Source organism: Paenibacillus sp. IHBB 10380 (assembly GCF_000949425.1).
Lineage (GTDB): Bacteria > Bacillota > Bacilli > Paenibacillales > Paenibacillaceae > Paenibacillus_AQ.
Window position 1 is genome coordinate 1441788 of the sequence record NZ_CP010976.1, and the last position, 57671, is coordinate 1499458.

Genomic DNA, 57671 nt, shown 5'->3' on the forward strand with positions numbered 1-57671 from the left:
GACAAGCCCTTTATCTGAAGGGCAAAAATCTATTTATTTGCATCACCATTTGCACCCCAAAAGCTCTATGTATATCGAACGGTTTGCTTGGAAAATTTATTCAGAAATAGATGCATCTTATATAAAACAAGCGTTCAAAGAACTGACAAAACGCCATGAGATTTTCCGAACGATTTATGCGTGGGAACAAGAACCTGTACAGAAAGTGCACAATGAACCGATAGTAGACTTTGGCTTTTTAGATGCATATGGCTGGGATGTTTCTTCTGTAAATCAGTATCTTACAGAGGAATCACATAAACCTTATGATTTAGAACAAGAACCCATACTAAGAAGCAGGTTGATTCGTTGTGCTGATGAAGAATACATCCTGCTTCTGATGTGTCATCATATTGCTTTTGATGGCTGGACGTTCTCTCTAATACTCGATGAAATTGGGATATTCTACAAACATCTGAAGAATGGTTCCACATTTGATCTGATTTCCCTCAAATATGCATACTCCGATTTCGTCGATTGGCAACAAGAGTTCCTTACAAGTGAAGAAGGCTACAAATCAAAATTATTCTGGAAAGAAAAGCTTTCTGGAGACCTTCCAATTCTAAATTTTCCTATTGATCATAACCGTCTTGCCATACCATCGCAGAATGGCAAGCTTTATCCATTTGAATTAAGTAGTGAGTTAAGTCGAAAATTGAATGTATTTTGCAAGGAAGAAGAAGCTTCACTGTATACGGTGATGCTGTCTCTTTACTTTGCATTCCTACATCGCTATTCCGGACAGGATGAAATTATCGTCGGTACGCCTCGATTTGGCCGTAAAAATAAGTATGTTAAGGTTTGTGGTTACTTTGTTAATATGTTACCGATCCGAATTGGTTTTACGGATGATATTTCTTTCGTACATCTGCTATCTATTATTCGTGCAGAGTATGACACTTGCGTTTCACATCAGCATTATCCATTCTCCCTCATGGCAGAACATGTGATGGAAAGCCGAGATCCCAGCTATTCGCCAGTATTCCAAACCGCTTTTGTCTTACAAAAGGCTTGGCGACAAGATGCAGCGATTCACCTCGGTAATGCTGGAAATATATTCGATTTACACGGTATAAAATTGGAACCCTATGTTATCGAAAAAAATAATGCTAAGTTCGACTTAACACTTATCGTTGAAGAAGAGAATAATGGAAATATATGCTTTAATTTGGAATATAACAGCGACATATTTGAATTACATACGATTAGTAGGTTAACGAGGTACTTCCAAGAATTCATCCAATCTGTTTTACATAATCCACGAGAAAGCATTTCAAAAGTTTCTCTTTTGCCTGAGGCAGAGCACAAACAACTGGTTGATGAATGGAACGATACAACAATAGAGTATCCGAGTGATGCTGTCATCCACAAACTTTTTGAGGATCAAGTATCTCGCAAGCCAGAGGCGATAGCCGTTGTTCATGAAGGTCGACATCTGACCTATCGAGAACTAAATGAACGTGCCAATCAACTTGCACACTACCTCCAAAAACGAGGAGTAGGACCAGAATCAATTGTAGGCATATGTATGGAACGCTCCATTGAGATGATCATCGGAATGATGGGGATTTTGAAAGCGGACGCAGCGTACCTCCCACTTGATCCGGCGTATCCAGAAGCCCTCCTCCGCTATATTGTACAGGATGCAGGTATACAGCTACTTATAACACAGGAAGCATTGAAAGATTGGTTACCAGAGGGAATAACAACGGTTTTTCTAGATCTGGAACAAGAAGAGATTGCCCAAGAAAGCACTTCAACACCAAATTGTAGGGCAACGCCGCAAAATTTGGCCTATGTCATTTACACTTCAGGTTCTACAGGAAATGCGAAAGGGGTTTTGTTGGAACACAAAGGCTTATGCAACCTTGTCCATGCCCAAATAGATTTGTTCCTGCTTAATTCCACTCACTCGGTTATTCAGTTTGCTTCTCTGGCTTTTGACGCCGCAGTATCTGAGATTTTTACTACCTTTCTTGCAGGGGCAACGCTGTGCATACCAACGCAAGACGATGTTATTCCAGGTCCGCAGTTACTAAGATTTTTACAAGATAATCGTGTGACACATGCTACCTTTCCCCCGGCTGTATTAATTGTTCTGGATGAGCCTGTGCTCAACGATTTAAAAGTGGTAATCTCTGCTGGTTCGGCGTGCACCAAAGAAATTGCACAAAGATGGTCAAATGGACGTAGATTTATCAATGGATATGGACCGACCGAAACAACAGTCGCAGCAACTATGAGTGTATATGAAGGAAATCAATCTCCGACAATTGGTCAACCACTTGCCAACGTTCAGGTGTTCGTTTTAGATCGCAACCAACAGCTGGTACCAATAGGTGTAATAGGAGAGCTTTATATTGGAGGAGCCGGTCTGGCCCGTGGTTACCTAAATCGTCCTGATCTGACGCAAGAGCGTTTCATTCTTCATCCATTTAATAGTTATGCAGGCGCTCGTTTGTATCGTACAGGGGACCTGGTAAGGTATCTTCCCAACGGAACCTTGGATTTCGTAGGACAGATGGACAATCAGGTATACGTAAGAGGTTTCCGTATTGAATTGGGAGAGGTTGAAAGCGCACTACAAGGGAATCCTGCGATCACTCAGGCAGCCGTTCTAGTTCGAGAAGATGTACCGGGAGATAAAAGATTAGTAGCTTATGTGGTGGGAGAGGGGAGTATCAAAGGGTGGAGAGAGTATTTAAAGGCTCAATTGCCTAATTATATGTTACCTTCATACTTTGTCCAAATGGAAGTCATGCCGTTAACCACAAACGGAAAAATCGACTACAAAAACTTGCCGGCTCCAGAGCGACAAGGAAAGGAAGACGCCTATGTAGCCCCACGCAATCAACGGGAGCAGATTCTTTCATCTGTCTGGGAAAAGGTACTAGGTGTGAAACGGATTGGTATTCATGACAACTTCTTTGAGAGTGGTGGTGATTCGATTCTGAGCATTCAGATTGTTTCTCAAGCCAATCAGACCGGTCTCAAACTTACTCCAAAACAACTGTTTGAGTACCCGACGATTGCAGAATTAGCTCACTTTGTAGGCGAAGTTGCATTTATCGAGGCAGAGCAAGGAGCGGTCACAGGCGAGGTTGCTTTCACACCTGTTCAACATTGGTTCTTTGAGCAGTCGCATCCATACGCTCACCATTGGAACCAGTCTATGCTGTTACATTTGTGTGAAAAACTAGATATCGAGTTGTTGCGGGAAGCTTTGCAAGCCATCCTCTTCCATCATGACGCTCTTCGCATGCGTTATGATTGCTCAACGAACGGTGTTTGGACGCAGCGTAATGAAGGATTAGGGGAACAAGCATCACTTACAGTGGTCAATCTTGGCGATCTTCCGCAAAAAGAGTGGGATCAGACGATTCAAAACGTAATTGAATCTACTCAGGCTAGCTTAAACTTACATGAGGGTCCATTGATGAGAGTGGTTTATTTTAACGAAGGCATACACGGTTACGGACAGTTATTTTGGGCGATTCACCATCTGGCAGTAGATGGTGTTTCTTGGCGCATACTTCAAGAAGATCTGCAAACGATTTATCGACAAGCACAGGCGGGTCAGTTTATCCGGCTTCCGGACAAGACGACTTCATTCAAAACCTGGTCAGAAAAATTGCAAACCTATGGTGAATCGGGATGCGATCAAAAGGTACGAGACTATTGGAAACAACATGCCCAGATGGAAGTTAACACGTTGCCAACTGATTATCTTGCAGAAGACACCACAGAGAGTTCTACAGAGCGTATCACTGTCACTCTTTGTGAAGAGGAGACGCAAGCTCTGCTTCAAGATGTCCCTGCTGCTTATCGAACTCGCATTCAGGAAGTGCTGATGACGGCGTTGGCACAGACTATACATCAATGGACGGGTGAAACCTCCATGTCCGTTCAATTAGAAGGGCATGGCCGGGAAGAAATCATGGATGGCGTTGATTTGTCCAGAACTGTTGGTTGGTTCACCAGTATTTATCCTGTACAAATTAGTATCAAGGGAGCAAACACCTCGGCAGATGCCTTGAAAGCTGTGAAAGAACAGATGCGCAAGATTCCAAACCATGGTGTGGATTATGGAATTCTACGCTATTTGAATCAGGAGATAGGGTCGTTGCTTAAAACTCAGCAGAAATCCTCAATCAGCTTTAACTATCTGGGGCAATTTGGTCAAGCTAGTTCCACCGATTCTATTTTTACTAATGAACTTGAGTTGACTGCAAACTTTGACCCAAATTCCAAGCGTACCCAAATGATTGATGTTGTTGCGATAGTTATTAATGGAAAATTGCAAATCAATTGGATGTACAGCCATAAGCAAATGAAAAATTCTACGATTGAGCACCTTGCTTCAGTTTTTGTGGAGAGATTGCATGAGTTGATTGCCCATTGCACAGGAGAAGGATCGTTCGGATATACATCGTCCGGGTATACACCGTCCGACTTCCCATTGGCAGAATTGAATCAAAGACAATTAGATTGCATTATCCAGAATACTCCAGATATTGAGATGATCTATCCATTAGCCCCGCTTCAACATGGGATGCTCTTCCATTCCTGGTATGAGGCTGATGGTGGAGATTATATCAGCCAGTGTGTCATCACCTTTGAAGGAGATTTGAGGACAGATTTATTTAAACTCGCGTGGCAGTTGATTGTTGATCGTCATGACGTATTGCGTACGAGCTTTGATTGGAAAGAGGGGAGTATCACGCACCAGATTGTTCATCGTAGCGTATCTGTAGCTATGGAAGAGCAGGATTGGAGAGGGTTTTCTCGTGATGAACAAGATACTCGCATAGTAGCCTTGTTGCGTTCGGAGCGTGTTAAGGGATTTGATCTTGAACAGCTTCCATTAAGCCGTATGTTCTTGATTCATACTGGTGACCACGCCTACCGTTTCGTATGGAGCCACCATCATGCTTTACTGGATGGTTGGAGTCTGCAACATGTTCTTAATGAAGTGTTGGTTGTCTATGATGCGTTAGCTACGAATAAAAAAATCGAATTGGAGTCGGTACCTGCTTACCAGAACTATATTCGCTGGATCAAGAGTCAGGACATGGTGCAGGCAGAGAAATTCTGGCGTGAAGAATTGAAAGGATTTACTGCTCCTACGCCACTTGGAATCGACATAACAGATTGCGATAATCAATCCGGTTACGGTGAATCTCTCCATCCTCTTTCCGTAGCTCTTACCAGGACTTACAATCGTGGGCACGGAACAACCAGATTACATTAAACACGCTGGTTCAAGGTGCTTGGGCTTTCTTATTAAGCCGATACAGCGGTGAGGATGAAATCGTGTTTGGTGTAACTAGTTCAGGAAGACCGTCTGAATTGTCTGGTGTCGAACGAATGGTTGGTCTCTTCATCAATACACTGCCAGCACGTGTTCACGTTGCAGAACAGACTAAGGCTATCGATTGGCTACGTGAGCTGCAAATGAAAGAAATGAAACGCAGACAATTTGAGCACACGTCCTTGACTGAAGTTCAGGGATGGAGCGATGTACCTAGAGGCATATCTCTGTTCAATACACTATATGTTTTTGAGAACTATCCCACAAAGGATTTGCAATTGGATACAGAGGTGATTATCCGCCAAATGCAGGTATTTGAGCAGACCAACTATCCGTTGAGTTTGGCTGTTATTCCAGGTATTTGCTTGTCTCTAAGATTCATGTATGATCGCAGTCGATTTGATGAAGTAACGATTCAAAGGATTCAAGGTCATCTAATACAAACTTTGGTTCAGATAATAGAAAACGGAGAACGTAAATTGGCTGACATCGTGTATACAATGAGAGATGAGCACAAGCAACTGCTCGAAGAGTGGAATGAGACAACAAATGCATATTCACATGACAGAATCATTCACAAATGGTTTGAAGAACAGACTATGAATTACCCAGAAGCTGTAGCAGTGGTGTACGAAGATCAACAGTTGACATACCATGAACTAAATAAAAGAGCAAACCAATTGGCTCATTATCTGCAAAAAAAAGGGATCAAACCAGATTCTTTGGTAGGACTGTGCTTGGACCGATCCCCAGAGATCATTATTGCGATTGTGGCAATTCTAAAAGCTGGTGGAGCATACGTGCCGCTTGATCCGACCTATCCAGAAAGCCGTCTACGCTATATCTTGCAAGATGCTAATATTCGGGTACTAGTGACTAATGAGACTTTGCAGGGCTGGCAGCCGGAAGGTATAGATGTTATTTGTCTTGACCGGGATGAAGCAAAGATTTTGGAAGAGAGCATCATCACACCTACAAGTGACGTAACAGGAAATCATCTGGCATATGTCATTTATACTTCGGGTTCTACGGGAAACCCGAAAGGTGTTATGGTTGAACATCAGAACGTGATTCGTCTGTTTACGGCGACCCAGCATTGGTATCAGTTTGATGGGAAGGATACATGGACGCTTTTCCATTCCTATGCCTTTGACTTCTCTGTGTGGGAGTTGTGGGGAGCGTTACTCTACGGTGGCAGATTGGTTGTCGTTCCATATTGGATTAGCCGTTCTCCCGAAGAGTTCTATCGTTTGCTGGTAAAGGAAAAGGTGACCGTTCTGAATCAGACACCTTCTGCGTTTCGTCAACTAATTCAAACTTGCGAGCAGGTAGATAACAAGCAAGAAAGATTAAACCTTCGTTACGTAATCTTTGGCGGTGAAGTATTAGAGCCGTCCAGCCTGTTACCATGGTTCAAGATTTATGGCGATCAGCAACCTCAACTTATCAATATGTATGGGATTACCGAAACAACAGTCCATGTTACCTATTATCCGTTGACCATGAAGGACGCTGTCAGCGCTTCAGGTAGTTTAATCGGTGAACGAATTCCAGATTTGCAGATTTACCTACTAGATCGGAATCAGAGGCCAGTTCCGATTGGTGTTGCTGGTGAAATTTATATTGGTGGAGGCGGGGTAACTCGTGGGTATTTGAATCGTCCTGACTTAAACGAGGAACGATTTATTCCACATTTATTTAGCCAAGAACAAGGCGCAAAATTATATCGTTCAGGCGATCTTGCCCGTTACCGTCCAGATGGAAGTATGCACTATCTTGGACGAATGGATCAACAGGTTAAAGTCCGTGGTTTTCGAATCGAGCTGGGCGAAATTGAAGCAGTGATCAATGACGACTCCTCTGTTCGAGAGGTAACAGTGATGGTACGCGAGGACGAACCAGGTGATCAGCGATTGGTAGCCTATGTCGTTGGTGATGGGAATGAGCAGATATGGAAAGAGCATGCAAAAGGATCGTTACCTATTTACATGGTTCCTTCACATTTTATTCATATGAAATTTCTTCCATTGACATCAAACGGAAAAATTGATCGTAAAGCTTTACCAGCACCAAGTTCACTTCGAGTGTTCGAAAGTTATATCGCACCTAGAACCCCGAGTGAGCAACTGGTAGCAATGGTATGGGGTCAAGTCTTGGGAATAGAAAACATAGGGATTTACGACTCGTTCTTCGAGTTGGGTGGACACTCTTTGCTAGCTATGCAAGTGGTGACTCGTCTGCAAGAGGCATTCCAAGTGACGATTCCAATCCGTGAGTTATTTGAGCATTCAATGGTTGAAGCGTTGGCTGAACGCTTGGAGCAATTACGGCACGGGAAAAGAGTATCACAGTTACCGCCACTCACTCTGACGGATCGCACAGAAGCTATTCCGGTGTCCTATGCGCAGCAAAGACTCTGGTTCCTTGACCGCTTAATGCCAAACAGTCCTCTCTACAATATTCCTGCCGTATGGCGAATGAAAGGGTCATGGGACATAAAGGCATTAGAAAATGGGTTGAATTATCTGATTGAACGGCATGAGGTATTACGAACAGTGATCCATGAAGTGGATGGTCAACCCATGCAAGTGATTCAACCCTACTGTCCACAAACATGGTCTGTAATTGACTTGACTGCTCTCGCATCGGATGAAAAAGAAGCGCTGATGAAACAAATGGCTCTCCAAGAGGCAGAAACGGCGTTTGATTTGGCAGAAGGTCCATTAATGCGAATTCAAATGATCCACATGCACCAAGATGAATGGGTAGTTATGTGCACGATGCACCACATCATCTCAGATGGCTGGTCAATAGGAGTACTACTTAATGAATGGTTAGCTTTACACGAGGAAGCGGCTTACAATAAGCCATCTCAGCTTATACCTCTAGCTATGCAATATGCTGACTTTTCACAATGGCAACGAACATGGTTGAAAGAGGACGTTCTGGCACAACAACTTCATTATTGGAGGGAACAACTATCCGGCGAACTTCCTGTCCTACAATTGCCAACCGACCGCCCTCGACCGCCAGTCCAAACTCATCGAGGTGCTGTGCATCAAATCATTCTTCAGCGTTCACTGCTTGTTAAACTGAAAGAGTTAAGCCGTCAAGAAGGCTCGACCTTATTCATGACATTGTTGGCCGCTTACCAGGCATTTATTTCTCGCTATACTGGGCAGGAAGACATTCTCATAGGTAGCCCGATTGCCAACCGAAACCACCAAGAAATAGAGGGTATGATCGGATTCTTCGTCAATACGCTGGTCTTCAGAGCCGATCTTACAGGAAATCCAACATTTAGAGAACTACTGGCTCAGGTGCGAAGAAAGGTCTTAGAAGCGCATGACTATCAGGATGTACCCTTTGAAAAAGTTGTGGAAGAGATTCAGCCAGAGCGGAATATGAGTCATACACCGATATTCCAGACCATGTTTACTCTGCAAACTAGTTCACGGGAGCTTTCACCTGCACCGGGACGAATCTTAGAATGGGTAGATAGTTATGTCTCAATTGCCAAATTTGATTTGACGGTGTTCATGGAGGAGCGCCAAACGGAGTTGTTGACCACATTTGAATACAACACAGATCTGTTTGATTCGGAAACTGTAGAGCGCATGGTCAGTCATTTTGAAATCTGGTTGAACGAAGTGGTAGAGCATCCTGAGAAACCGCTGGAACTTTTGACAATGATGTCGAAATCTGAAAGCAAGCAATTGTTAGAGGATTGGAATGAGACTTTGGTACAGTATCCGACAGAAGTAACCGTCCAAAAACTCATTGAGGAGCAAGCTGAACGAAATCCAGAATCCCTAGCAGTGATATATGAAACGGAGCAGTTATCTTACCGTTATCTGAACGAACGGGCCAATCAACTGGCTCACTACCTGAAAAAACGTGGAATCCAAGAGGAGTCATTGGTAGGGATTTGTGTAGAGCGATCGCCAGAGATGATAATCGGTCTCCTTGCGATCCTCAAAACTGGTGCAGCCTACATTCCACTTGATCCGAACTATCCCGATAACCGATTGTGCTACATTGTAAAAGATTCTGGTATATCTGTGTTGATCACTCAGGAGTATTTACGAGGTTGGGTACCAGAGAGCATCGAAACCATTTGTTTAGATCGGGATCAAGAGTTAATCACTCAAGAAAGTATTATAGCACCAGTCGATTCATCTACGATGCAGAATCTTGCTTATGTAATTTATACGTCAGGCTCTACAGGAATGCCAAAGGGCGTTATGGTCGAACATCATTCTTTATTGAATCTAGTATACTGGCATCGAGATGCTTATCAGGTGACCCAAGAAGATAGAGGAACACAAATTGCCGGTATCGCGTTTGATGCAACTGTATGGGAGATATGGCCGTACCTGACGGCAGGAGCCAGCTTGTACCTGCCAACGGAAAGTATTCGCACCGATTTGCTAGTTTTACGAGAATGGCTTATCAATAACCAAATTACGATCAGTTTTATGCCGACCCAATTGGCTGAAAATTTATTGAAACTACACTGGTCAGAACAAACTACCCTGCGGTACCTGTTAACTGGTGGTGATCAATTGAGACAATATCCATCTGAACAGATACCGTTCTCCCTGGTTAACCATTATGGTCCAACGGAAAATACGGTCGTCTCCACTGTGAGCAATGTGTTTCACGACTCGAGGGGAAGCACCCCCCCAATTGGGCGTCCAATTGCCAATATGGAAGCATATGTGCTCGATCAGAACCGTCAACCCGTTCCGATTGGAGTCGTAGGTGAATTGTACGTGGGCGGAGCAGGTCTAGCGCGTGGTTACTTGAACCGTCCTGATTTGACACAAGAACGATTCGTTGCCCACCAATTCAAGAAAAAAAATGGAGAGAAGCTGTATCGTACAGGAGATTTGGTTCGATATCTCCCGGATGGACAAATGGAGTTCTTAGGCCGAATTGACCACCAAGTCAATATTAGAGGATTTCGTATTGAATTGGGTGAAATTGAAGCAGCGTTGAATGATCATGCTACCGTGCATGAAGTTGTGGTAATCGTGAGAGAAGATGAACCGGGTGATAAGAGACTCATTGCCTATATCGTGGGTGATGGAACCGTCAAAGAGTGGAGAGAACACCTGAAGGCTCGATTACCAGCTTACATGGTACCTGCTCACTTTGTAGAGCTGGAAACCCTCCCGATGACTCCGAACGGGAAGATTGATCGTAAAGCGTTGCCTGCTCTAGATAAATACGCAATCCAATCGGAGCATGTGTCTCCACGAAATCAAGAGGAAGAAATTCTTGCTGCGATCTGGCAGAAAATATTGGGTCTGCAGCATGTGGGTATTTATGACAATTTCTTCGAGCTTGGCGGAGACTCTATTCTAAGTATTCAGATTGTCTTCCGTGCTAATCAGGCAGGACTTCGGCTAACACCTAAGCAATTATTTGAATATCAGACGATTGCCGAGTTAGTCCAAGTGGTTGGACAAAACGAACAAACACATGCCGAGCAAGGGATTGTGACAGGAGAAGTCCCGCTTACTCCAATTCAAAGCTGGTTTTTTGAGCAAGGTCATCCTAAGCAGGATCACTGGAATCAGTCCGTTCTCTTGAGAACAAAAGAGAGACTAAATGTAGATTTCTTACAAGAAGCACTCCAATCCATCATGTTGCATCATGATGCTTTGCGTCTTCGATACGATCTCCAACCAAATGGCACTTGGCAGCAACGCAATGAAGGACATGTCGAGAGAGACTTCCTTACCGTTGTCAAACTGGATGAGCATTTGCGAGATTCTTGGGATCGAATGATCCATGAGGTGATCGAATGTACTCAGTCCAGCTTAAATTTACAAGCGGGACCACTGATGAAAGTTGTGTATTTTGAGGAAGAGAAGAATCAGTCTGGACGTCTTTTTTGGACGATTCATCACTTGGCTGTTGACGGTGTGTCTTGGAGAATACTCCTAGAGGACTTGCAGACTATCTATAATCAAATGAAGAACGGTCAACCTATTCTACTTCCGGCCAAAAGTACTTCTTTCAAAAGTTGGGCTAATCAGCTACAGACTTTCGGAGAATCAGGAGTCGCCAAAGAGGTGCAGGAGTACTGGAAGAAATCTGTGACGCAAGTAGTTAATACAGTTCCAGTGGATTACTCGGTAGTAGGGACAACAGAAGAATATGTAGAACAAATTACCGTTGTCATGGATGAGCATGAGACTCAGTCTATTTTACAATATAACCCAACTATCTATAAGGCTAGAATCAATGAGATATTGCTGTCTGCATTAGTTCAATCCTTCAGACAATGGACAGGCCAATCAGTACTCTCTATCCACATGGAAGGACATGGACGCGAAGAAAATATCAAAGGTGTGGATATTTCACGCACCGTTGGATGGTTTACCAGCATGTATCCCGTTAACTTGGATGTCACTGGAATTGTTGGGTCGGTCGAAGTTCTGAAATCGGTCAAAGAACAATTACGCCAGATTCCAAACAAAGGTATTGATTACGGGCTCCTACGTTACTTCAACCAAGAATGTAAATCTTTATTTGCAGTCCAAGACAGCCCTTCCATTAGTTTTAACTATCTGGGCCAGTTTGATCAGGTTGTCTCATCAGAGTCGATGTTTATCGAGGAACTTAGATTTACGGAAGCAAACCATAATAGGGATTCCAAACGTGCTCATTTCATTGATGTAGTTGGCATGGTGGTTGGCGGGAAATTACACATTACGTGGATGTTTAGCAGTAAACAGTATAAATCTTCGACGATCCAAAAGGTAGCAGATAGTCTAACAAATCAACTTAAAATGTTCGTGAATTCATCCTTTACAGAAACTGCCTTCACGATATCTGATTTTCCTGATATAGATTTATCGGAGAAGTCTTTGAATAAAGTACTATCTAAGCTAACGAATAAGAAAAGAGGGAAATGATGAGTGAAATTGTAGATATGTATGCATTGTCTCCTCTTCAAGAAGGAATGTTATTTCATACCTTGTATGATAAGGGAGATGATCATTCTTTTGCTTACATCAATCAAATGAATTTTTTGTTGCGTGGTAGACTGGACTCGTTACACTTTGAGAAGGCTTGGAAATATATTGTCAACCGACATGAGGTTTTGCGTTCCGTATTTGTATGGGAAGAGGTTGAGAATCCATTACAAGCGGTATATCAGCAGATTCCGTTCCAGTTGAATCAACAGGACTGGAGCCATTATTCCAAGGAAGAGCAGCAAGAGGAACTGGAAGCCTTTTTGCAAGATGATTACAAACAAGGCTTCCAGTTAGATGAAGTTCCGCTAATGAGGGTTGCACTCGTCAAAGAAAGCGAATACGAACACCGCGTAGTATGGACTCTTCATCACATCTTACTTGATGGATGGAGCGCATCTCAGGTGTTGAATGAATTATTTGCGGTGTATCAAAAAATGCTAAATGGAGAGAATTGGGAATTGCCCAAGTCTCCTCCTTACCGAAACTATATTCACTGGATTAGAAAGCAGGATAAAGAATCAGCTGAACTATACTGGCGAGAAGTATTACAAGGTTTTACAGATCCAACACCATTGCCGATAGAAGGGAAAATTGACGGAGCTGCACGTGGGTACGATGAATCCATCTGCTACTTGTCAATCGAGCAAACCCGCGACTTGCAAACATGGGTACGTAAAAACCAACTCACCCTGAATACGTTGGTTCAAGGTGCTTGGGCGTACTTATTGAGCCGATACAGCGGTGAACGCGATATCGTTTTTGGTGTCACTAGCTCTGGACGATCTACCGAATTGCCGGGTGTAGAAAAAATGGTTGGCCTTTTTATCAATACTTTACCTGCTCGAGTTCACGTTCCGGATGACAAGAAAGTAGTTGAGTGGCTTAGGGAGTTACAGTTTAAAGAACTGCAACGTCGACAATTTGAATATACATCATTGACGGAGATTCAAGGGTGGAGTGGTGTTCAGCGAGGAGTTCCATTGTTTGACACCTTGTATGTCTTTGAAAATTATCCTGCCCAAGAATCGGAATTAGATGAGGGCTTAGAGATTTGTCATGTTCAAGGAATTGAACAAACGAACTATCCGTTGAATTTGGCCGTTCTCCCGGGTAAGCAATTGGCTTTGAAACTAATGTATGACCGAAGTCAATTCGCTGAGGAGACGATTCAGCAGATTCACAGGCATTTAGTGAAAATCTTAACCTATATCCTGGAGAATCTAAACTGTAAACTGTCAGAGATTGTTTACATATCTGAAGCAGAACGTAGTCAATTGTTGGATGAATGGAATAATACAGCTATGGAGTACCCGCGCAATGCAACTGTACATGAACTGGTTGAAGCCCAAACTCTTCAAAATCCGAATGCAATAGCTATTGTCTATGAAGGACGGCAGCTAACCTATCATGAACTTAATGTGCAAGCGAACCAACTTGCGCATTATTTGAAGAAACAAGGAGTCGGTCCAGAATCGCTAGTAGGAATATGTGTAGAACGTTCACCAGAGCTGATTGTGGGTCTTCTTGGTATCTTGAAAGCAGGTGGAGCATATGTCCCTCTCGATCCGAGCTATCCGGAAAATCGGCTTCGCTATATTTTGAAAGATGCTGGCATTCAGCTTTTAATGACTCAGCAATCGCAACTGAACTGGGTACCAGCAGATGTTGAAGTGATTTGTCTTGATAGAGATAGCAAGATGATTGCCCAAGAGAGCACGAGTAAGCCAGCAAGCGAGTTATCCCTGAAGAATGCTGTTTATGTGATTTATACATCAGGTTCTACAGGCAATCCCAAAGGAGTCGTAGTTGAGCATCAATCCCTTCTTAATCTGATTTTCTGGGGCCGAAGTCATTTCTACCCGATCACGGAACATGACCGGGGAACTCATCTATCTGGAATAGCCTTTGATGCTTCTGTTTGGGAAATTTGGACAATTATAACATCTGGTGCAAGTCTTTTCTTGCCGACCGAGTCAATTCGCGCAGATTCTGACGCATTACAGGAATGGATGGTCAAGCATGAGATTACGGTCACGTTTATGCCAACACCTTTAGCAGAGAGAATGATAGGTAACGAGTGGCCTGAGAATACAGCTCTGAGAATCATGGCAACGGGTGGTGATCAACTCACACAGTATCCGTCTGATCATCTACCTTTCCGGTTGATCAATCTCTATGGGCCAACCGAATGTACAGTACTTGCCACATCAGACGAAGTGACTGCTAGACAACACAGAGGTAGCACTCCACCGATTGGTCGACCCATTAGCAATACCCAGGTGTATGTGCTTGATGAGAATTTTCAAATGGTTGCGGCAGGCATCTCGGGTGAACTTTTCATCGGAGGAGATGGAGTAGCACGCGGTTATGTAAATCGTCCCGAATTGACCAAAGAACGATTCATTACCAATCCGTTCAACAATCAATCGGGGTTACGTTTATACCGCACAGGCGACTTAGTAAGATATCTCCCTGATGGAAAATTGAAGTTTATGGGGAGGATCGACAATCAGGTTAAAATCAGAGGGTTTCGTATTGAACTGGGTGAAATTGAAGCAATTCTGCTAGACTATTCTTCCATAAGAGAAGCAGTACTGCTGATCCAAGAAGACCAGCTGGGAAGCAAGCGATTGGTTGCCTATGTCATAGGTGAGGGAAATAAACATGAGTGGCAAGAGCATTTACGTGCTCAATTACCTGTGTACATGATTCCTGACCACTTTGTCAAAATGGAATCCATGCCCGTTACTCCGAACGGGAAAATCGATCGCAAAGCATTGCTAGATATGACAGAGCATCTAAATAAAGAAATTATTATTGCACCACGTACCCCTATAGAGGAACTGATCGCTTCAATATGGAGTCAGATTTTAGAAGTTGAAACCATTGGAGTTCACGAATCGTTCTTCGCTTTGGGGGGACATTCACTTGTAGCTACACAGGTGCTTTCCCGTTTGCAAGAAACATTTGAAATTGAGATGCCGTTGCGTGATCTGTTCGAACATGTGAGTGTCGAATCGTTGGCGCAACGAGTGGAGGAGTTGCGTCAAGGTGGTACAGCTTGCAAATTACCGCCAATTACGCCAGTAGACCGCGGTAACTTACTACAGCTATCATATGCCCAACAACGTCTCTGGTATTTTGATCGCCTTATACCTAACAGCGCTCTTTATAACATTCCGGTAATCTGGCGTCTTAAAGGCGAATGGTCCAAGGAAGCTTTGGCAAGAGGGATAAACTCATTAATTGAACGTCACGAATCATTGCGGACAGTCATTATCGAAGAGAATGAACAACCTATGCAACAGATCTTGCCGTTTGAGTCGCAGATTTGGCCAACCACCTGCTTGACAGAGCTTAGAGTGGAAGAAAGAGAACTAGAAATGAAGCGCCTCGCCCAAATCGAAGCACGAACTCCGTTTCATTTGGCTCAAGGGCCTTTAATCAGGATCCAATTTATCAAGTTAGATCAAGCAGAGTGGGTGATCCTCTGCACCATGCACCACATTATTTCAGATGGTTGGTCGATGAATGTGTTCATTCATGAATGGCTAGCGTTGTATGAAGAAATTGCAGGAGGGAAATCTACTGAACTTGCTACATTGCCTGTGCAGTATGCTGATTTTTCCTCATGGCAACGGAACTGGCTAAGTAATGACGTAATGAATCAGCAACTGGGATACTGGAAAGCGGAACTGATGGGACAACTTCCAGTTTTACAATTACCAATAGACCGTCCTCGTCCTGCTGTACAAACTTATAAAGGAGCTATTTATTCCAAGACGATCCCATCTTCAATATTGAAGAAGCTTAAGGAGCTAAGTCGTCAGGAAGGAACAAGCTTATTCATAACCCTGCTGGCTGCATATCAGAGTTTCCTCTCTCGCTATAGTGGTCAAGAAGATATCATTGTAGGAAGTCCAGTCGCTAACCGCAATCACAAGGGTATTGAGGGAATGATCGGTTTCTTTGTCAATACACTGACGTACCGGGCAGATTTGAGCGGAAATCCAACGTTCCAAGAGTTCTTAGGACAAGTACGTCAGAAGGCACTAAAAGCCTATGAATTTCAGGATATACCTTTTGAAAAAGTGGTGGAAGAAGTGCAACCGCAGCGTTGCACAAGCCATTCGCCTATCTTTCAGACCATGTTCACCCTGCAAAACAATACAAGTAACCTACCGAGCATGCCAGGACGTTCTTTTGAATGGGTGGAAAGTCATACTGGAGTTGCTAAATTCGATATGACATTATTGACACAAGAAACAAAAGACGGTTTAATAGCCGTATTTGAATATAATACGGATTTGTTCTACCCATCCACTGTAGAGCGTATGGCTACACATTTTTCTAAATGGCTACATGAATTAGCCGAGTATCCGGAGGTACCACTGGGAGGTCTGAGCTTGGTGCCTGATGCAGAGCGCAAGCTGTTGCTCGAAGAATGGAATAATACTATAACCAATTACCCGCGAGAAGCTGTAATTTTGGATTTGTTCGATAAGCAAATACTACGTAACCCGGATGCCGTGGCTGTGGTATTTAAAGATCAACAACTCACTTACCTTGAGCTTAATGAAAGAGCTAACCAATTGGCACACTATTTGCAAAAACGTGGAGTCGGACCAGAAAAGCTAGTAGGTGTTTGCATTGAACGTTCTCCTGAGATGATTATCGCACTCTTAGGTATCCTCAAAGCAGGGGGCGCTTATATTCCATTTGACCCCACACATCCAAAGAAGCGTCTGCGTTATATTTTGCAAGACGCCGACATCCACATCATGGTGACACAGAAATCGTTACAAGACTGGCTCCCCGAAAAAATGGAAGTGATTTGTCTTGACGGTGACAAAGAGAAGATTGATCAAGAAAGCGTTGTTGTACCAGAAAGCAAATTAACACCAATGGATACAGCCTATGTAATGTATACCTCGGGATCTACAGGTAATCCCAAAGGAAACTTGACAACACACCAAAATATCGTCAAAACGATTTGCAATAACGGACATTTAAAAGTGGATGAAAATGATCGGATAATCCAAATCTCTAACTATGCCTTCGATGGTTCCACATTCGATATTTTTACAGCTCTATTCAATGGAGCGACCTTGATTTTGGTTCCCAATGAGGTAGTACACAACGTCAAAAAATTGGTACAGATGATCCGAAATGAGCGAATTACGATTTCCTTTATGACAACTGCTTTGTTTAATACTCTAGTCGATTTGGATATCTCTTGCTTCCAAGGAGTGAGAAGAGTTTTGTTCGGTGGGGAGCGCGTATCGGTGAAGCATGTGGAAAAGGCGCTTGATTATTTGGGGAATCACCGGATCAGCCATGTATATGGTCCAACAGAAACAACCGTATTTGCGACCCAGTATAGTGTTGATCACGGTATCAAAGAAATGGGCACTGTACCCATTGGTAAACCACTAAACAATACGCAATTGTACGTGTTAAATCAGGAACTTCAGTTACAGCCAATCGGCGTAAGCGGGGAACTGTATATTGGTGGAGATGGTTTAGCCAGCGGATATCTAAATCGTTCAACTTTGACCGAAGAACGCTTTATCTCTAATCCATTTACCAACCAACCGGGATCACGTCTATACCGCACAGGAGATTTGGTCAGATATCTCCCAGATGGTAACATTGAATTCCTTGACCGGATTGACCATCAAGTGAAGATTAGGGGCTACCGTGTAGAATTAGCCGAAATTGAAACGATATTATATGAGCTCCATTCTGTTAAAGAGGCAGTCATAATGGCTCGCGAAGATACACCTGGAGATAAACGCTTAGTGGCCTATATTGTAGGGGGAAATGACGAGATAAGCTGGCGTAAGCACGTAAAAGGGGAATTACCTTCCTACATGATGCCATCTCATTTTGTACATATGGAATCCTTGCCACTTACGCCTAATGGCAAAATAGATCTCGAGGCTCTGCCGGTTCCAGATGGACAGCGTGCTACAGATAGCTACGTTGCTCCTCGTAACTCTTCAGAGGACCTCGTTGCTGCAGTATGGAGCCAAGTTTTAAAAGTGAACAATATTGGTATTTACGATTCATTTTTTGAGTTGGGCGGCCACTCTCTGTTAGCTATCCAAGTTATCTCCCGCTTGCAGGATGCTCTCCACATTGAGTTGCCATTAGTGGAACTGTTTCAACATTCTACGGTTGAATCATTGGCTCTGAGGATCAACCAATTACAGCCAAGAGAAACAGCTTGTAAATTACCACCACTTCTGCCCGTAGAGCGTAGGGAAAATATGCCTGTATCCTATGCCCAACAGCGGCTTTGGTTCATGGAGCGATTAATTCCAAACAGTCCGCTTTACAATATTCCAGTTGCTTTGCGTTTAAAAGGGAAATGGGTACCAGAAGCGCTTCAACAGGCATTAAATTCACTAATCAAGCGTCATGAGGCTTTGCGTACCATCATACAAGAAGTAGATGGACAACCTGTGCAAGTCGTACGATCCTTCAGTCCCAAAGTTTACCCAGTTATTGACCTGATGAATCTCTTGTATGAAGAGAGAGAAGTAGAGATGACGCGTTTGATCCAAGATGAGGCGGAAGCTCCGTTTGATTTAGCGCAAGGGCCGCTGATCCGTGCACAGTTCATTCAGATGGATATAACCGAATGGGTTTTTGTTTGTACATTGCATCACATCATCTCAGATGGTTGGTCCATGGCGATTTTCTTGGAAGAATGGCTGGCCTTATATGAAGAAGCTGCTCAAGAAAAATCAACATGTCTCAGTCCATTACCAGTCCAATATGCGGACTTCGCCCAATGGCAGCGTGAATGGTTGACGGAAGATGTCATGAAACAACAAATACATTATTGGAAAGAGCAATTATTAGGAGAACTTCCTGTCCTACAATTACCGTTCGACCGACCACGACCTGCTGTCCAGAGCTATCATGGAGCCATGTACCAAGTTACGCTTCCTCACTCTTTGTTGAGCAAGCTTAAAGAGATGAGCATGAGCGAAGGAAGTACCTTGTTCATGACATGCCTGAGCGCGTACCAGGGATTTCTTTCTCGCTACACGGGACAAACAGACATTCTGGTTGGGAGTCCGATCGCTAACCGTAATCATCAGGGCATCGAAGGATTGATCGGATTTTTTGTGAACACGTTGATGTATCGAGCGGATCTGAGTAAAAATCTAACGTTCCAACAACTGTTAGCTCAAATGCGTAAAAAAGCTCTTCAAGCTCACGAGAACCAAGACGTACCCTTTGACAGAATCGTACAGGAAGTTCAACCGGAACGAAGCACCAGTCATTCACCATTATTTCAGACGGTCTTTACCCTGCAAAGTTCCTTGAGCAAGCTCCCGGAATTATCGGATCGGAGTCTGGAATATATAGATAATCAGATGTCTGTCGCCAAATTTGATCTAACCGTCTCTTTGGAAGAGTCTCCAACGGGACTTCTGGTAGCTTTTGAGTACAACACGGATTTGTTTGACGTATCATCGGTGGAACAGATGGCGGAACACTTTGCGAATTGGCTGCATGAGGTAGTCGAACATCCGAATGTGCCTATGGTTAATTTACAGCTGCTGACTGCATCGGAATACAAGCAAATGGTGGTCAACTGGAATGAAACCTGTGTTGATTATCCACTCGATTCCAATATTCTAGCCTTATTCGTAGAGCAGGTAGAGTTAACCCCAGAAGCTGTTGCTGTGTTATATGAGGGGCAACCACTTACTTACCAAGAACTTAATAAGCGTGCTAACCAATTGGCACAATACTTGCAAAAACGCGGCGTGGTTTCGGAAATACTAGTAGGCCTTTGTATGGAACGCTCACCCGAGATGATTATAGGGCTCTTGGGTATCCTCAAAGCCGGAGGAGCCTACGTTCCGCTGGATCCAGCTTATCCTGAAAATCGGTTGCGGTATATCCTGCAAGATGCTGATCTGAAGTACGTAGTAACTCAAGGCTCATTGATGAGTTGGCTTCCAGAGGGCGTAGAGGTGATTTGTCTGGATCGTCTTCAATCAGAGCTCGAACAGGAAGAACTAGATTTACCGATCAGCACTGTCATACCGAATGCGTTGGCCTATGTCATCTATACCTCAGGTTCTACAGGCAAACCTAAAGGGACGATGCTGGAGCACAGAGGGTTATGTAATCTTGTTCATGCTCAAATCGATCTGTTCCAAATAGATGCCAATAGCACAGTGGCGCAGTTTGCTTCTATAGCCTTTGATGCAGCGGTATCAGAAATCTTTACGGCCCTGATTGCAGGAGCAACCTTATGCTTGATGAATCAAGAGGATATTATCCCTGGATCACAGATGGTTCGATTGTTCCAAGATAACCGCATCACACATGCCACACTTCCGCCTGCTGTCTTAGCTGTTCTGGATGAGTCGATGTTCAATGATCTGCAAGTCGTGATCTCTGCAGGATCTGCATGTACCGAAGATATTGCCTTGCGATGGTGCAAAAACCGCCGATTTATCAATGCTTATGGTCCAACAGAAATCACGGTTTGCGCAACAGCAAGTGTATACGAAGAAGGAAAACCATTAACCATCGGACGTCCAATTGCAAATGTAAAGGTGTATGTGTTGGATCAGAATTTACAGCCTGTACCTGTTGGTGTTGCTGGGGAGCTGTATATTGGAGGGGCTGGATTAGCTCGCGGGTATCTGAATCTTCCAACCCTGACCTCAGAGCGATTCATATCTAATCCGTTCAGTAAACAATCCGGTGATCGTCTATACCGGACTGGAGATTTGGTCAGATATCTCCCAGATGGAAACATTGATTATCTGGGCCGTCTTGACCATCAAGTGAAGATTAGGGGCTACCGTGTGGAATTAGGCGAAATTGAAACGGTATTATATGAGCTCCATTCTGTTCGAGAGGTCGTCATAATGGCTCGCGAAGATACACCTGGAGATAAACGCTTAGTGGCTTATGTGGTAGGTGAAAATGAAGAGATAAGCTGGCACAAGCAAGTAAAAGAACAGTTACCTTCCTACATGATGCCATCTCATTTTGTGCATATGGAATCCTTGCCACTTACGTTGAATGGTAAAATAGATCTCCAAGCTCTGCCAGTTCCAGATAGCCAGCGTGCTACAGATAGCTACGTTGCTCCTCGTAACTCTTCGGAGGACCTCGTGGCTGAAGTATGGAGTCAAGTTTTAAAAGTGAACAATATTGGTGTTTACGATTCATTTTTTGAGTTGGGTGGGCATTCTCTGTTAGCTATTCAGGTTATCTCTCGTTTACAGGATACCCTTCACATAGAATTGCCGTTAGTGGAACTGTTTCAACATCCTACGGTTGAGTCATTGGCTCTGCGGATCAATCAGTTACAGTCAAGAGAAACAGCTTATGAATTACCACCACTTCTCCCCGTTGAGCGTAGGGAGAATATGCCTGTATCCTATGCCCAACAGCGACTTTGGTTCTTAGAGCGATTAATTCCAAATAGCCCAGTTTACAATATTCCGGTTGCTTGGCGTTTAAAAGGAGAGTGGATACCGGCCGCGCTTCAACAGGCGTTAAATGCACTAATCGAGCGGCATGAAGTACTTCGCACCGTCATACAAGAAGTAGATGGACAACCTGTGCAAGTGGTGCGATCCTTCAGCCCCAAAGCTTACCCAGTAACTGATCTAACGATCTTCTTGTATGAAGAGAGAGAAGAAGAGATGAAGCGTTTGATCCAAGATGAAGCGGAAGCTCCGTTTGACTTAGCTCAAGGACCACTGATCCGTGCCCAGTTCATTCAGATGGATCAAACCGAATGGATTTTTGTTTGTACATTGCATCACATCATCTCAGATGGTTGGTCCATGGGGATTTTCTTGAAAGAATGGCTGGCCTTATATGAAGAAGCAGTTCAAGAAAAGCCAACATGTCTCAGTCCATTACCAGTCCAATATGCGGACTTCGCCCAATGGCAGCGTGAATGGTTGACGGAAAATGTCATGAAACAACAACTACATTATTGGAAAGAGCAATTATCAGGAGAACTTCCTGTCCTACAATTACCGTTCGACCGACCACGACCTGCTGTCCAAAGCTATCATGGAGCCATGTACCAATTTACGCTTCCTTACGCTTTGTTGAACAAACTTAAAGAGTTGAGTAGGAGCGAAGGAAGTACCTTGTTCATGACATGCCTGAGCGCGTACCAGGGATTTCTTTCTCGCTACACGGGACAAACAGACATTCTAGTTGGGAGTCCGATCGCTAACCGTAATCATCAGGGCATCGAAGGATTGATCGGATTTTTTGTGAACACGTTGATGTATCGAGCGGATCTGAGTAAAAATCTAACGTTCCAACAACTGTTAGCTCAAATGCGTAAAAAAGCTCTTCAAGCTCACGAGAACCAAGACGTACCCTTTGACAGAATCGTACAGGAAGTTCAACCGGAACGAAGCACCAGTCATTCACCATTATTTCAGACGGTCTTTACCCTGCAAAGTTCCTTGAGCAAGCTCCCTGAATTATCGGATCGGAGTCTGGAATATATAGATAATCAGATGTCTGTCGCCAAGTTTGATCTAACCGTCTCTTTGGAAGAGTCTCCAACGGGACTTCTGGTAGCTTTTGAGTACAACACGGATTTGTTTGACGTATCATGGGTGGAACAATTGGCGGAACATTTTGCGAATTGGCTGCATGAAGTAGTCGGACATCCGAATGTGCCTATGGGTAATCTACAACTGTTGACTGAATCGGAATACAAGCAAATGGTGGTCAACTGGAATGAAACCCGTGTTGATTATCCACTCGATTCCAATATTTTAGCCTTATTCGTAGAGCAGGTAGAGTTAACCCCAGAAGCTGTTGCTGTGTTATATGAGGGGCAACCACTTACTTATCAAGAACTTAATAAGCGTGCTAACCAATTGGCACACTACTTGCAAAAACGCGGCGTGGTTTCGGAAACACTTGTTGGCCTTTGTATGGAACGCTCACCCGAGATGATTATAGGGCTCTTGGGTATCCTCAAAGCCGGAGGAGCCTATGTTCCGCTGGATCCAGCTTATCCTGAAAATCGGTTGCGGTATATTCTACAAGATGCTGATCTGAAGTACGTGGTAACTCAAGTATCATTGATTCATTGGCTTCCAGAGGGCGTAGAGACGATATGTTTGGATCGTGTTCAATCAGAGCTTGAACGGGAGGACATTAATTCACCGTACAGCATAGTCACACCGAATGCGTTGGCCTATGTCATTTATACCTCAGGTTCTACAGGGAAACCTAAAGGGACGATGCTGGAGCACAGAGGGTTATGTAATCTTGTTCATGCTCAAATCGATCTGTTCCAAATAGATGCCAATAGCACAGTGGCGCAGTTTGCTTCCATAGCCTTTGATGCAGCGGTATCAGAAATCTTTACGGCCCTGATTGTAGGAGCAACCTTATGCTTGATGAATCAAGATGAAATCATTCCTGGATCACAGATGGTTCGATTGTTCCAAGATAACCGCATCACACATGCCACACTTCCGCCTGCTGTCTTAGCTGTTCTGGATGAGTCGATGTTCAATGATCTGCAAGTCGTGATCTCTGCAGGATCTGCATGTACCGAAGATATTGCCTTGCGATGGTGCAAAAACCGTAGATTCATCAATGCTTATGGTCCAACAGAAATCACGGTTTGCGCAACAGCAAGTGTATACGAAGAAGGAAAACCATTAACCATCGGACGTCCAATTGCAAATGTAAAGGTGTATGTGTTGGATCAGAATTTACAGCCTGTACCTGTTGATGTTGCTGGGGAGTTGTATATTGGAGGGGCTGGATTAGCTCGCGGGTATCTGAATCTTCCAGCTCTGACCTCAGAGCGATTCATATCTAATCCATTCAGTAAACAATCCGGAGATCGTCTATACCGGACTGGAGATCGAGTGAAATATTTTCCAGATGGAAACATTGATTTTCTGGGCCGTCTTGACGATCAAGTGAAGATCAGAGGATACCGCATTGAGATCGGTGAAATCGAATCTACTTTAATGCGGCTTGCTTCTGTAGAAAAAGCTGTAGTATTCATTCATGAAGATAGATCTGGGGATAAACGATTGGTTGCCTTCGTTACTGGTAAAGGAGATGCAAAAGGGTGGAGAGAACAGCTCGTAGCTCAATTACCGGGCTATATGGTACCAGCACTCTTTGTTGAGAGGCAATCTTTACCACTTACTCTGAACGGAAAGATCGACCGAAAAGAGCTGATTAATGATCTGAATACTACAAATGAAGAAAAATCCGAACAAGTTATTGCTAGAGATTACATTGAATTTCAACTTGTACAAATATGGGAAGACGTCTTAGATGCTGAAAATATCGGAATTACAGATAATTTCTTCGAACTGGGCGGGCATTCATTATTAGCGGTTAAATTACTCGCTCAAATCAAGAGCAAACTACTCAAAGATATTCAGGTCTCAGCGTTGTTTCAGAATCCAACGATTGAGATGCTTGCGTGCCTCATTCGCAAGCACAGCGATAAGATCAACCAACCATATACAGTTGTGGTCAAAATGCAAGACTCTGACCAAGAACCGTTTTTCTGTATTCATCCCGCAGGAGGAAATATCTTCTGCTACACTCGCATGGCTCGGAAGTTGAAAAAGTACTGCACATTCTATGGTCTACAATCGCCACAATTAGAACAAGAAGTTGTGATGGAGAAGACCTTGTCAGAAATTTCTAGTGGCTACATTGAGGAAATAAAGCTAGTTCAGCCAAGAGGTCCGTATCGACTTGGTGGATGGTCATTAGGAGGAGCAATTGCGTATGAGATGGCCATTCAATTATTAGCACAAGGCGATGAAGTAAGTCTACTCGTCTTGATGGACACGGCCATCCCTGGAGATAGATACGAAATTACAGAAAACGAAGGCTTCGTACAGAGGGGGCAGCTTATTGCAGAAAATCAGATTGATCTCAACGAAGAGTTTCAAGACAAGTACAGAGAAGAAAAATATCAGTATTTGTATCAGCAGGTGGTGCAAGAAGGGCTTTTACCAGAGGATGCTGATAGCACTAGTATTAAAAGAATAGTGAATACGTGCCTATTTAATACCCAAATTGTAGCTACTCATTCCGTCACAGCTTATACACAAGAATTGATTTATTTCAATGCAGAAGAAGGAGAGAATCTATCTGATGACTGGCGATATTTGTTGAATGACAAGATAAAGATTTACAGTATGCCAGGCAAACATTCGGACATGATGGATGAGCCTGCAGTTGACCTGATTGTAAAAAACCTGGTAATTGAGATGAAGCTTGCGTTACATCAAGCGACACCATTATAAAAAATAACCTACGCAGCGATGGATGGACTCTAACTAAAATTTGATTGTGAATTCATTAAAAGACACTAATATATCATTAGTGTCTTTCTTCTAACCAAGCTCTAATTTCAGCCTGAGAAGGCTATCTTGATAAAAATGACATAGAAATGAGGATTGTTCCCCCAATACCGAGGATGATCAGAAATAGAGGAGGGCTCGTCATTATAATTCCGGCTATAGCCATACCTCTTCCGCTTGTGGAGCGTTTTGCTCTTATGCCTAATATGAATCCGATTAGACTAAACATAAAAATCAGAAAGGCTAGTACAATAAATCCAGCCGTTGCGGAGGTTTGATTTGTATATGGGTTTAAAGCATCGTTAACTAATTTCAATAGTGCTATGATTGAGAGTATAATGCTAAATATTCCGAAAATAAGTGATACAATCGCTTGTCCTAATCTGTTTTTGGGCTGCCGCTTCTTGGAATTCTTGGTTGCAGCCGGAGTTTTACTCTGAGTACCTGATGAGCTTCTTGCTGCTCCTGCGACTTGAGCTGGGACTGTCCTGTTCGCTTGAGGTTTAACTATTGGTCTTTGAGCGCTAGCGGGTTTGTTGGTTGAAGCTTGCGAAGATTTGTAGGTCTGATTGCCTATTTTTCTAGGTGGTGTTTGCAATGATTCGGCTCCTGTCTAATGGTGTTATAGTCTTTTTGAACTAAATCTAATATTCGGCAAAATTAACCATAATCCTCTTTTAAATTAATTTTTATTCAAATTTAGGGTCGAAGACAACTATCCTTTACATTGGCATAAGCAAAAGGGATTTTCCTTTTGTTTTTTTCATGTTTGATAATGTCTATATTAATGCTCCATTTCCAGAATGTGACCCACTAAACGGGTATATGTTCACAAAAATCTATTCGTTGAAATGTGAGTATATTCATGAAATAAATGAGTATTTTCTATTCTAAGATGGGAAACCAAATGATATTATCATGTATGAATTAACGGAAGTAATCAAAAAAGGGGAGAGTTTTCTAAATGAAAAAGGCTCTAAAAGCTATTCCATTCTTGCTCGTTTATAATGATGCTAGCAGTAGTAGTCTCAGCATGCGGTAAGAGTAGTAAAGTTGATGTCGGGATCGTATTGCCTACTAAAGATGAACCTAGATGGGTTCAAGATGAGCAAAGATTTACAGATGCTTTAAAGGACACAAAATACTCGGCAGAAATATTGTTTAGCCAAGGTTCTTCCGCCAAAGAGAAAGAAAACGTCGGTATATCGTAGTAATATTTTGAAGCAGTGAGGTCACAATCCAGTCTTCCTTAAAAAAAAGAAACAGTAGCATAGCCTGAACCTCCTCGAATTTTTGTTTGATTCTACGAATCGATGCGTAATAGTTCGCCTTAACGGTAGAGTCGGGCAGGGTTATGATCTCGGCAATTTCCGCAAATGTACGATCAGCAAACAGCTTGAGCCTGAAAATTTGCTGAGCCTTCGCCTCGAACGACTCCACGATGACCATGATCCTTTCAACATCCTGCTGATACTCCAGAGTAAGTGTGAAGTCTACCTCCTCGGGGAAGTCGCGGTCCTCCATGTGATCGATTAGCTGCGTATTTTTGTATGTTTTGGAACGGTAGTAATCCACAATATGGTTGGAAGCGATTCTGTACAGCCAAGTACAGAAAGAAGCCTTTTCTCCATTGAAGGATTGGATACTTTGCAGTACACCCGTGAAAATTTCCTGAGTGAGGTCCATTGCAGTTTCCTTGTGTAGTAGCTGTTTGTAGACAAAAGCGTAAATTTCCTTGTAATACTTGGCGATTAATTCGCCGGCGGCCGTTCGGTCCGCCTTTTTCTTGATTCGTCTAATCCGTTTTTTTTCATTATCCATAACGGCCGCTGCGTTCACCTCCTGACTAAATTGTGTTCCTACTTATGTATTCGTAATTGCAAAGAAAAAAGTCGAATGATTGGCTAATTTATTCTTAAAATAAAACTATGAAACTATGGAGTCATCCCATATTGAAGGTTCCAGTCCGCTATGTTGCAGTTTCTATAACCTTACACGTATTTTAAAAGAAGAGCACCCCTAGGTTTGGGTATAATCAATTAGACAAAAATCAGAAGGAATTAATATTATGTTGGACAATAGGCAAAGACATGGGTGGGTTTGGGACGGCAGTGGGGGTACCGTTTTATTTGAAAGGGATATATCTAAATCACTGATCTTTCTGAAAAGGCAAGCGCCAACGCTAGTGATTCCTTATGGTACTTATCACGAGGTGCATGTCGAAATGAGAGCGTTCGGCAAGATTCTCGGTAAGGAGAAAGAAGCTGAGGAATGGCTGGCTGTATTTGACGATAAGGTAAAGAAGGCTAACGCTTCAATACAAGGGCTGGTTAAGGAAGGATCGACTTATTCGATTATGGGGCCCTTCGGAAAAGAGTTTTATATTTACGGAGATGGCGTTAACCGCGGCGGACAAGCCATCTACCAACAGCTTGGTCTGACCCCGCCTGACAAGGTGAGGAAGGATCTGATTGAAGCTAAGATAGACGCGCTTAGCATATCTGAGGAGAAGATGGCTGATTATGCGGGCGATTATATCTTTCTCGATATATCTGGCGGTGCCGAGTTCGACGAGAATTCACCGGATAACCAGAGACAGGGGCTTCGGGAACCATGGTGATTTATTAATATAATAAATGCACATAACGATCTACCTTGCATATGCTTGGTGGATCTTTTGCGTTCTGTCAGGCTCATCATTTTCATAGTGTATTCTCGTATTTCACTCCAAACGCGATACATAGAAAGTACTCCCGTCATTCATTTTCTGAGAGAAACATTTATTCAGTTCATTTTCAGTTCATATAGAACGGGTAGTATTCAGTTATCAGGTGCAGATAAAAACGATTCAACAATGAACCTGTTAGACAGAGAAACTAGGAGTTGGAGGGATAGATATGACGTTATTAGAGATCAAGCATCTGAATAAATCATATATGCTTGCTGGCAAAGAAAAGGTGCCCGTTCTAAGTAATGTGAATGTGAAATTTGAAAGTGGTGAATTTGTTTCCATCTTAGGGGAATCTGGTTCGGGGAAATCGACCTTGATGAATATTATCGGTGGTATGGACTCTGATTACGAGGGAGACGTAATGGTTCAGGGGAAGACGCTGAGAGAAATGAAAGAAATAGAAATTGATGCATACAGAAAAGATAAGATAGGATTTATTTTTCAAAGCTTCAACCTAATTCCTCATTTATCTGTACTTGAAAATGTAATGATTGCGATGCAAATGACGGATAATAGTAAAAAAGAACGAACTCAGCGCGCGAAGGAGATACTAACAGAAGTTGGCTTGAAGGATCACATGATGAAACGGCCAAATCAGCTGTCAGGGGGTCAAAAACAGCGTGTAGCCATTGCAAGGGCATTATCTAATGATCCTAAAATTATTTTGGCAGATGAACCTACGGGTGCTCTCGATCAGGAAACAAGTGAACAAATACTTGGCATTCTGGATTCCATTGCGAAAAAAGGTGTTCTTATTATTACCGTGACGCATTCGCAAAGGGTAGCGAATTTCGGGAGCCGGATTGTATTGGTGGAAGATGGTTGTATTAAAGAAGATCAATTTCTAAAAGAGCGCAACATGTCTGTTAAAGAGACTACTGAGAAGAAAGGGAAGAATTTAAGTTTTGCTTCTTCTTTTAAAATGGCAATGAATAACATGACCTTAAATGCAAAGCGAAATATACTCGTTGCTACGGGTGGGGCTATCGGGATTTTAAGTGTAATCTTAATGCTTTCGTTAGGTAGCGGTGTGACAGGCTATATCAATGATCAAATTAATTCGAGTCTGAATCCGCTTCTCGTCGATGTGGTAAAGACGGCTGATAAAGGTGAAGTGAAACGCCAAGAAGGACCCCCAATGCCGGAACTAGCGAGTGAACCTTTTACAGAACAAGATATCAGCATGATCAGTGGCATTAAAAATGTGGATAGAATCGAAAAGGTTACAACGATCACAGGAAAAAGCAAGGTTGTGTTCAATGGTAAGAACAAAGAGCTCTCTGCACTTGGAACGGTAACAGATTCAATCAAAGCAGATAATGTTGAAGCAGGTACACTGCCTAATGAGAATCAAGTGCTACTGACGGCATCTTTTGCAAAAAGTTTGAGTAGCGAAGAAACGTATAAGTCGCTCGTAGGTAAGACCGTCAACTTATATATTAATGAAATGGATGAACGGAATCAGCCGGTCACTATTGAAACGCAGTGGGTTGTGTCGGGTATATATGACCAGGAAGATATGGGGCCGATGAGTGGAGCGGGCGTCTACGTTTCGTATTCAACCCTTGAAAATGCATATAGTCAACAAAATTTAGTCTTACAGCCTAAACAGATTAATGCTTACGCGACAAGTCAGGATGATGTAGAGGGCATTAAAGAAGCGGTGGATAAATCGGGATTCAAAAGTTCGCCAATAGCAAGTATCATGGAACAGGTTACAACGTATGTGAAAATGGCATCATGGCTGTTATCTGGTATAGCTGGTATTTCATTGCTTGTATCGGGCATTATGATCTTAGTGGTTCTTAATATTAGCGTTGTGGAACGGACAAGAGAAATTGGTATTCTGCGGGCGATTGGTGCGAGAAAGAAAGATATCCGTCGTATTTTCTTTTCAGAGTCTGCACTGTTGGGCTTGTTAAGCGGTACGATTGCTGTTGCAGTTGCTTGGGTAATCAGCTTGGTACTGAACAATATTCTATTCAATACATTTGGTGTTGAACTAATTCAGCTGACTCCTGTATACATGCTATTTGGAATAGGAGTCAGTACATTGATCAGTGTAGTTGCAGGTGTGATACCTTCATCCAAAGCAGCAAAACTCGACCCGATGGAATCTCTTCGTTACGAATAATGATGAGGTGATAGGATGAATACGATTTTAGTAGTAGATGATGATCCGCATATCCGTAAATTGATCAAGCTGTATCTTGAAAATAGTCAATTCTCCGTTCTGGAGGCGGAGGATGGACAGAAAGCGCTTGATTTAGTTGAGCATTCGAAAGTGGATTTAATGATTGTTGATGTGATGATGCCGCGTATGGACGGTATTGAATTAACAGAAGATATTCGTAGGTATTTGGATATCCCCATTCTAATGGTGACAGCCAAGGGTGAATCGATAGATAAAGTAAAAGGGTTCCAGGCGGGAACCGATGATTATTTGGTAAAACCCTTTGATCCAGTGGAACTTGTGCTACGGGTGAAATCCCTTTTAAAGCGATATAATGTTTCTCTAACAAAAGTTATTCAATTGGGTGATGTTACGATTGATCTTGCCACATTAACGGTTTCTTCTTATGAAGAAACCGTACAATTAAAAAAGAAAGAATGTGAACTGTTGTTTATGCTTGCCAATTCACCCGGTCGTAGTTATACCCGAACACAGTTGATTGAAAGTTTATGGGGAATTGACTATGAAGGAGATGAGCGGACGGTGGATGTTCATATTAAACGTCTGCGTCAGCGGATCGAACCTTTCTCTTCCGTAACAATCATAACCATTCGTGGTCTTGGATACCGGTTGGAGTATAAATAACATGATCAAAAAAAGCCTCCGTGTTCGAATTGTTTCTACTTTTATTATCATTGTACTGGCCAGCCTCTTCCTTTCTTTTGGGATTACCTCTTTATTCTCAGAAAGAAAAGTGACATTAGAACAGCAGTTTTTGACCATTACAGGCGATATTGCTACTCTTCTGGATCTAACAGACCCTGATCAGCGTGATAAGGTCATGGACATACTATCTGACTATCATATTTATGGAGCGGTTATCAAGGAAGGGAGCGAGTTGCCTTTTTCATTAACAGAAACAAAGGTATCACCGCTATTTCAATCTACAACATCAGAACCCTTGTTTTTAGATATTGAGAAGGGTCCTAATCCTGTACGTCTCATCGGAGTACCAAACATCGATAATAGTGGAAGCTCATTGATTCTGAAGATGGATTTTACTGGATTTTTGGAAATCATGCAGCGTATTTTGCTCGTAGGTCTTTTTATCGTATTGCTTATTGGAAGTTTTCTTATTTTGCTGGCAGCACACTACATTGTTGAACCCGTAAAAAGACTGACAAGTGCGGCGAAAGAAATGGCTACAGGAAATTTAACCGTTCGTCTTAAACATAAAAAGAAAGATGAATTCGGGGAATTGATGGACAGCTTTAATCATATGGCAAGTGAACTTCAGAAAATTGATAAAATGCGAGAAGATTTTGTTAGTAATGTTTCTCATGAAATCCAGAGTCCGATCACCTCGATTCGTGGTTTTACAGTGGCCATTAGAGATGGGATTATCCCAGCAGATCGTCAAAAAGAGCATCTTGAAATTATTTATCAAGAAACGTTAAGACTTTCAAAGCTGAGTGATCATTTGCTTCGACTTGCATCGCTTGATTCAGAGCATCATCCTTATCATCCGGTAAAGTATCGGTTAGATGAACAGCTACGCAGAGTGATTCTCGTGGCTGAACCATTATGGACCGAAAAAAATCTTGATATTGAACTCGATCTGCAAGCTTGCCCTGTTAAGGCGGATCATGATTTATTTGAACAGGTATGGCAAAACTTAATTAACAATGCGATTAAATACTCAGATGAAGACGGTGTGATCGAAGTGATCATGGAAGTAAATGACCTAGCTGTTCGTGTTCATATAACAGATACGGGAAAAGGGATTCCAGAAATAGACCTTCCTCATATTTTTGACCGATTTTACATGGTGGACAAAGCGAGAAGCCAATCGGATGGAGGTAATGGACTTGGGTTGTCGATTGCGAGGAAAATTGTCGAACTTCATGACTGCAAAATAGAAGTGAAAAGCACCGAAGGGAAAGGGACCTGCTTTACAGTGTCTATTCCTCTTTAGACCATAAACCACGAAGTACATTTAGGGAGAAGTCGGAGTATCATACATGCAGAAAAACCTGAGAAATCCAGTTCTTCATGGATATTCTCAGGTTTTTCTGCGTTTCATCCCAGTTTTATGGGATTGTTCTTTAAATCTCTTCACTTATAATTGAGAATGATTCTTAGAAAAAGATAAAGTGGGGATCATCATGATTGTATCTGAAATACCGGAGAACATGGTCACGAAGAGACAACGTTTGGGGATGATGACCGCTGTATGTATGGGAGCGTTTATGTCTCATTTTACAGCAGGTATCGTTAATGTATCGCTTCCTCAATTTATGAATTATTTTCAAACGGATTATGGAAAGATTGGGTGGATTACGATTGGGTATTTGCTGGTCATTACGGCATTACTCCCTGTAATGGGAAAGCTCGGGGATCGCTATGGTTTTCGTCTTATTCATAATCTTGGATATGTTATTTTCACTATCGGTTCTATTTTAGTCGCATTCTCACCCAATTTGCCCATCCTGCTAATTCTTAGAATGGTGCAAGCAATGGGCGCCGCCATGTTTCAATCTACTAATATTGCGCTGATCACTATTCATTTACAGAAGGAACAAAGAGGACGGGCACTTGGTATTGTGAGTACCGCGGTCGCCCTTGGTGGGATGATCGGACCGATTGCAGGAGGTTTAATCGCGGAGTGGTTCAGCTGGCGGTGGCTGTTTTTGATTCATGTTCCCGTTGCCTTGGTTGCTACTTTATTGGCTTATCGATACATCCCGGTTCGCCTACATGAAAGAAAATCAGAGACATTTGATAATGCTGGAGCAGTTTTGTTCATTGTATTTATCAGTTTAGTCATTGTTGGAATATCGAATGGAAGTAAATGGGGATGGCTATCTGCTGAGATGATTAGTATTTTCACAGGTAGCTTCATTGTTTTGTCGGTGCTTCTATTATGGGAATTGCGTCAGAGCATTCCCTTCTTACCGCTCAAGGCGCTTCGTATTCCAGCTGTATCCTATGGATTACTCATTAGTTGTGCTTCTTTTATGTTTTCCAATACAATCTTGGTCATTATACCGTTTTATTTAACCGGTACGGCTACCTTGCCTCCGTCAACCATTGGATATGTCATGGCAGCTTATCCGCTTACATTAGCGTTTATGGGACCGATCGCAGGTTATTTATCAGATCGTTACGGTTCCAATCGATTGATGTTTTTGGGGTTATGTAGCATGGGAAGCGGATTTGTTATATTTTCTTGTTATCTTGGTCAGCTATCGATTGGCTGGATCGCTGCTGTATTGGCAATAATCGGACTAGGAATGGGGCTCATTGCGTCGCCGAATAACAGCTTCATCATGCAGCGTACTCCTAGAGAACAAGTTGGTTCAATAGGTGGAATGATTGCATTGACTCGTAACGCAGGCATGGTTTTCGGGTCGGCGTTAGGGCTTGGCGTTATGAATGGAGGGATTGAACAGGACAGCCAAGTTGATACTTTTAGATCTGCTTTCGAAATCAATATTTTAGTTTGCATAGGCGTCATGGTCTTATTAGGGTATGGCGTTTACTTAGAAAACCGTCAAAAAAAGAATAACAAAAAAGTATGAAAGTACACAAAATATATGGGCTCTAATTCATAATCATTGCTTGCCGAAAACAGAATTCTATGCTGAATCGTAGCGGAGAGGATGGAATTGTCTTGTAGAAGCGAAGCGTTCGCCTTTGCCCCTGAATTTTTACCGCAAACAGCGGTATATTCAAAAAAAAAATTTGGGGGCAACAGCGATCGGAAGGACAATCCATCCGCGTAGCGGTTAGTTATCAATACGATACATTTTTCAAGCACTGGTTTTGGTGTTGAGCCAATATATGGAATAGGAACAGAGGAGATAGACTGACAAATCAGGGCACGAATGTTCCGCGGCCTAAGCCCATTCCCTGTCTGTTTACGTATATTCATTAGCAAAAAACTCAGCATTTGAAGTGCTGAGTTTTTGCTGATTTCAGAAGATAGTGACAAATATATTTTCGTCTGTTGCTATTCTTATGGGGGGATGCATCAGATGGCTTCGTTCTTTCGTAAATGTTCTATTGATTCAATGACTCTACGACGAGTACCTGAATCGACCGGATGACCCCAAGCCAGTTCGAGTGCCCATAGAACCGCACCGGTCGCGGGTGGAACATATAGGATGATGTAATGGCAGTCGTGATGGGTCAATCTTGCAACATATTCTTTGTATCGTTGAAATAGTAGGGGACTTTCTGCTTTGACCCATACAGAACCAGCAAGAACAATATCGACTTCATGACCAAAATCCAGATTGTGCATACAGCCTACAGTAGAGCACGCCAGTTGCTTGGCAGTGTGATCTACAATATCTAAAGCTACAGGATCACCTTTATCTGCCGCGGTAAACATGATTTGCATGAGCTTGGTATTAGGGAGAGTCCGTTTAAGGATGGCGTCCACTGCATATTCAATGAAAAATTGTTTGCCGGGTATTTGCAATAGCTCCATGACTGGCTCAGTCATCTTGGTTTCTTGACCCATGCGGTAGAAAGAGTCATACACCGCCCGAACAATTTTTCTGGCTAGAAAAAATCCCCCAGCTTCATCACCAGAAAGTTCACTGCCCACACCTCCTACTTGAAGGCGATCTCCGCTTGGAGATATACCGCCCGTTGAGGTGCCAGATCCATTAATGGAGCAAATTCCGAAGCCTTTTTCGCTACCCGCTTTTACCCCCAGAAAGGAGTCGTTGTCCAGTGCATAATGCGTAAATCCGATACGTTCAATGACCTGGCATAATTGCTCCTTTTGAGATGGAACGTCCGCACCAGCTAATCCGAAGGCTCCAGCTGTAATATCATCCATGGATAAGTAATTACGTGTAAGCAGTTGCTGAATATTCTCATCCATGATGCGATATGCACTTATATAAGAATCAGGAAATCGCTCATGACTGCATGTACCTGTATTTATGTGATCGATAAAGTTCCCTTGAACATCATACAGAAAATAATCGGTTTTGCTATTTCCGCCATCAACGCCAATGATGTATTTTTTGTTCATAACTTCTCCTTTTCTCACACGTAAGAAATAGGTTCTACACAATTCTTATTAGTGCTAGATCATGGTGTTTGTTATTTGGATGAATTCTCCTCTTTGAAAAACTGTGGAAGATATGCTTTGTGGGCTTCCTTCATCTCATGGAAACAAGCATGTGCTGCGTCGTAGTCACCTACCAACGGATTCATTAATAACGCGCGCATGGCAGCATCTTCATTGCCGGATACGGCAGAAGCCACAGTCTCACGCTCATATGCTTTGACCATACGCATGTAATCGATAATATGCTGATTGTTGAAATTATTAATCTTGATTGGTTTAGCACCATCCTTACCTACAACAGCGCACACTTCAATGGCGTCGGAGTCCTCCATGAAATCTAGGGCACCCTTATTAAGGAGGTTAACAACATGTACCTCTTGCTTATCATTATAAATAGCGTCAACTAAGCTGATAGCCACTTCAGAATAGTTGGCGCCTCCACGTGAAAAGAGCAGGTCCGGCTTGGTATGGAGCTTGGAATCCAAGTAGATCTTTAACAGGTCTTCCTCAATTTGAACACATTTTTCTCCTCGGGTGATGTCACTTTCTTTGACGAGTTTAAGCTTTTTCTCTTTAAAGTAATAGTATTCCATATAGGAAGAAGGGATGGCACCTACCATCTGGATTAGCTCCTTGCTAAACCCACTGGAAGGGATGTTTTGCATAGCCTCGCTATTGAGACCCATATCTAAAGCGGTTTTTAGATAATCGATGCCGTCCTCCTCAATGGCCGTAATCCAGCTTAGATGATTGAGCCCAATATAGGTAATGTCAGGTTGGTTTAAGTTGAGGGTTTCACGGATGCTATTGAACATATTGTAAGGAACATTGCATAGACCAAGCATCTTCACATTGGTGTGGTTAAGTATAGCTTCTGTAATAATACCAGCAGGATTAGAGAAATTAATGAGCCAAGCATCAGGACAAAGCACTTTCATACGTTCCGCGATATGAAGCATGACTGGAATGGTACGCATCGCTTTAAAAAAACCACCGATTCCACAGGTTTCCTGCCCTATTAAATCGTATTTCAGAGGAATTTTCTCGTCCAATACCCTTGCAGGTAGTTTACCAACACGAATTTGTCCGAGTACAAAGTTAGCATTCAATAACGCTTCATCCAGATCTTGAGTCATAATCACTCGACAAGGTATTTCTGCCGCTTGTATCATGCGTACGCAAAGTTTACCTACAATGTCTAGTTTTATATCATCGATATCCATAAGTACTAGCTCAGTGATGGGTAAAGCATCTTTACGCTTAATCATACCTTCTATTAATTCAGGAGTGTAGGTACTACCGGAGCCAATAATAGCGATTTTCAAGGATTTTTTAGTCATATAATCCACCTTTGTATGAATTTGACTTGGTAATGACTTGATTTTGACGATATTATAGCATGGGTTAAAGAGGTCTTACAATATAAATTTGAATTAAAATTTTATATTGATAATTATATTTCAAAATAAAATTTCAGTAATAGCTTAAATTTTTACAATATTTTCTTGCTTTTATTCTTGTGTTTTGAGATGGAAGCATTTATGATAAGATAGAATTTCTAGGTGGAACACTATATCTTAACCAGTCGTTCTATTTGTTTCGGGATGTGTAGAATAGCTAGAAGAATTTTATTGTGAGTAGGTAATTGGATGATAACTAATGATAATATTTTAATTAAGATTCGGGATATGAAGGATAGTTTGACGCCGGTAGAGAGAATGGTAGCTGAATACATTCTAGGGAATATGGATGACATTCCTCATCTTTCAATTAAGAATTTAGCACAATTGAGTAAAACCAGCGATGCTTCTGTTCTGCGCTTCTGTAAGACGATGGGCTATAGTGGTTACCGCAATTTTATTGTGAGTATTTCTGCTTCACTTGGCTCTATGGATGAGGAACAAAAGGATCAGTACACGGATATTCAACCAGGAGATGATCTATCCATTATCATCTCTAATATTTCTCGAAACAACATTAAATCTATTGATGATACCCACAGCATCATTGACCGAAATGAAGTAGCCCGTGCTGTAAAAGCGCTTCGTCGTAGCCATCGTATCGTTTTTTTTGGAATCGGGGCTTCCGGTCTGGTAGGTATGGATGCGGAACAGAAGTTTACCCGAATCAATAAGATGTGCCACACCTACACGGATGGACACAGTCAACTGACTGCAGCGTCATTATTAGAGAAGAATGATGTGGCGATCTTTATTTCGAATTCAGGAGATACAGTCGAGATTCTAGATGCATTGGAGATTGCCAATAAGAATGGAGCATGCAGTATTGCAATCACCAAATATAATAAAAGTGAGTTAGCAGATAAGGCTAAAATCGTGCTAAGCATCTCTACACCAGAACTTACCATTAGGAGTGGTGCCATGGGATCGCGGATTGCCATGCTCACGGTTATTGATATTCTTTTTGCAGGGGTAGCCAGTGCGGAATATCAAAATGTAAAAAAATATTTGAGGAAAACGCATAATATTTTGGCGAGCAAACATAGATAATTAACAGAATATTTAAGGGGATCGGCCGATTGTTGAGCTGATGCCTTTTTTTGTGTTCTAAAAGAAATAAAAAAACAATAAAATAATTTTATATTGAAATAATATTTCAAAAACCATTGACGGAATCTTAGGTTCAATTTAAAATGATCTTAATAAATGGAATGTTAGATATCATCACAACATCTGTTTATTTAAATATCACGCGATACCTATCGAAGGAGGATGGTTATGGATCAATATCTTGCGGGACTGACTACAGAGGAGATTAACCCAGATACGCTGATGTTCGATGAATGTTCAACAGAGGAAATGTTGCAACTCATGAATCAGCAAGATTCGAAGGTTCCGGGTGCGGTTGCAGCAGTAATTCCGGAAATCGCTAAGGCAGTTGATATTTTACATGATGTGTTCAAAAATGGTGGCAGAATGTTTTACATAGGAGCGGGTACTTCAGGGAGACTTGGTGTCCTTGACGCGTCCGAATGTCCACCGACATTTGGCACTGATCCACTGTGGGTGCAAGGGCATATTGCAGGTGGTGATACGGCATTGAGAGTAGCTATTGAAGGGTTCGAAGACAACGCAGAGGAGGGAAGTGCGTTAATCGAGCGTTGCGGTGTGACTTCGAAGGATGCGGTTATTGGAATTTCATCCAGCGGGAGTGCCCAATTCGTCATTGCTAGTTTAACGAGGGCTAATGCCATTGGTGCAGCAACGATTGGTTTAGTGAATAACAACAATTCTAAACTTGAAAGCGTTTGCAATGTGTGTATCGCTCCTGTGGTTGGACCAGAAGTGATTATGGGCTCTACAAGATTGAAAGCGGGTACTGCACAGAAGCTAGTTCTTAATATGCTATCAACCTGTACGATGGTGAAGCTTGGAAAGACGTATAACAATCTCATGGTAGATTTAAAGGCAAGTAATATCAAATTGGTTGATCGGTCCATTCGTATTATTAAGGCAGCAACGGGCAAGGACACGGATACGGCAACCAAATACTTAGAAAAGGCATCCCTGAATTGTAAACTCGCGATTATGATGATCAAAACGGGTTTGGAAGCAGAGAGGGCAGAGCAAGTGCTAGAGCAATGCGAAGGTAGTTTAAAGAAAGCCATTCGTACATTCAGTAACGTTGTTTAGTCTAGCAATGATTCGTTGTGTAATCATTTCGATAACCTTGAGGAGGCTTATTATGAGTAAAAAAGGACATGTTTTTGCATCAATATTGGCTGTAACTATGGCTTTGACGACGATGACAGCATGTGGAAACTCATCAAATACCGGAGGTTCCAACCAAGCTAATCCTGCAGACTCAGGCAGCACGACGACAGTGGCAAAAGACACGATTACGGCTCTACTTCCTCCGGTATCAGGTAATTTTCAAGATAATTTCGCGCAAATGGAGAAAGATTTTACTGAATTATATCCTAATTTAACATTGAAGATAGAACCTGCGAGTTGGGAAGATATGACGCAGAAGCTGGATACACAGGTTAATGCCGGTAGCCCTCCGGATATTGCCTTCATCGGTTCGGATGGGATTTCAAAATATATGGAGCAGGAAATGCTCATGGACATCACGGATACAGCTACACCAGAGATGATCGCTGATTATGATGAGAAACCATTAGAATACATGAAAAGAGGCGAGGGTCTTTACGGCTTCCCGGGATATATGGAAGTTCATGCATTGGGCGGAAATAGAGTGTTTCTAGAAGAAGCGGGTATAGATTGGAAAAGTATTCAGAAAAGTGGTTGGACATATGAGGAATTCCGTGAAGCCATCAAAAATGGCGTAGTTAAAGAGGGGGGCAAAACTTCTCGTTACGGATTTGTATTCGCTACCGCTGGCGTTGCTTCTAAAGATTACTTGAATATCTTGATCAAGAACGCGGGTATGCCAGCTGCATTTAATAAGGACTTGAAATTCGCTTACACTAGCAAGAACTATTTGGAAGTCTTAAAAGCGGTTCGTGAACTTATTGATGATGGTTCAATGCCTAAAGAGCTCAGTTCGGTGGATGCAGGTAAACGTTGGAATATGTTCCTTACGGGTCAAACCATGATCACAGGTAAAGGTCTTGCTACTTTTGAGAATTCTGCTAATAAAAATAATGAGAAGATTAAAGCCAATGATGGTAGTGCCGTACAAGGAAGTATTGAGGCTGAATATATAGTCTTGCCTGTTCCTTCATTCTTGGGTGAGGAACCCATGTCAAGTACTGTTGTTGATGGATATGTTACTTTCCGTGGTAAAAAGGAACCAACAGCGGAGCATAAAGAAAATGTAGTGAAAGCAGCGTACTTCTTAGCAAGCGGTAAAGTATCAGCAACGACAAATAATGATCTCTTCGCAGCACATATCACGAAAAGCGGTAGAAAAGCTGCTGAAAGCATGACAATTAACAGAAACCCTGACAATGTTGAAGCGGTTGAAGTTCTCCTGTCTCACGCTACACCTGCACGTCCAGATATCCCAGCAGAATTAGGTGCAAAAGCGATCAAAATTGAAGATGAAGTCATTATTCCAAAATTACAAGCGTTACTGGCTGGTGAAATAACTCCTGAAGATATGTATGAAGAGGTCCATTCGGCAGCGATTAAAGCATTCGGTGAAGACGGAGTTGTAAAGGATTAGTTACTTTCATCGGATAGTCGTGTGAATTTACAATGCGACTATCCGAACAGATATGTATGAGACTGATTATTGAAAAGGGGTCTTGCGATATGATTCAGTCAGCTAAACCGATAAAAAAACTTAGCCTGCTAAAAAGGCGTAGAAAAGGAATAAAAGGAGATGAAGCTTGGGGATATGCATTTATCGCCGTGGCTTTGGTGGTATTTGCGATGTTTACGGCTTACCCCGTTGTTAGCGCTTTCATTATCAGTTTTCAGCAATACAAACCGCTGGGTGCCACCTTTATAGGTTTTGAAAATTATATTAATGCTTTAACGGACTCCCTATTTTGGAAATCCATAAAAAATACTATTGTGTATACCGTATTAACGGTACCCGTTGCCTTACTTATTTCATTTTCAGTCGCAATTTTGATTCTGCCGTTGAAGAAATGGTTACAGACGACCTTCAAAGCAGTCTATTATCTCCCAGCTGTTGCTTCTGGCGTATCCTTATCCGTTGTCTGGCTCTGGATGTATGATCCGATGTCAACTGGAATTTTCAATAAGCTTATTGGACTATTCGGTATTCAGAACCAGAACTGGTTGGGGTCTAGTAGTACCTCCATGCTCTCATTGGTGATTATGGCTTGGCTATCTAGCCATGGTACAAGTATTATCATCTATATCGCTGGGTTATTAGGCATTGACGATAGCTACTACGAAGCGGCAGAGCTGGATGGTGCATCTTTCTTGCAAAAGTTATGGTACATCGTCATTCCTTGTCTAAAGCCAACGACGTTATTCCTATTGGTAACCGGTGTCATTGGTTCTTTCCAGGTGTTTCAAAATGCCTACTTGATGACAGGCGGGGGGCCAGACAATTCAACAACGATGGTAGGATTGCTCATTTTTAATAATGCATTTAAGTATTTCGAATTCGGAAAGGCGGCAGCTCAATCTCTGATATTGGCGCTAATTATTGCTGGAATCTCATTGTTTCAATTTAAATTCCTTGGAAATGACGTGGAATATTAAGGGGAGGAGAAGCGGATATGTCATTATATAACAAGTATACTGGGAACAAAAAAATAAAATATACCCGAAATGCTGCTTTGATAATTGTACTCATCATGTTTGCATTGGCAACGTTATTCCCCATCTACTTTATGGTCATTTCCTCCTTTGGAGATCCTGTCGAAGCAGGCGCGATGAGTTATTCATTATTCCCTACAAAGATATCTCTGGACTCCTATAAGTTTTTCTTTAATTACAGTGTATATTCCTACAGATGGCTCTTAAACTCTCTTATTGTGGCGGGTAGCGTCATGATATCCAACGTGTTTTTTGCCAGTCTGGCAGGGTATGCATTTTCCAAAATTAAATTCAAAGGCAGGAAGGTGCTGTTCGCTTTACTCCTTTGTGCGATGATGATCCCTTACCAGGTAACACAGGTACCTTTGTACATTCTGATTGTAAATATTTTTCATATTCAAAATACCTACAGTGCGCTAATTCTGCCTGGTCTCGTCACTGTATATAATATTTTTCTCGCAAAACAGTTTATGACCACGATTCCGACAGAGATTCTAGAATGTGCCAAAATTGAAGGCTGCAATCAGTTTCAAACATTTTTTAGAATCATCTTGCCTTTATCCAAAACGATATTAGCTGTCATGGCGATCCTTACCTTTATGGACAGCTGGAACACTTTCTTCTGGCCGTTCCTTGTCACTAATACTATGGATATGCAGACCATTCAAGTGGGCTTGAAGAACTTTCGGTTTGCCAACACTACTTATTTCGCACCGATGATGGCAGGCGCCGCCATATCTGCTCTTCCGATGTTTATTCTCTTTTTCAGCCTGCAAAAGTATTTCCTAGAGGGTGTTACCGTGGGAGCGGTGAAAGGATAAGATGACTAGCATATATAATTCTGTGGACAACCGTCGCTATGTTGTGGGGTTGATGTCTGGTACTTCTGTGGATGGCATGGATGCAGCTGTGGTTGAAATCATCGGCATTCCTAGTAATCAACTGCAAGTCAGACTCCTTGCGTTCGAGAATACCCCTTATCCCGTAGAAGTTAGAGAAGGAATTTTTGAATTATTTGACCCTGAGAAAGCAACAGTAGACAAAATTGGATGCATGAACATGTTACTTGGTGAACTATATGCAGAGGCTGCACTATCTGTGATCGCGAAAGCAGAGCTTGCTCCTGGAGATATTGAAGTCATTGGTTCCCACGGGCAGACGATTTATCATGCTCCAGAAATTCAGCAAATACAGGGTTATCCTGTGCATTATACAGTACAGATCGGTGAAGGCGCCGTGATATCTGCCAGAACAGGGATTCCCTGCGTAACTGACTTTCGTATGGCTGATATGGCTATGGGCGGACAGGGTGCGCCACTCGTTCCATTTACGGAGTATCTGTTGTACCGCGAGGATCAACGAACCATGCTCTTGCAGAATATTGGGGGTATCGGCAATATTACTGTCATTCCTGCGGGCTGCACATCCGAGCAGGTATTTGCTTTTGACACGGGGCCAGGTAACATGCTGATCGACGGTGTCGTGGCGAAACTATCATTAGGAGAACAGACGATGGATGTAGGGGGAGCTATTGCTCAAAAGGGGCGTGTAGATTCCGATCTTCTTCATCTATTACAGCAAGAATCGTACTACACGCTACCTTTACCAAAATCTACGGGTAGAGAACGGTTTGGCTCTTTTTATGTAGATAAGTTACTTAGCTATCAACAAGAACATCGACTTTCTTCGGAAGATCTTATAGCAACAATCACGATGCTCACGGCATGGTCGATTGCAGAGGCTTATCGCCTCTTTATCCGTAATGATTATCCATCAGATGTTATGGTAGTGGGCGGTGGAGGAAGCTATAATCCCGTGCTGATGAAGTTTCTTCAACAAGAGATGGAACCCATGGGCGTGCAGGTGCTTACTCAGGAGGATGTTGGTCAGAGTAGTGATGCCAAAGAGGCGATTGCTTTCGCTGTGCTTGCTGACTATACATTAGCTAGACTACCCAATAATCTTCCTAACGTTACAGGAGCTCAAAGATCTGTGATTATGGGGAAAATATCATACTAGACTCTCACTAGGGTGGAGGTATCCTATCATGATTAAGTCTTGGGATAACCAGTATTTCGACGGTGTTATTGCATTGTGGAACAAGGAAGCCGTGGAAGATGGCTATAAAGAGCTTACTGAAACTAGCTTCGCAGATATCTTCTTGTCTAATTCTTATTTTGATAGAGAAACAGCATTTGTTTTACTGGAATCGGATATCGTAAAAGGCTTTGCCTGTGGATGTACAGGAGATGATTTACCTTGGGGTGACGTGGCAGGCTATGTCACCTGTATCGTCTTATCTAGTGACTGTCAATCCGATGACTATTACAAGTTATTGTTAGAATCATTAGAGAAACGATTTCAACATTTGGGTAAAAGGCAGGCGGATATCCTGTTCTTTAATCCTATGTTATTACCTTGGTATATACCAGGTACACCGAAGTATGAACACAACAATGCACCCGGTGTGCCGTTGGATAGCAAGCTTTATCCGTTCCTATTAAGTCAAGGATATGTAGATCGTTCAAGAGAATGTGCTATGTATCTGAATTTAGCTGATTTCTTCATTTCAGAAGATATGAAAGCGAAAGAAGAAAAAGCAGTAACAGAAGGTTACAAGGTAGAACGATTTGATCTGGAAAAGCACAGTGGAGTCGTTGAGATGCTAGCCCGATTGAATAATCCCTTATGGGATACACAGATTCCTAAATATATAGCAGACGGTGTACCCATGGTGATTGTAGCTTATGAAGGAAGAGTTGTTGGATTCGCAGGCCCAGTGATCTGTCAGGATAATGGTAGAGCTTTCTTTGCCGGAATTGGGGTGCATCCAAGTCATGAGGGGCATGGCCTCGGCAGCATTCTTTTCTTTAAACTATGTGAAGCATTCCAGAACATCAATACAACATATATGTCCCTATTTACCGGAAGAAACAATCCTGCAATGCGTATTTACGAAAAGGCTGGTTTTCAGCATGCAAGAGAATTTTCTGTCATGAGAAGGGAGTAGTTACAGGATACAGATGAAATGCGTCTGCGGGTATGTGATGTGATTCGTAAGGTGCGTCCTAATATTATCATCACTCATTTTAAAAATAGCATGCATAAGGATCATATGACGACCCATCGTATTGTCAATGATGCCCGCTTTTACGCTGGATTAGCTGCAATGGAACGCGAGAATCCATCATTCTTCGCCTCAAGATTATATTATGCTGAGAACTGGGAGGATGCCGTTGACTATAAGCCTTATGTGTATGTGGATTTTTCTGAAGAAGCTCATGATCTGTGGATTAAGGCAGTATCCCAGCATGGGTTCGTAACGGGAAGTAAATCTTTCCCTTACTTAGAATATTACAAGCATTTATCTAGAGTTCGTGGTATAGAGGCTCGGAAAGATTATGCAGAGACCTTCATGGTTCCAGAAGAAACGATGCGTGTACTTAAAACTGAATTATAATTGGACAAAGGAAATGACTGTAGCGAGTCATAGTGGTTACAGTCATTTCCGAATCATACTATGATTTTCCGGAGGTAGCTATGATCCGAAACGGAATTGACTGTATTGCGCAATACGCCCACTTATTCAAGGGGAAGCGCTTGGGACTGATTACGTCACCAACGGGATTAAGCCATGACTTTGTATCCACGATTCAAATTCTGCATGAGAATTTCAACCTTGTCGCACTGTTTTCACCAGAACATGGTGTGCGTGGCGATCAAGATGCAGGCGCTCTAGTAGATACCTATCTGGACCCTGTTACAGGTGTACCTGTACATAGTTTGTATCGTAAGGATTCCAAGCGACTGACTCAGCAAATGTTGGATGCGGTAGATCTGGTCGTATACGATATTCAGGATGTGGGAGTGCGCTACTATACCTTTATCTACACGATGCTCTATGCTGTGGAAGACTGTGCTAAAGCAGGCAAAGAGTTTGTCGTTCTCGACCGAATCAATCCGCTCGACGGTGTTACAGTGGAAGGAAATATTATGAAGCAAGGATATCAATCTTTTGTCGGGAATTATCCACTTAGTGTGCGCTATGGGTTGACTGCTGGCGAGGTAGCTATGATGGCCAACGACCAGATGCAGTGGAGTTGTGAACTAAATGTGGTTCGATGTGACGGCTGGGATCGGAGATTGCAATTCCCTGAAATCGGCCGAATCTGGGTACAGCCATCCATGGGCATACCACGATTTGAATCAGCGCTACTGTATAGCGGTACTTGTATATTTGAGGGTACCAACATCTCTGAGGGGAGAGGTACTACATTTCCTTTTGAAATTATAGGAGCACCATTTATCCAACCAGAGCAACTAGCGGATGAAATGAATGGGATGAAGCTACCTGGAGTGTTATTCCGACCGGTATTTTTCAAGCCTACATTTTCTAAACACCAGGGAGAGCTATGCGGCGGCGTGCAGCTGCATGTAACGGATGCTCGTGCCATACACGCTGTGGAGACGGGTGTTACGCTGATGTATACCATCAGGCAACGCTATGAGGAATTTTCCTTCTTGCCACCGCTGAAGGAAAATGCGAGACCTTTTATTGATTTGTTGTGTGGGGATAAGCTGTACCGTGAGAATTCAGTAGATGTTTCGGCTTTATTAGAGCAATTTCGTGAGGAAAGTCGGGGATTCGCACAGATCAAGCAGGTGTATCATCTGTATTAACGCAGGGGATGGCATGAATCATCTGCCATGTGCGCGGCAAGTTAATAACCGTTAAGAAGAATGACAAAGATGCGTGCCATTGCATCTTCCCGTATTTTGAGCATCGCAGTGATCATAAGGAGATGATTCATAGATGAGATACGTTGCAGGATTGGATGGCGGTGGTACAAAAACTGCGGTGACAGTAGCCGATGAGACTGGACTCGTAGTGCATACTTTTATATCCGGTGCTATTAACTATAATGGACAGGACGAAGCTAGTATTCGTCGTAGTTTCCAAGAGATTTGTGTAACCCTTGCAAAGGTGTGCGGTAGTTTGGATCATTGCGTAATGATCTGCATCGGTGCGGCTGGAGTCAGTAATCCTACGGTCATCTCTCGGATAGAGTCTAATGTCAGAGATTGCGGGTATGAGGGAGGACTGATCATCACTGGAGATCACGAAACGGCTCTTTACGGTGCACAAGATCATTTGCATGGCATGATTCTCATTGCTGGTACCGGGTCGATCTGTTATGGGAAAAATGAATGCGGTCTTTCTCATCGCACGGGTGGTTATGGTCACCTCATTGATGATGAGGGCAGTGGTTACAGTATCGGTCGGGATATCCTCAAGACTGTGGTTCAGGCGAATGATGGTCGTTTACCTCCAACAGAAATGACGAGGATGGTGTATAAGCAGCTTCGTGTGGAGACGGTTCAGCAGATCGTTGGTTTTGTGTATGATAAAAGCACCAATAAAAAGGACATCGCTGCTTTGGCTCCTATTTTGACAGATGCCTGTGCGTTGGGAGACGAAGCAGCTCTGACCATTGCCAGAAAAAGCGCAAGCTCCTTGTTCGAACTGGTGGTTCCTATCGTGGAAAAACTGTCTCTGCAGGAAGGAACCCTTGCTATGGCGGGCAGCGTTCTACTCAAGGTTACCTTTGTTCAGGACGTTTTTATAAAAATGATGAAACAGCATTATCCCGGGATACAATGTATCATTGCCAAAAAGGATGCAGCTAGTGGTGCAGTGCTTATGGCGTTGAACCATTTAAATGAAGTTCATTAGATTCTCTTTGGATATTCATTGAAATCATCAAGGTTGCATGACATCTATGAGATAGTAACCTTGATGATTTCTTTCATGATTAGCGCATCAATATCTCCTTTTACCGTAATAGTACATGCTGAGAGGCCACCAAAGGATGGCGAAGATAGGATAGACTGCCCAGATGGTGTTCTCGGTAGAAATAACATTGGTTGTAATGAAAAACAAGCTTGTGAGAACACATGCTACAATGGAGAATTTGAAATATTGCTTGTTTTTTTCGAAATAGATTGCTAAAGGCCACCATAATACTAGAAAGGATGGATATATTACCCAAGGATAGTGAGGTGCATAGAATGAATTGAGCACTGCGTAATAAACAATCGTACACAGACTTCCTATGATGGCTGTTGTAACCGTTGAAGCATATTTCCCTAAATACATAAGAATGGGCCACCAAAGAAGGGGATAGATAGCAAAAACAAACCATATATGATCCGGACTATTTAACATATTCTCGATGATTAGAAATGAAATGAGGATTAATGAGGTTACGGCTGAGTAGTGTTTAAGTTTTCCTTTTGTCAAAAAGTAGATTGAGATCGGCCACTGTAGAATAGCAAAGGAAGGATAAATAAACCATATCTGATGAGGTGTAGTATTGTAATTAATAATGGAAAAAAACAGGATGCTCATCACACTTGCAACGGTAGCAAAACTAGCTTGATGCTTATTCATTATTTGTATCCCCCTTATTTCATTCCTAACCATTTATAGAACATCGCTAGTGGCCACCATGCTACAGCGAACACAGGATACACGAACCAGATCACATCGGGTGAATAATAAAGATTAATGAATACAAACAATGCCGTAATAAGTCCGCTTCCCCAAAGTGAGAATCCTAAATGCAAAGAAAAGCGTTTTTGGTTTCTAAGGGGCAGTGGGTTCGTACCAAGCTCTTTTTTAATATCCTCAATATCACCAAACTCAACGATGGTCTTATTAATGGCATCTTCCTCGTCTTTACCACTGAACATCAAATCACTTACTTTCTCTTCCAGGTTCTGAATAATGTCTTGCATCATCAGTTCCTTTTGTTCACTTGCAGGGATATCATTAAATAATTCCTTAACATGATCTTTAATTTTACGCATTACATACCCTCCATAAAAATATTTATTATTTCCTTGATTTCTTGCCATTCTTCAACAGTTTCTTTGAAATAGGCCTTTCCAAGCTTCGTAATTTTGTAATACCTACGTTTGCCTCCATGCGAAATGTCTCCGAAATAAGATTCGATTAATTCTCTTCTTTCTAACCTCTGGAATACCGCATATAATGTGGCCTCTTTAATCTGAAAGCGGTCATTTGTCCGCAAACTGATCTCTTTGGATATTTCATAACCGTATTGATCCTTCTCATATATGAGCCGCAAAATAATAGCATCTAAATGCCCACGAATTATGTCACTACGAACCATTTGCGTCCTCCTTGTTGAAAAAGTATTCTATCTGGTAGAGTAAAATTATCACATATTGCTCTATCTGTCAAAGTAATTTTTGACGGTTATTTTTTTGTTTATATTTTAAAAATAGGGGTACTATGGATATGCTGTTAAAATGGACATTTATATGCTATTATAAATATAGTATCAGGTACTAATACCAGATAATAAATTAGGGGGCGTGAGTAAATGGAGCAATCAAAAGCACGTATCACTGCCATCGGTTCCTATGTACCCGTTAAAAAAATGACGAATTTCGATTTGGAAAAGTTGGTGGATACCAATGATGAATGGATTGTGCAACGAACGGGGATTAAAGAGCGCCGTATAAGTGAACCTGATCAATATACGAGTGACATGTGCGTATCTGCCGCTCAGGATCTCATGCAGAGATATGATAAATCTTTATTTGATGTAGATTTAATCCTTGTGGCGACGACTACGCCAGATTTCATTTTTCCAAGCGTTGCAGCAATACTTCAAGACAAACTCGGCATTTCTAGTTCGGTAGGAGCCATTGATCTAAGCGCTGCTTGTTCTGGATTTGCTTATGCACTCCACGTGGCTGAAGGAATGGTGGCTTCTGGATTACATCGAAAAGTCCTCGTGTTTGGCGCGGATACGATGTCTAAAATTACGGATTATACAGATCGTACAACCTGTATATTGTTCGGGGATGGCGCTGGGGTCGTTTTGGTAGAAGCAGACCCAGAGCAAACAAGTTTTCTAGCGTACCATCAAGGAACAGAGGGTATCGGAGGAGCTCACGTATATTTGAAAGGCATGGCTGAGAAGTTGAAAGGTGCAGAAATGAGTAACACTGGAACACTTGTTCAAAATGGAAGAGAGGTATTTCGCTGGGCTGTTCGAAATGTTCCTGAAGGTGTAAAAGCGATTCTAGAAAAAAGTTCGTATACAACGAATGATGTGGATTGGTTTATTCCTCATAGTGCTAATTTACGTATCATTGAGCCGATCTGTGAACGCACGGGAATTCCACTTGAACGAACGTTATACAGTTTAGTGAATTTCGGTAATACTTCCGCAGCGACAATACCACTTGCTTTGGATCAAGGTATTCGTGATGGGAAGGTAAAGGATGGTGAGTGTATCCTGATTTATGGGTTTGGTGCAGGGCTCACACATGCAGGTCTGTTACTTAACTGGAATCCACATCCACAGGTTCATTTACCAGAGTCCGATTTATAATAGAAGTTAGTTACTTATTGGAATAAGTATTGCTCAGATTGCTTATATGATATACACGCTGAACTAATTCTTAATTTCTATATGTTCGAAATCAGATCCAGAACAGATAAAACGGATATGGAACTTTTCTATAGAAGGAAAGTTTCATATCCGCTTTAGGTATATTGTAAATTGTTCTATGTGTTACATGATTGTGTCTCATTATCATAGTTAAACTGCCATTCAATTCCGAACTTATCGGTTACACTGCCGTAGCATTTGCTCCAGAATGTTTCTTGAAGCTCCATGCCAACCTTACCGCCATCTTTTAGTTTATCAAACAAAGATTTAACATCATCAATGTTTTTACTAACGATTGCAAGACTTATGTTGTTTCCTGCAACAAAAGGCATACCAGGGAAAACATCGGAAAACATAACATTACTTCCTTGGATGTTAAGGCGTGAGTGCATGACTAAATCTTTCGCTTCCTCCGGAAGAGGGAATTCTGGATTAGGTGGTGTTTCTCCAAAGGACATGATTTGGGGTTGACCTGCTCCAAATACTTGTGCGTAAAACTCTACGGCATCACGACAGTTTCCATTAAAATTAAGGTATACATCGACAGACATTTACTTCACTCCTTCGTTATAAGTTGTTAATCAATGATAGTATAAAGGGATTTAGGAGCATAAGCAAAATTTCTACCGTTTGCTGCTGGATGCGAGGTAAAAAAGCATATAAGTCTATTCGGCAATTGCATAATGACAAAAAATACGTTCCGATAAATAAAAAAACCGCATTCTACGCAGATATTAATCGGACTATATTCTTGTCATCTTACATTGTCCTGCTAATTCTTTAATTGCGTGCCAACGGCAAAAACCACGAAGTACAGTTGAGCTGTACTTCGTGGTTTTTAAATGTAACATTTTGCTTAAAGAAGTCGCATTCTTACGGAAGTTTCATCTTATGAGACTACTTTAACAACCATAGAGCAGGTACATTCGTAGGCTCCCAACCATTAATCGATGTGTGGGGTTGACGACACTCGTATACAGAACCATTGTAAGTTACCAACGTACCAGCTGTGTAAGCTGTATTAGCTGTCCAAGCTGGAGTTGCTGACGCTACAGCAGTTGTACCATTGACGGTGCTGACTGTTGATTGATTGCCAGCAGCATCGATGGCATACACATTGAACGTATAAGCTGTGGCGGCGCTAAGTCCTGTTACGGTATAATCCGTAGTGGAACTGGATACAGTTGTAACCAACGTCGTACCGAGATAAACTTTGTAGCCAGTAACGCCAACATTGTCAGTTGAGGCATTCCACATCAACTGAATAGAAGAGGATGTAGGTGTTCCCATAACATGTAAGCCACCAGGTGCTGTCGGTGCTTGTGTATCAACGCCGACAGGAGCATCTGTGGTAACGCTTACAGAATTACTGGCATTGGATACGTTACCCGCAGCGTCAACCGCCTTAACACTAAAGGTATAGGCAGTATTCGCAGTTAGACCAGATACGGAGTAATTTAATGTTGAACTAGATACAGTTGCAACCAAGGAAGATCCGTTAAATACTTTGTAGCCTGTAACGGCAACATTATCCGTGGATGCGCTCCAAGCCAAGGAAACGCTAGTGGATGTTTGTCCAGTTGAAGTTAGAGCTGCTGGAGCGGAAGGAGCTTGGGTATCGACAGGGTTGCTGCCGCTAAAGTTGACATCAATAACATTATAGAAAGCATTTGGAGTATCAGCGATTTCCCAAACAGCTAGAATGACATGGTATCCAGTGCGCACCGGAACGTTGCACGTGTCCGAGTAGGAGAATGGCGGCTGTGTACCTCCATGGTTCACCGAGCAGAAGGGAGTTAGGTCGAATGAATCCCGAGTCAGAGCCGCGTTAGGGTTCCAGTTAGCCTTAGTAATATAGTACTTCCAACTTGTTGTCGCATGATTGGCAGTCAGTTTCCAAGTGAATGTATTTTGTCCAGAAGAGAGGTTGACTTTAGACCAACGAGTAGCGGATTGTTCATCAAGCTCAGGAAAAGCTCCGTTTGCACTTGCAATCTTTCCGTCTGCTGGTCCTGCAGCAGGGAATCCCTTAGGCGCTTCTAGACTCTGTGGTTCATACATAATCGCACCACAATTCTTGTTTTGTCCAGTTTTACAGAGTGCTGCTCGGCTAGCAGGTCCTTCAACATAGCCGTGAGAAAAGGATTTTCCCGGGAATAACAACATACAGATCGAAACCAACAACAGGACACTACCATAAACTAGGAACTTTGACACACTTGGATTAGAAGTACGAATAGATGACATTTATTATTCCTCCTTTAATTTTGAAAAATGCCTTGCGAACAAATGATTACATTTAAACCTGAACGTTCCGTATCAGAATACAACCCCTTTCTGTTGTGTAAAGTATTTATATAAACTCTTGAAGAGTCCATATATAGACATGGATGAAAGATTGAGTAGAAAGCTAGAATGACAAAATGAAGTAGTTTATCATTTATATGTAAGTGCTTTCAAAAAGAGGGATTAAGTGGGGGAAGATTGTAATGTAGTAGAGGCTTTCTGTTGGTTATGATATCTAATAGATGATTATAAGTATTTAACTAAATTTCTTCTGTAATAATAATTCATATAACATAAGAATAATTATATACATAAAAAGGTAATTTGGAAACTTTTTTTTGGAAAAATTTTAAATTTATTTAACTAGAATGATAGGGAAAGTAGGGGACGATTATGATATCAATATGGAGGAAAAGGTAGTCTCTGAATACGAGTTACCGAATGTGAACTAGAGATATTTTATGAACTATACAAGAAATTTTATAAATATAAATGGAAATCATATTTTGAAAAATGGTGGAAAATAATTACTGGGGTGTCCCCGTTTTACTACCCGTGAATCACTGAGTAGAAACAGTAACACAACCATGAGGTCCAGTTGCATTGTACCTCATGGTTGTGTGCGTACATTTAACATCTCAGATAAAGAAGAAGCACGGTTACGGAATGGTGTTTACATGATTACTTCAACAGCCATAGCGCAGGTACATTAGCAGGCTCCCAACCCGTTAATGATGTGTGGGGTTGACGACATTCGTACACAGAACCATTGTAGGTTACCAGCGTACCGGTTGTGTAAGCTGTATTAGCTGCCCAAGCCGGATTTGCTGGCGCTACAGCGGTTGTACCATTTACAGTGCTGGCAACGGATTGATTACCTGCAGCATCGATGGCATATACATTGAATGTGTATGCTGTGGCTGCGCTAAGGCCCGTTACGATATAATCCGTAGTGGACCCGGATACGGTTGTCACTAACGCCGTTCCGCGATAAACTTTGTAGCCTGTAACGCCAACATTGTCAGTTGAGGCGTTCCACACTAACTGAATAGTAGAGGAAGTAGGGGGTCCCATAAGCTGTAAGCCGCCAGGTGCTGTTGGTGCTTGCGTATCGACGGGAACAGGAGGATTTGTGGTAACGCTAATAGAATTACTAGCATTGGAGACGTTGCCCGCAGCGTCAATCGCCTTGACACTAAAGGTATAGGCAGTACTTGCAGTTAGTCCAGATACAGAGTAATTTAATGTGGAGCTGGATACGGTAGAGACCAAGGAAGATCCGTTAAATACTTGGTACCCTGTTACACCAACATTATCCGTGGATGCGTTCCAAGCTAAGGAAACGCTGGTGGATGTTTGTCCAGTTGAAGTTAGAGCTGCTGGCACGGAAGGTGCTTGGGTATCGACAGGGTTGCTGCCGCTAAAGTTGACATCAATGACATTATAGAAGGCGTTTGCAGTATCTGCGATTTCCCACACAGCCAAGATGACGTGGTATCCACTGCGTGCGGGCACGTTACATGTGTCCGAGTAGGTGAATGGTGGCCGTAAACCGCCGTAGTTCACTGAACAGAAAGGAGTCAGATCAAATGAACTCCGAGTCAGAGCAGCGTTAGGATTCCAATTGGCCTTAGTGATATAGTATTTCCAGCTTGTTGTAGCATGAGATGCTGTCAGTTTCCAATTGAATGTATTCTGTCCGGCAGAGATGTTGACTTTAGTCCAACGTGTAGCCGATTGTTCATCAAGCTTAGGAAAAGCTCCGTTTGCACTCGCAATCTTCCCGTCTGCTGGTCCCGCTGCAGGGAACCCCTTAGGCGCTTCTAGACTTTGCGGTTCATAAATAATCGCTCCACAGTCCGTGTTTTGTCCAGATTTACAAAGTGCTGCTCGGCTAGCAGGTCCTTCAATGTAACCGTGAGAGAAGGATTTCGCAGGGAATAACATCATGAACAGTGAAAGTAACAACATAACAGCTAGAAACTTTGCAACAGGTGAATGAGAAATACGAATAGATGACATTTTAACCTTCCTCCTTCAATTTGAAAAGTGTTTTGCAAACGAAGTATTTCATTGTATACCCGAACATTTCGTCTCCAAATACAACCCCTCTCTTTTTTGACATATTTATATAAACTCAAATAGAGTTCATATATAAACATAGATGAAAGGTAAGAGTAAAAAACGAGATGAAAAAATGAAGTAGTTCATCAAAACATGGATTAAAATATTTTCAGGTAGGTGTTTGTAGAAAACAATTACAGGTAGGTGTTTCAAAAAAAAGGGGAGTAAGAGTAAGCACGGAAAGGATTGCAATAGCGGAAGAGTTTACTGTTCGTTAATGAGTAGTAGTTGATAATAAATATTTGACTAAATTTATTATATATTAATAACTAATATAAGATTAGAGTAATTATATACATAAAAAGGTAATTTGTAAACTGATTTTTGCGGAAATCTCAAATTTGTTAAATAGAATCATAGGAATGGTAGGGTGTACACTTCAGAGTATGAAGGAAAATAAAAACCACGAAGTACAGTTGTGCTATACCTCGTGGTCTTGTGCTTATTTCATGATTACTTCAACAACCATAGAGCAGGTGCATTGGTTGGTTCCCAACCTGCTAAGGAAGTATGAACTTGACGACATTCATATACAGACCCGTTATAGGTTACAAGTGTACCGACTGCATAAGCTGTATTTAATGCCCAATCCGGGGTAGAGGATGCCGTAGCAGTTGTACCACTTACAGTGCTGGCAACGGATTGATTAGCTGCTGCATCGATAGCATACACATTGAACGTATATGCTGTGCCAGCACTAAGTCCTGTTATGGTATAATCCGTTGTAGAACCGGATACAGTTGTAACTAACGTTGTTCCGTTATAAATGTGGTATCCTGTAACACCAACATTGTCAGTAGAGGCATTCCACATCAACTGAAGGCTAGAGGATGTAGGTTTTCCCATAACGTGTAAGCCACTAGGTGCTGTCGGTGCTTGTGTATCAACGCCGACAAGAGCATCTGTGGTAGCGCTTACAGAATTACTGGCATTGGAGACGTTACCCGCAGCGTCAACCGCCTTAACACTAAAGGTATAGGCAGTATTCGCAGTTAGACCAGATACGGAGTAATTTAATGTTGAACTAGATACAGTAGCGACCAAGGAAGATCCGTTAAATACTTTGTAGCCTGTTACAGCAACATCATCCGTGGATGCGTTCCAAGCCAAGGAAACGCTAGTGGATGTTTGTCCAGTTGAAGTTAGAGCTGCTGGAGCGGAAGGAGCTTGGGTATCGACAGGGTTGCTGCCGCTAAAGTTGACATCAATAACATTATAGAAAGCATTTGGAGTATCAGCGATTTCCCAAACAGCTAGAATGACATGGTATCCAGTGCGCACCGGAACGTTGCACGTATCCGAGTAGGAGAATGGTGGCTGTGTACCTCCATGGTTCACCGAGCAGAAGGGAGTTAGGTCGAATGAATCCCGAGTCAGAGCCGCGTTAGGGTTCCAGTTAGCCTTAGTAATATAGTACTTCCAACTTGTTGTCGCATGATTGGCAGTCAGTTTCCAAGTGAATGTATTTTGTCCAGAAGAGAGGTTGACTTTAGACCAACGAGTAGCGGATTGTTCATCAAGCTCAGGAAAAGCTCCGTTTGCACTTGCAATCTTTCCGTCTGCTGGTCCTGCAGCAGGGAATCCCTTAGGCGCTTCCAGACTTTGCGGTTCATATTCTATGGGTCCACAATCCGTGTTTAGTCCAGTTTTACAGAGTGCTGCTCGGCTAGCAGGTCCTTCAACATAGCCGTGAGAAAAAGATTTTGCCGGGAATAACAACATACAGATCGAAACCAACAACAGGACACTACCATAAACTAGGAACCTTGGCACACTTGGATTAGAAGTACGAATAGATGACATTGATTAATCCTCCTTTAATTTAAAAAAACTTTGCGAAAGAACTATTTCAGCTAAATCCGAACGTTTTATTTCAAATTACAACTCCCTTCTGTGGTTAAACGTATTTATATAAACTCACGAAGAGCCATATATAGACATGTATGAAACGTAGGAATAAAAAGAGAGTATGAATAAACATGGTGTAGTGGTAGTTTGTCAGAAGATTCGTGAAGTAATTGATTTTATGGTAGCGCTTTCAATAAGAGGGGGTAAAGATAGGAAAGAATTAAATAGTGGTAGATTTTTTAGTAAATTCATTAAATGTTAACAATTTGTACAACTTGAAATTTATTATATACAATATAAGGTAGTCTGTAAACTACCAATTTTATTACGCTAGAATCATAGAAAATGTATTAATATTATCCAATCAAGCAGTAACTGAAAGTCATTTATCAAGGATATAGTTGGGAAAATGAAGGGAGTTACAATAGTCGAACGTATGATTATCATCTATATTTCATGTTCTAGTCTTGAAAAAGTTTTAAATATGTGTATAATGGATTGAAATTGTATAAATTAAATGTTTTCTAGGGTTCCGCAACAAGTCTGTTGGTCTGGTCCGAGAGAAAACTCACAGCTTTTTGCTGTGTCACGGAAGGATAAAAGCCTGGGAGAAACTGTTTAACAGTTTTCTTTTGGGCTTTTTTTTCTTTTTTGAAAATAAAATTGGAGGTGTCTTTGAGTGAACACAAACTGGATTAAAGTATTTGTTGCCGCCTTTTTTGAAGTTTTTTGGGTGATTGGCTTAAAACACGCAAATGACTTTTGGACTTGGACAGGGACAGTGATCTGTATTATCATCAGCTTCTATTTAATGATTATGGCTGGAAGGAAGCTTCCGGTGGGGACTGTATATGCAGTCTTTGTAGGAATGGGTACAGCAGGAACTGTCCTTTCCGAAGTCCTATTCTTTGGAGAATCATTCGTAGTAAGTAAAATACTTTTGATTTTACTTTTATTAGCAGGTGTAATAGGTTTGAAATTAGTTACAA

Annotated in this window: 29 protein-coding genes, 3 pseudogenes and 1 riboswitch (2 of these 33 cut by a window edge); of the genes and pseudogenes, 21 read left to right on the top strand and 11 right to left on the bottom strand. The window is 42.1% G+C overall.

Translation table 11 applies throughout. From position 1 onward, the window contains the following. From UB51_RS06525 to UB51_RS06530, 3 genes and pseudogenes are all read left to right on the top strand, one after another. Positions 1-5290, top strand: partial view of a non-ribosomal peptide synthetase gene (locus UB51_RS06525; RefSeq protein WP_052675775.1) — the 3' portion only. The gene continues 29 nt to the left of window position 1, outside the view; 5290 of the gene's 5319 nt are visible here — the last part of the coding sequence; its start codon lies beyond the left edge, outside the window; it ends in the stop codon at positions 5288-5290. Positions 5291-5295: 5 nt separating this feature from the next. Next, positions 5296-12228 (top strand): annotated as a pseudogene (locus UB51_RS26255) (amino acid adenylation domain-containing protein); the annotation flags it as partial. Between the two features lie 47 nt (positions 12229-12275). Continuing rightward, positions 12276-25661: a non-ribosomal peptide synthetase gene (locus UB51_RS06530; protein ID WP_082063053.1), complete on the top strand. Its 13386-nt coding sequence runs from the start codon at positions 12276-12278 to the stop codon at positions 25659-25661. 121 nt (positions 25662-25782) lie between these two features. Here the strand turns inward: UB51_RS06530 and UB51_RS06535 are convergent, their stop codons facing one another. Continuing rightward, complete coding sequence (locus UB51_RS06535) at positions 25783-26316, bottom strand: tetraspanin family protein (RefSeq protein ID WP_044876616.1); 534 nt, start codon at positions 26314-26316, stop codon at positions 25783-25785. A 366-nt stretch (positions 26317-26682) separates the two neighbouring features. Between UB51_RS06535 and UB51_RS28735 the strand changes: the two are divergent. After that, positions 26683-26917 (top strand): annotated as a pseudogene (locus UB51_RS28735) (sugar ABC transporter substrate-binding protein); the annotation flags it as partial. On the opposite strand, the gene UB51_RS06540 reads toward UB51_RS28735, so the two are convergent. After that, entirely contained in the window at positions 26880-27539 is a 660-nt protein-coding gene (locus tag UB51_RS06540) for an RNA polymerase sigma factor (RefSeq protein WP_082063054.1), read from the bottom strand. The pseudogene UB51_RS28735 and the gene UB51_RS06540 sit on opposite strands and share 38 nt — an antisense overlap. A gap of 247 nt (positions 27540-27786) precedes the next feature. Between UB51_RS06540 and UB51_RS06545 the strand changes: the two genes are divergently transcribed. The 5 genes from UB51_RS06545 (at position 27787) to UB51_RS06565 (ending at position 34203) form a co-directional block, all read left to right on the top strand. Next, entirely contained in the window at positions 27787-28338 is a 552-nt protein-coding gene (locus UB51_RS06545) for an ABC transporter substrate-binding protein (RefSeq protein ID WP_052675778.1), read from the top strand. Positions 28339-28615: 277 nt separating this feature from the next. Next, a complete protein-coding gene (locus UB51_RS06550) occupies positions 28616-30583 on the top strand; it encodes an ABC transporter ATP-binding protein/permease (protein ID WP_044876617.1) in 1968 nt (655 codons plus the stop codon). A 15-nt stretch (positions 30584-30598) separates the two neighbouring features. Beyond that, positions 30599-31267 (top strand): response regulator transcription factor, encoded by a 669-nt coding sequence (locus UB51_RS06555; protein ID WP_044876618.1) that lies wholly within the window; start codon positions 30599-30601, stop codon positions 31265-31267. 1 nt (position 31268) lies between these two features. Beyond that, positions 31269-32597: an ATP-binding protein gene (locus UB51_RS06560; protein ID WP_052675779.1), complete on the top strand. Its 1329-nt coding sequence runs from the start codon at positions 31269-31271 to the stop codon at positions 32595-32597. A 190-nt stretch (positions 32598-32787) separates the two neighbouring features. Continuing rightward, positions 32788-34203 (top strand): MFS transporter, encoded by a 1416-nt coding sequence (locus tag UB51_RS06565; RefSeq protein ID WP_234405558.1) that lies wholly within the window; start codon positions 32788-32790, stop codon positions 34201-34203. Positions 34204-34655: 452 nt separating this feature from the next. On the opposite strand, the gene UB51_RS06570 is transcribed toward UB51_RS06565, so the two are convergent. Both UB51_RS06570 and UB51_RS06575 read right to left on the bottom strand, forming a co-directional pair. Next, positions 34656-35672, bottom strand: a complete 1017-nt coding sequence (locus UB51_RS06570; RefSeq protein ID WP_044876619.1) for an N-acetylglucosamine kinase — start codon at positions 35670-35672, stop codon at positions 34656-34658. A 71-nt stretch (positions 35673-35743) separates the two neighbouring features. Then, positions 35744-37051: a 6-phospho-beta-glucosidase gene (locus UB51_RS06575; protein WP_044876620.1), complete on the bottom strand. Its 1308-nt coding sequence runs from the start codon at positions 37049-37051 to the stop codon at positions 35744-35746. Between the two features lie 309 nt (positions 37052-37360). On the opposite strand from UB51_RS06575, the gene UB51_RS06580 reads away from it, so the two are divergent. The 10 genes and pseudogenes from UB51_RS06580 (at position 37361) to UB51_RS06625 (ending at position 47669) form a co-directional block, all read left to right on the top strand. Continuing rightward, the gene (locus UB51_RS06580) at positions 37361-38221 is read left to right on the top strand and encodes a MurR/RpiR family transcriptional regulator (protein WP_044876621.1); all 861 of its coding nucleotides are present in this window, start codon (positions 37361-37363) and stop codon (positions 38219-38221) included. A gap of 228 nt (positions 38222-38449) precedes the next feature. Further along, entirely contained in the window at positions 38450-39364 is a 915-nt protein-coding gene (murQ, locus tag UB51_RS06585) for an N-acetylmuramic acid 6-phosphate etherase (RefSeq protein ID WP_044876622.1), read from the top strand. 52 nt (positions 39365-39416) lie between these two features. Then, entirely contained in the window at positions 39417-40862 is a 1446-nt protein-coding gene (locus UB51_RS06590) for an ABC transporter substrate-binding protein (protein WP_044876623.1), read from the top strand. A gap of 89 nt (positions 40863-40951) precedes the next feature. Next, positions 40952-41878 (top strand): carbohydrate ABC transporter permease, encoded by a 927-nt coding sequence (locus UB51_RS06595; protein ID WP_044876624.1) that lies wholly within the window; start codon positions 40952-40954, stop codon positions 41876-41878. 17 nt (positions 41879-41895) lie between these two features. Next, a complete protein-coding gene (locus UB51_RS06600) occupies positions 41896-42756 on the top strand; it encodes a carbohydrate ABC transporter permease (protein WP_044876625.1) in 861 nt (286 codons plus the stop codon). 1 nt (position 42757) lies between these two features. Next, positions 42758-43954, top strand: a complete 1197-nt coding sequence (locus UB51_RS06605; protein WP_044876626.1) for an anhydro-N-acetylmuramic acid kinase — start codon at positions 42758-42760, stop codon at positions 43952-43954. Between the two features lie 28 nt (positions 43955-43982). After that, complete coding sequence (locus tag UB51_RS06610) at positions 43983-44945, top strand: GNAT family N-acetyltransferase (protein WP_044876627.1); 963 nt, start codon at positions 43983-43985, stop codon at positions 44943-44945. Further along, positions 44946-45395: pseudogene (locus UB51_RS06615) on the top strand (PIG-L deacetylase family protein); the annotation flags it as partial. Between the two features lie 80 nt (positions 45396-45475). Next, entirely contained in the window at positions 45476-46615 is a 1140-nt protein-coding gene (locus UB51_RS06620) for an exo-beta-N-acetylmuramidase NamZ family protein (protein WP_044876628.1), read from the top strand. Between the two features lie 133 nt (positions 46616-46748). Further along, a complete protein-coding gene (locus UB51_RS06625; RefSeq protein ID WP_044876629.1) occupies positions 46749-47669 on the top strand; it encodes an N-acetylglucosamine kinase in 921 nt (306 codons plus the stop codon). Between the two features lie 87 nt (positions 47670-47756). Here the strand turns inward: UB51_RS06625 and UB51_RS06630 are convergent, their stop codons facing one another. The 3 genes from UB51_RS06630 to UB51_RS06640 are packed head-to-tail and all read right to left on the bottom strand — an operon-like array spanning position 47757 to position 49131. Then, positions 47757-48386, bottom strand: a complete 630-nt coding sequence (locus UB51_RS06630; protein ID WP_044876630.1) for a hypothetical protein — start codon at positions 48384-48386, stop codon at positions 47757-47759. A gap of 14 nt (positions 48387-48400) precedes the next feature. Then, complete coding sequence (locus tag UB51_RS06635) at positions 48401-48805, bottom strand: permease prefix domain 1-containing protein (RefSeq protein WP_044876631.1); 405 nt, start codon at positions 48803-48805, stop codon at positions 48401-48403. Next, positions 48805-49131, bottom strand: coding sequence for a PadR family transcriptional regulator (locus tag UB51_RS06640; protein WP_044876632.1), 327 nt, complete (start codon positions 49129-49131; stop codon positions 48805-48807). The genes UB51_RS06635 and UB51_RS06640 overlap by 1 nt, the downstream gene beginning before the upstream one ends. Before the next feature lie 213 nt (positions 49132-49344). Here UB51_RS06640 and UB51_RS06645 point away from each other — a divergent pair, with 213 nt between their 5' ends. Next, positions 49345-50364: a ketoacyl-ACP synthase III gene (locus UB51_RS06645; protein WP_044876633.1), complete on the top strand. Its 1020-nt coding sequence runs from the start codon at positions 49345-49347 to the stop codon at positions 50362-50364. A gap of 176 nt (positions 50365-50540) precedes the next feature. On the opposite strand, the gene UB51_RS06650 is transcribed toward UB51_RS06645, so the two are convergent. The 4 genes from UB51_RS06650 to UB51_RS06665 form a co-directional block, all read right to left on the bottom strand. Beyond that, positions 50541-50975, bottom strand: a complete 435-nt coding sequence (locus tag UB51_RS06650; RefSeq protein WP_044876634.1) for a VOC family protein — start codon at positions 50973-50975, stop codon at positions 50541-50543. 346 nt (positions 50976-51321) lie between these two features. Further along, complete coding sequence (locus tag UB51_RS06655) at positions 51322-52671, bottom strand: lytic polysaccharide monooxygenase (RefSeq protein WP_044876635.1); 1350 nt, start codon at positions 52669-52671, stop codon at positions 51322-51324. Positions 52672-53391: 720 nt separating this feature from the next. Next, complete coding sequence (locus UB51_RS06660; RefSeq protein WP_044876636.1) at positions 53392-54732, bottom strand: lytic polysaccharide monooxygenase; 1341 nt, start codon at positions 54730-54732, stop codon at positions 53392-53394. Positions 54733-55287: 555 nt separating this feature from the next. Next, positions 55288-56637: a lytic polysaccharide monooxygenase gene (locus UB51_RS06665; protein WP_044876637.1), complete on the bottom strand. Its 1350-nt coding sequence runs from the start codon at positions 56635-56637 to the stop codon at positions 55288-55290. Between the two features lie 558 nt (positions 56638-57195). Beyond that, a riboswitch (guanidine-I (ykkC/yxkD leader) is annotated at positions 57196-57295 on the top strand. A 66-nt stretch (positions 57296-57361) separates the two neighbouring features. Here UB51_RS06665 and UB51_RS06670 point away from each other — a divergent pair. After that, on the top strand, positions 57362-57671 hold the 5' portion of the coding sequence (locus UB51_RS06670; RefSeq protein WP_044876638.1) for a DMT family transporter. Its footprint extends 32 nt past the window's final position; 310 of the gene's 342 nt are visible here — the first part of the coding sequence; it begins with the start codon at positions 57362-57364; its stop codon lies off the right edge, out of view.

Excerpts from the sequence above, each read along its gene's own strand:
- UB51_RS06635 (WP_044876631.1), bottom strand. The coding sequence starts at position 48,805 with ATGCGTAAAATTAAAGATCATGTTAAGGAATTATTTAATGATATCCCT.
- UB51_RS06590 (WP_044876623.1), top strand. The coding sequence starts at position 39,417 with ATGAGTAAAAAAGGACATGTTTTTGCATCAATATTGGCTGTAACTATG.
- UB51_RS06595 (WP_044876624.1), top strand. The coding sequence starts at position 40,952 with ATGATTCAGTCAGCTAAACCGATAAAAAAACTTAGCCTGCTAAAAAGG.
- UB51_RS06605 (WP_044876626.1), top strand. The coding sequence starts at position 42,758 with ATGACTAGCATATATAATTCTGTGGACAACCGTCGCTATGTTGTGGGG.
- UB51_RS06540 (WP_082063054.1), bottom strand. The coding sequence starts at position 27,539 with ATGGATAATGAAAAAAAACGGATTAGACGAATCAAGAAAAAGGCGGAC.
- UB51_RS06550 (WP_044876617.1), top strand. The coding sequence starts at position 28,616 with ATGACGTTATTAGAGATCAAGCATCTGAATAAATCATATATGCTTGCT.
- UB51_RS06610 (WP_044876627.1), top strand. The coding sequence starts at position 43,983 with ATGATTAAGTCTTGGGATAACCAGTATTTCGACGGTGTTATTGCATTG.
- UB51_RS06560 (WP_052675779.1), top strand. The coding sequence starts at position 31,269 with ATGATCAAAAAAAGCCTCCGTGTTCGAATTGTTTCTACTTTTATTATC.
- UB51_RS06620 (WP_044876628.1), top strand. The coding sequence starts at position 45,476 with ATGATCCGAAACGGAATTGACTGTATTGCGCAATACGCCCACTTATTC.
- UB51_RS06575 (WP_044876620.1), bottom strand. The coding sequence starts at position 37,051 with ATGACTAAAAAATCCTTGAAAATCGCTATTATTGGCTCCGGTAGTACC.
- UB51_RS06555 (WP_044876618.1), top strand. The coding sequence starts at position 30,599 with ATGAATACGATTTTAGTAGTAGATGATGATCCGCATATCCGTAAATTG.
- UB51_RS06570 (WP_044876619.1), bottom strand. The coding sequence starts at position 35,672 with ATGAACAAAAAATACATCATTGGCGTTGATGGCGGAAATAGCAAAACC.
- UB51_RS06565 (WP_234405558.1), top strand. The coding sequence starts at position 32,788 with ATGATTGTATCTGAAATACCGGAGAACATGGTCACGAAGAGACAACGT.
- UB51_RS06600 (WP_044876625.1), top strand. The coding sequence starts at position 41,896 with ATGTCATTATATAACAAGTATACTGGGAACAAAAAAATAAAATATACC.
- UB51_RS06640 (WP_044876632.1), bottom strand. The coding sequence starts at position 49,131 with ATGGTTCGTAGTGACATAATTCGTGGGCATTTAGATGCTATTATTTTG.
- UB51_RS06655 (WP_044876635.1), bottom strand. The coding sequence starts at position 52,671 with ATGTCATCTATTCGTACTTCTAATCCAAGTGTGTCAAAGTTCCTAGTT.
- murQ (WP_044876622.1), top strand. The coding sequence starts at position 38,450 with ATGGATCAATATCTTGCGGGACTGACTACAGAGGAGATTAACCCAGAT.
- UB51_RS06530 (WP_082063053.1), top strand. The coding sequence starts at position 12,276 with ATGATGAGTGAAATTGTAGATATGTATGCATTGTCTCCTCTTCAAGAA.
- UB51_RS06545 (WP_052675778.1), top strand. The coding sequence starts at position 27,787 with ATGTTGGACAATAGGCAAAGACATGGGTGGGTTTGGGACGGCAGTGGG.
- UB51_RS06660 (WP_044876636.1), bottom strand. The coding sequence starts at position 54,732 with ATGTCATCTATTCGTATTTCTCATTCACCTGTTGCAAAGTTTCTAGCT.
- UB51_RS06650 (WP_044876634.1), bottom strand. The coding sequence starts at position 50,975 with ATGTCTGTCGATGTATACCTTAATTTTAATGGAAACTGTCGTGATGCC.
- UB51_RS06625 (WP_044876629.1), top strand. The coding sequence starts at position 46,749 with ATGAGATACGTTGCAGGATTGGATGGCGGTGGTACAAAAACTGCGGTG.
- UB51_RS06645 (WP_044876633.1), top strand. The coding sequence starts at position 49,345 with ATGGAGCAATCAAAAGCACGTATCACTGCCATCGGTTCCTATGTACCC.
- UB51_RS06580 (WP_044876621.1), top strand. The coding sequence starts at position 37,361 with ATGATAACTAATGATAATATTTTAATTAAGATTCGGGATATGAAGGAT.
- UB51_RS06630 (WP_044876630.1), bottom strand. The coding sequence starts at position 48,386 with ATGAATAAGCATCAAGCTAGTTTTGCTACCGTTGCAAGTGTGATGAGC.
- UB51_RS06665 (WP_044876637.1), bottom strand. The coding sequence starts at position 56,637 with ATGTCATCTATTCGTACTTCTAATCCAAGTGTGCCAAGGTTCCTAGTT.